A 54,566-nucleotide genomic window follows, 5' to 3' on the forward strand; every position below is an offset into this window, starting at 1 on the left:
GGTGCGGGGCGCGGCCTTCTGCGGGGCCCCGGGCAGTCCTTCAGGGGCACGCGGGGCGCGGGCCTTCGGGGGGGCGGGGTGCGGGCCTTCGGGGGGACGCGGGCTGCGGGCCTTCGAGGGTGGGGGGGTGCGGGCCTTCGAGGGGCGCGGAGTTCGAGCCTTCAGGAGCACGCGGAGCGCAGGCCTTCAAGGGGCGCGCCGCGTGCAGGCCTTCAAGGGCACGCGGGGCGCGGGCCTGAGGGGAAGGCTGCACGCAGTGCATGCCTTCAGGGGCGCGGGGAACTGCGCGCAGCAGGACCACCGCCCGCAAGCCCGCAACGAATCCCCACCCCGCAGACGCGCCCGGGGACGCAGAACGCGGGGCCGCAGGCCACCACGCCCTGGGCCACCCGCGCCCTGGGCCACCCGCGCCCTGGGCCGCCCGCGCCCTGGCCACCACACCCCGGGCCACCCACGCCCTGGCCACCACACCCCGGGCCACCCACGCCCTGGCCACCACACCCCGGGCCACCCGCGCCCTAAACCATCGACTCCCGAGCCAGCACAACCCCATCGGCCCGCTCATCCCGGTCCCGCGGAAACGCGTACGTCACCCCCACCGTCACCACCACGTTCACCGCCAACGCCACGATCCCCGCATTCATCCCGAACACCGGATCGTGCTCACTGAACACCAGCCCGCACACCACCCCCACCCCCACCACAAGCCCACTCACAGCCCCCACCAGACTCAACCGCCGCCACAAAAGCCCCACCAGCAGCATCGGCACCAACTGCGCCATCCCCTCGTACGAGATGAGAGACAGCCGCACCAGCGTGTTCGGCGCCGCATACGTCAGCACGAGCGCAATCGCCCCGGCGACGACCACGACGACCTGTGCCACGGCCTTGCCCGCCCGGTCCCCGGCCCGCCGCAGCCGCGGTACGACGGGCAGCACACTGCTTCCCCACATCGTCCCGATGACCAGCATGAACACCGCCATCGGCACGATCGACGACAGCGCGGCAGCCACCCCGACCACACCCACCACCCACGCCGGCAACGAGTCGACGACCAGCTTGAACAGCGCGAGGTTCGAGTCGGCCCCGGTCAGCCCCGGCACCACGAACAGCGCCGCCATCCCGAGGAACATCGGCACGAACAGCAGGACGTTGTACGCGGGCAGCCAGATGGCGTTGCGGCGCAGCCCGTCCGCACTGCGCGCCCCCAGATACCCGGCGACGGTGGTCGGGAAGATGACGACGGTCAGCGCGTTCAGGAACGTGGTCGTCGCGAACCACGCCTCCCCGTAAGGGCTTCCGCCGCTCCCCGGCAGCGTCAGCCACGCCCGCTTCTCCGCCACCAGCCGGTCGAGGAACGGCCCGTACCCGTCGAAGTAGTGCAGCGGAACGTAGAACGCGAGGAAGGCGAGCGTGACGATGACGAGCCCGTCCTTGAGGACCGACACCCAGGCGCTGCCGCGCAGCCCGCTCACCACCACGAACCCCGTGGTGACCGCGAACCCGATGAAATAGGCCCAGTTGAGGCTGATGGCCCCGTAGGAGATGGTCGACACGACCACGCCCATGCCGGTGATCTGCAACTGGATGTACGGCAGCAGGAACACGGTCACGAGGATCGCGACGGCGGCGCCCAGCCACGGCCGCCCGAACCGGTGGGCGACCATGTCGGTGATCGAGACCAGCCCGTGCCGCCGCGCGTACGCCCACAGCATGGGCCCGACGACGTACCCGACCGCGTACCCGCACGACATGTAGGCGACGACGTACAGGACGGGCGCCCCGAAGTTGTACCCCCAGCCCGCGGCCCCCAGATAGCTGAAACTGGTGTAGCCCTCGCCCGCCATCAGCACCCAGATGAACACGGCCCCGAGCGACCGCCCGCCCACCGACCACTCGGCGAGCCCTCCGCCCTTCCCCCGGCCGCGCACGGCGAGCAGTCCGAGCGCGACGGTGGCGACCATGAAGACGCCGAAGAGGGTGGTGGCCACGGCCCCGTCGCTCATGCGCCGCGCTCCTTCGTCTTCCGGTCGCCGCGCCACGTCAGCCACACGGCGACGGGCGTCAGAAGCGTCGCCGCCAGCAGCCATACGAAGAAGAAGGGCAGCCCGAGGACGACGGGCTCGACGCGGTTCACGAACGGGAGCGCGCCGATGTACAGCACGAAGGGCACGAGAAGCCAGAGCAGATGGCGTCTTTTGAGCACGCGGATCACGTTTGACACGGACAAGGAGCCTAACGGGGTGTCATCCTGCTGAGCTTCCCCCACACCACCAGCCGGTACCGCGACGTGAACTCGGGGGTGCAGGTGGTGAGGGTGATGTAGTACCCCGGCGCACCGTACCCGGCCGACGGCACGACCCGGCTGCGCGGCACCGGGCCGATGACCCCGCCGTCGCTCGCGGACGTCTGCCCGAGCGTCCTGTCGACGACGTACGTGTAGGTGGCGCTCTTCGTCTCGACGCTGACGGTGTCGCCGCGCCGCAGCCGGTTGATGTACCGGAACGGTTCGCCGTGCGTGTTGCGGTGCCCGGCGAGCGCGAAGTTCCCGGCGCGGCCCGGCTGGGCGGTGCCCGGGTAGTGCCCGACGTAGCCGTGGTTGAGCACGTTCGCCTTGCTGACGCCCTCGGCGACGGGTGCGCGCAGGCCGAGCCGGGGGATGGTGATGACGGCGTAGGCCTGGTCCCAGCGGGGCCGTGGCGCGGCGGCGGCCCGCGCCCCCGAGCCTGATCCCTGCCCGCCGCCGCTGCCGCTGCCGGTGCCGGTGCCGGTGCCGCTCCCGACGGTGGGGTCGTCGCCGGGAGTGTCCGTACCGTCGGCGCCCGCCGACCCGGAGGTGTCGCCCGGCGCCGGGCTCGGCGTCGCGTCCTGGGCCGCCCACTCCCGCTCCAGCGCCTGCACCTGCCGCTGGGCACCGGCGCGGGCCTGCCGGTTGGTCCACCACAACTGGTGCACGACGAGCAGGAGGAGTACGAGTCCGAGGGTGACGGCGACCTCGGCCCCGTTCCAGAGCAGCCGGCCGACGGGCGACCGCCGGGACCCGGGCCCGGCGCGTCCGCCCGCCTGCCGCACGACACGGGGCCGCCGCACACGTGGTTGCTGGAGCACGCGCGCAAGATAGATCGCGCGCCGTCAACTCACCAGACGCACGCCCGAATTGAACAACACGCCCCTAATCTTGACCGCCATGATTTCCTTGTGGCTGCTGGCCCTGATCCCGTTCCTGACCGGCCTCGCGCTCACGGCGTCGTACACGACGCAGTTGGTGACGGAGGTCCTGCGCCGCACGACCGGCACGGTCCTGGAGGCGACGGTCACCGGCCACACGGCGTCCCGCGAGGCGACGTACGCGATGCTGCACCCCGTGGTGGCCTGGACGGCCCCCGACGGCACCGCCCACGAGCGCGCCCTCCCCGACGACATCCCCGCCCGCGCCCTGCCGGAGGGCACGCGTGTCCGCATCCGTTTCGACCCGGCCCACCCGGAGCTGGCCGCCCTCGACACGGACGCGCGCCACCGCCAGTGCGTGACGGGCATGGCGCTGGGCACGGCGCTGTGGGCGGGCACGCTGATCGTGGTGGTCTGGCGCCTGGCGTACCTGATCACGCAGCTGACCGCGCTGAGGCGCTACTGAGGAGCCGGTGCGGGGCTGCCCGGGAGCTACGGGGGGCGGTCCGTACCCGGCCCTCCGGCAGTACCGTGTCTGCCATGCGCCCCGACACGCCTGCCACGCCCGCTGAGAACACCCCCGGCACCTCCCGTACGGACGTCGACGCCCACGTGGTGGAGGCCGAGCGCCTGGAACGCACGGCGGCCATGTACCCCGAGGACGCCGAGCAACTGCTCCTCCAGGCCGCGGCCCACTACGAACTGGCCGACGTCCGCGACCGCGCCACCGCGCACTACGACACCTTGCTGGCCTCCGACAGCGTCCACAACCCCGCCCTGATCCGTGCCCTGAAGGCCGCGAACCTGTGGGAGTACGGACACGAGGCGGAGGCCCGCGCCATCATCACCGGCATCCGCACGACGGCGCCGCGGGACCCGGCGCCCTGGACGATCGTCGCGGAGTCCCTCGAATCCCATGACGAGCTGGAACAGGCCCACGAGACGTTCACCGAGGCCCTGGACCTGCTGCTCCCGGAGGCGGAGCGGTCCGACCCTCCCTACGCCAAGCACGCCCTCCTCCTGGGCCGCCACCGCGTACGCCGCCTCCTCGGCGCCGACCACGACGCGTGGGACGCCCTGGCCGACCAGGTCAACCGCACCTCGGTCGCCCTCGACGAACTCCACGACCCGAAGCGCCTGTGGGCCCTCGGCTCGGAGAACCCGGCGGAACTGAAGGCCGAGATCGCCCGCCTGCGGGCCGAGCTGGGCACCTACCGCGAGGCACTCTCCCGCCCCTTCCCGGTGGCGGTCCTGCACTGGCCGTCGACGGAGTACGCCGAACTCATGGCGGCGTACCCCGCCCTCGACTCCGAATACCCCTCCTACGAGGCCCACTTGGCGTCGATAGAGGGTGCACTGCGGGAGCTCTCGGCCTCCGGCACCCAGAACCTCGGCATCGTCACCGGCACGGTCCCGTCCTACGAGGCGTTCGCGGCGTCGGAGGGCTCGTCACCGGAGGACGTCTCCCTGCTCCCCCAGTACGCGACGACGCTGGCGGCACGGGGCCGCGCGGTGGCGTGGCCGCCGGCGGGGGACGGGGTGTGCTGGTGCGGATCGGGGTCGACGTACTCGGGGTGCCACGGCAGTTCGGCCTGAGAGAGGCTTGCGGGGCGCTCGGGCCACTCGCCGTAGGCAACTCCCGGTCACCGGTGACTGGTTACTGGTGACTAGTTACTGGTGACTGGTGACCGCCGCCTGTCAGCCAGTGACTGCTGACCGGTGCCTGTCAGCCGGTGACTGGGGTGAACGGTGACCAGCGAACGGTGACCCCGGCCAGATCTCAGCCTCCGACATCCTCCCCCGCGACCGTCTGCTCGACCCGACCGATCTGAAGCCGCGCGAAGTCCTCGTACGGCTCATTCTCCGACAGGCCCTGGCTCGCCACGCGGACCAGGGTCCCGTCGAGGCGCATGAAGATCTCGGTGTTCGGCCCCGTGAACGCGTCGGTCTCGTCCGTGTTCAGCGAGACCTTCAGGGGCTTCGCCGCGGTCCCGGCGCTGCCGCGCTCCTTCGCCACCAGGCCCTTCATGGCCGCCTTGGCATCATCCGGGGACTTGAAGGCGTAGATGGTGAAGACGACCTGCTGCTCCTCACCACCCCGCTGGATGTGCGACGACCCCAGGGCCACGAAACCGCCGCACTGCGTCGCGGTGTCGGCCCTGCAGCTCTTGAGGGACTCGTCGGGCAGGTCCATGTCGACGCCGAACCCTTCCCAGCCCTGCGGCGCGCTCTCGGTGTCCACCAGGGCCCTGCGCACCTGGTCCGCGGTGAGCACGACGGGCACCGCCGCGTCCTCGCCCCCGGCCGCCGCACCGTCAGCGGTGCTGCTGGGGCTGCTGCTTGTGCCGCTCCCTGAGTCGCCACCGGCCGTACCGCCGGTGCTGCCCGTGTCCCCGCCCCCGGCGCCGCTGCCGCCTCCACACGCCGTGAGCACCGCCGCCACGGCCGCTCCCGCGACCAGCCCCCGTACCGCTCTGAACACCGTCAACTCCTCCGCCGATCCGGCCCTTTGGCACGACCCAATCGCATAAACGTGCACACGACCAAATCACCGGCGGACAGACGGGCGGCCGGATTTCGCCGCACCCGCCCATAGGGTCCGGGGCGGCGCACACGGGTGTCACGACACCTACGCACACGGGTGTCACGACACCTATGACGGGGGGGGGACGACTGTCAGCGCCCGGCCGACAGCCGCCTGGCGCAGGCCCGCACCACCTCGGCGAGAACCCCGGCGACGAGCACGAGCAGGGCGACCGGCAGCGCCCGCCCCGGCGCGTCCGTGGTCACCGTCTCCCGCAGACTCTGATCGGGCAGGAACACGAGCCCGGTGACGGTCACGGCGACGAAGCACATCCCGTACGACACCACGGCCGCGCCCACCGGCCGCACCACCCCGGCCACCGACCACGGCCGCCCGGCCAGCCGCCAGGCGAACACCACCCCACCGACGACCGTGAACGCCAGCCACCCGTAGTTCGTCGTGCTGAACCCGTTGATGCCGTGAAAGTCGAAACGCCGGGCGGCCCCGACCGTCAGATCGACGACCGCGGCAGCGATCGCGGCGCTGATCCAGGGCCAGGTCGCGAGGGTGCGTCCGACACCGAAGCCGCCGCGACCCTCAGTCCGTCCAGCCCCGACAACCCGCACCGCGTCGCCCTGCCCAAAGATCCGGGATCCCATCGTCCAACCCCCTTGTCGTCGCTCACCCATCACATCCACGGTGCTCCGGTGACGGCGGGGGAGGCATCGGGGACGCCCCCGATGCGGCCCTTAGAAGTGATCTCATTAGGTTGCCGCTGTGACTAGAGCGGTGGCCTCTCACATACCGCGGTCTGGGCCGTACCAAGGTTCGGGGCGTTCGTCAGCGGACATCGGAAGGCGCTGCAACTGCACAGGGCCGGGGTAGAAGGTTGCGCTGTTGGGCCCGCTCATGTCTTCGCCGATGAGGTAGCGGTAGAGCCATTCCGAGAAGCCCATGTGGTGCTCTGCCCAGGTTTCGTCATAGTTCACCAGGAGTCTCGGGGCATCAGGGGCAGCGATCAGGAAGATGGTCTCTCCTCGGTCGGTGCTCGCGATCGGCCACAGCCCGTTACGGGTGCCAAAGCTCAGCTCGTCGAGTCCGAAGAGCTGGCGGGGGTCTTCATCCGCGTCGAGATCGAGGTCGTCCCACGGCACCTCGGACCACGAGGCAATTTTGCTGCGGATGTCTTGGCTCAGGTTCCACCGCTCGGTCGCGGGGTGGGAGAGGTACAGATGCCCGTTGATCTGGATGGGGGCGAATGCGTCCACAAGGACCCTGTAATCGGGCGGAAGTTCTATGCCGAGCTCTGCGTGGAGACGGTCCCAGGCAGCCGGGTCCGCGTGGCGGTTCTGGGCCGGGCCGAGCATCTCCATCACGGCAGCCAGGTAGTCAGTCATGAGTTCCTCGACGGTGTGTGCGCGGCGCGGTCCATCGCGTTGGGCCGCGTCAGATAGAGCCGTACTTTACGGATCACGTCGAGTTGATGACCTTTGCAAGTCTGCGGTAGCAGATCAGAGCGGCGGCGATGCCGGCGAAGGCGAGGAAGTGTCCTGCCTTGCGTTCGTACCGACGGTGCAGGCGGCGGCATCCGACAAGCCAGGCGACCGTCCGCTCCACGGTCCAACGATGACGGCCCAGGCGCTGGGAGGACTCGACGCCCTTGCGCGCGACACGCGGGGTGATGTTCCGCGAGCGCAGCCACCGGCGCAGGTGGTCGTAGTCGTATCCCTTGTCGCCATGGAGCTTGGCGGGCTTTCGCCGCCGCGGTCCACGGTGTGAGCGGACGGGCGGGATGCCGCGTACGAGGGGTTCGAGGCCCTGACTGTCATGGGTGTTCGCGGCGGAGATCCCGATCGAGAGGGGCAGACCGGATCGCTCGGTGATCAAGTGGATCTTTGATCCCTTCTTGCCGCGATCTACGGGATTCGGACCCGTCAGATCCCCCCTTTGAGGGCTCGCATGTTCACCGAGTCGATCGCGCACCGGGACCAGTCCAATTCCCCGCGTGCGCCGAGTTCGTCCAGGACGAGGCGGTGGAGCTTGCCCCATACCCGGGCCCGGCTCCACTCGGTGAACCGCCGGTGTGCGGTTGGCCCGGATGGGCCGAAGGTAGGCGGCAGTTGCCGCCAGGTACACCCCGTTGTGGCCACGAACAGGATCGCCGCCAGCACCTCGCGATCACCGTAGCGCCGTCGGCCACCGCCCTGCGGACGCACCGGCGCAGCCGGGACCACTCGCTGGAACAACTCCCACAATCCGTCAGGCACCAGACGCCCCACCATCGCTATCACGACCGCCAGCTTAAAGATCAAGCCAGTTGAGACGATCTCTTAGGCGGCCCTTAGGTGGCGGAGGAGGAGGGACCGGGGGGCAGGGCACCCGCGCATGCCCAACTACGTGGACACACCGACACTTGTCGGTAGCCCCTGTTAGAACTGAGCCACATCGTCTCGAAGATCGAGGGGGACACCATGACGGACTCTCGCAGACCAAAGCGGCCCGAAGCTGGCGTGTACGAGAAGCTCATCACTCGCGGCCTGCGCAGCGACATGAGTCAGCTCGAATCGTCCGGTTGGAAGGCCATCGATGCCGAGGTCAGCGCCGAGTCCACGCCTCACGTCTTGGCTCGCCATCTCAGCGACGCAATCGATCGACGTCTGAGGCTGCTCCCGCAGGACAAGCAAGTCTCGGCAGCGAACCAGCTCATCGCAACGCTGGAGTCACTGGCGCCAGACAGCGACTCCTCCCCCGATGAAGACCAGATCCTCGACGGCCCCCGGCAACTCTTGGCCCTCGCTCAGCAAGAGGCACCGGGGGTCTACGGAATGCGCCCGCTCACTCCGCTCTCCGAGACTGCGCTCCTCACCAACGCGCACGACGACCTCAGTCTGGGCGCTGAGTTGCGCGCAGAGCTCGCCACAGCAGATCGGATCGACCTGCTCTGCGCCTTCGTGAAGTGGTACGGCATCCGCACCTTGGAAGCCCCTCTCCGCGAGGCCGCTGAGCGGGGCGTCCCCATCCGCGTGATCACCACTACGTACATCGGCGCCACGGATCGGCACGCCCTCGACCGGCTGGTGCGCGACTTCGGCGCTGAAGTGAAGGTCAACTACGAGACCCGGTCCACGCGCCTGCACGCCAAGGCATGGCTGTTCCGTCGTAACAGTGGCTACGACACCGCGTACGTCGGCAGCTCTAACCTTTCGAAGGCCGCTCTCCTCGATGGCCTGGAGTGGAACGTCCGGCTGTCCTCAGTCGCAACTCCCGCTGTCCTGGACAAATTTGAGGCAAGCTTCGACTCCTACTGGAACGACATCGCCTTCGAGACCTACGACCCAGATACCGATGCAGCCAAACTGGATGAGGCCTTGGGGGTGGCCAGTGGCGCCACCGACACGGCTGAGCTCAAGATCAACCTCTCGGGACTTGAGGTGCGACCCCATCCGCACCAATCGGACATGCTGGAGAGGCTCCGAGTCGAGCGCGAAGTCCGCGGTCACCAGGCGAACTTGCTCGTGGCTGCGACCGGCACCGGCAAGACGGTCATGGCAGCTCTCGACTACCGCAATCTGCACCAGCAATGGGGCGAGAGAGAGCACCCGCGCCTGCTCTTCGTGGCGCATCGCAAGGAGATCCTGAAGCAATCACTGCGGATGTATCGGGAGGTCCTTGACGACGCCTCCTTCGGCGAGTTGTTGTTCACTGGCGAGCTGCCGCGCGACTGGAAACACGTCTTCGCGAGCGTGCAGTCACTCACCGATCAGCGACTGGAACAGTTCGACCCTAAACACTTCGACATCATCGTCGTGGATGAGTTCCACCATGCCTCGGCAAACACCTATCGCCGCTTCCTCAACCACTTCAAGCCTCAGCAGCTGTTGGGCCTGACTGCCACTCCGGAGCGCGCAGACGGACTCAATGTGCAGGACGAGTTCTTCAATGGCCGTATCGCCGCCGAGATGCGGCTGTGGGAAGCGCTCGACAACGACCTGCTCTGCCCGTTCCACTACTTCGGCGTCCCCGACGGCACCGATATGACCCGCCTCAACTGGCGTTCTGGTGCGTACGATCAGAACGAGCTGGCCGACTTGTTCACCGCGGATGACGCGCGTGTACGCATCGTCATCAAGCAGCTCCGGGACAAGGTGTCGGACCCCGGACGCATGCGGGCACTCGGCTTCTGCGTGAACAGGAAGCACGCTCACTTCATGGCGGAGCGCTTCCGCAAGGCCGGCTTCAAAGCGGAGGCGCTGGACAGTCAGTCCAAGCCCGAGATCCGCGAAGCAGCCCTCGCCAAGCTCAAGGCCGGCGAGCTCCAAGTCATCTTCTCTGTCGACTTGTTCAATGAAGGTCTCGATATCCCCGACGTCGACACCTTGCTGCTCCTGCGGCCGACGGGCAGCGCAACGATCTTCCTTCAGCAGCTCGGCCGTGGTCTGCGTCGCACTCCGAACAAACCCGTGCTGACCGTGCTCGACTTCATCGGGCAGCACCGGGCGGAGTTCCGCTTTGAGGAGCAGTTCCGTGCGATGACGAACCTGTCGCGAAACCGGCTCCTTGAGCACGCCGAGCGTGACTTCCCACAGTTGCCGTCTGGCTGCCAGATCATCTTGGAGGGCAAATCCAAGGATCTAGTACTGGACAACATTCGCACCCAGATCAAGGCGACCGTCCAAACGCTCGCGAAGGAGGTCAAGGCGTACAACACCACGCAGCTTGCCTCCTATCTCAAGGAGAGCTGTCGCGAGATCAAGGAGTTGTACAAGTCGAGCAACTCCTGGACATCGGTGCTGCGGCGAGCCGGAATCCACGAGTTTCCGCAGCAGGCTGGCGAAGAGGACCTGCTGAAGCGGGTACACGCCTTCCTGCACGTGGACGATCCTGAGCGCGCGGCCGCGTATAAGCGCCTGCTGGCCGACGACGCTCCGCGCTACGAATCGCTGGATCCTCGCGATCAGGCATACGCCCGGATGCTGTTCTTCAACCTCTGGGACAAGGCGGGCGGGTTCTCCTCCTACGAGGAGGGCCTCAAGTCTCTCCGCACCCAGCAGGCACTCCGTAGTGAACTGGTACAGGTCCTCGACTACGTCATGGATCAGTCCGACCACTTCCCCATCCCGCTAGAGGGGGCGCACGCACACATCCCCCTGAAGATCCACAGCGCGTACAACCGCTCTGAGATCTTGGCCGCCTTCGGCGTGGCTCGTCTCGGCGGCCAGATGCCCGGCTCCTTTGCCCAAGGCGTCCTATGGGACGAGGCCCATCAGACCGACGCGCTCTTGATCACCTTGGAGAAGAACGAGAAGGACTTCTCCCCCACCATCCGTTACAAGGACTACGCGCTGAGCCCGACGCTGTTCCACTGGGAGTCACAGAACGCAACAGCCGACTCCTCGCCCACTGGTCTGCGCTACCAACAGCACGCCGAGCGCGGCAGCCATGTCCTTCTCTTCATGCGTCGCTACAAGGACACCGACATCGGCAAGGCCCAGCCGTGGATCCTGCTCGGCCCGGCCACGTACGAGACACACAAGGGGAGCAAGCCCATGGCGATCACCTGGCGCCTGCACCATGAACTCCCCGCCGACGTTTGGTCCTACTCGGCGGTTGCTGCGAGCTAGCGGAACGATTGTGGCCGGAGTGCGGAGCGTCCCTGACGCTCCGCAATCTCCGCCTCAAAATGGGCCTGCGCCCGATCCAACACCTCGTCGGGGTCGTACCCACGCTCGCGCAGCCAGTGCATCAAGTCGACCAGGACACCGACAGTCACCTCCTGCGACGCGGCCATCGCCAGAGGGGTTCGACTGCGGATCACGCTGCTGCCGTAGGACAACGGATCCACCGCGAGTTCGCACCAGACCACCTTGGCGCCAGCCCGCAGGATGACACCCCAGCGGTGGTTCGCCACGGTGTCCACGAGCGCCATCCCCCGGCCTGACTCCATGGCGTCGCCAACGGCAAGCAGCGTGGGGAGCGCTCGGGTATCTGGATCCTCGACTGCGCAGCGCAAGTACGGCCCGTTGAGTGTCACCCAGAGTGTCGCCGGAGTGCCTTCCCCTACGTGTTGGATCACGTTGGTTACGAGCTCGGAAACGCAGGTCTGCGCGGCCTCGACTTGCGGCCCCAGCCCCCATTGAGTGAGGCAGATTTTCAACTCCCTTCTCAACAGGGCCACTTCGCTCGGTAGGGCGGAGAAGCGGCGCACCCAAGGCTCTCGCCTGGCACAGTCGCCCGCATAGATCATCTTCGACCACCTTTCACGCGCCCCATTGCGCACAGTGCACGAGTCGATGACTCCGAGTGACAGAGTGCCTCCGGGTTTCCCGTCATGCAACGTGCACGGCGAGAATCCCTCTTTGGGGTGATTGGCCTTTCGCGCCCCTTCCGATGGGATGGAACATCCGCTAACCCACTGGGAGTTGACATGGCCGGATCCCCCACAGCGCGCCGTCGCCGACTTGCCATCGAGCTCAAGCGGCTGCGCGAAGAGAGCGGCCTGACCTGCGTCCAGGTAGGCAAAGAGCTCGACTGGAGCAGCTCGAAGGTGAACCGCATGGAGACCGGGCGGGGTCGTGTCCAACCTTCGGACGTTGAGGCCCTGTGCCGCTTCTACGAAACCGCCGAGGAACTGCGCGACCTCCTTAAGTCCCTCGCAAAGGAGTCCAAGACCAAGGGCTGGTGGCACGCACACGGCGATGCGATCCCTGCATGGTTCTCCGTGTACGTCGGTCTGGAGCAAGCTGCTTCCAACTTGCGTACGTACCAGGCAGAGTTCATCCCCGGCCTGCTTCAAACTGACGAGTACGCAGCTGAGCAGTGCCGCGCCTGGGCGGACCACACTGCCGAAGACATCCAGCGCATGGTCGCTGTGCGGATGCGACGCCAAGAGTTGCTACACGGCGAGCAGGCGCCTGACCTATGGGCCGTCGTGCACCAAAGCGCCCTCATGCACATTGTCGGCAGTCAGCAGGTTATGACCCAGCAGCTCGAACGTATGCTGGATATGGCGAAGTTGAGGAACGTGACCGTTCAGGTGCTCCCTTTCAACGGGGGTGCGTATCCGACCACCGGTTCGTTCACACTCCTTGGCTTCCCCGAGCAAGAGGACCCTGACGTCGTCTACAGGGAAGGCCTGACCGACTCGGTCTACCTTGAGCAGCCCGCCGACGTCGGCCTCTACACGAAGGCTTTTGACCACCTCAGGGCGTTGGCCCTGAGCCCGCAACGATCGGCCACGCTGATCAAGACAGTCCTGGAGGAGCACTCCTCATGACGCTGCCTATAGCAGCCCGGTGGCGCACAAGCAGTTACAGCAACGGCATGGGGGGCGAGTGTGTCGAGGTCGCCCTCACCTCGGACGGGGTCTCTGTCCGAGACTCCAAGGCTAGGCAGACGCCCCCGATCTCGGTGAGGCCCCACGCGTGGCAGGAATTCCTCCAAGTCGTACAAAGCCACGGGACCTCCTGAGCCGGCCTCGCAGGGAGGGAGTGTCAGGCGAAGCAGGTCGCTACGCCTGCCCAAGCCCTTGTTGGGGATCACGGAGTACACGCCCTGCGCTATCGAGGAACCGAGCGCGCAAGCCCGTCACGTCCCGATCGGCTTGAACCCAATCAGCCCATCTCGCCCGCCAAGCCGCCTCTTCTTCTTGAGGCGAATCCCTCTCAGCGTGTTTCAGTGCCGTACCGGCATCGGCCGTCCGGGTGCGCAACTGCTGCGCAAGCCAGACGAGCTCGCTCGGGCCCCACAACTCAAGTTCGCTCGTGAGCGACCGCATTGAGTGAATGCGGCGCATGAGCTCATCGCGCTCGGCTTCAGGGAACAGCTGACCATTCCTTATCGCTATGCCCGAGCGTTGCAATGCATCATCAGCGGCCGAGTGCGCCTCAAGCAGTCGGACACACACCTGCTGCCGCTGCTCCTTCACCCATCGAGCGTGCTCCACGCTGGCCTGTCGCTCCACCTGTGTGAGCGCCGCTTCGACGGCCTTCTCTCCTCCCACACGAGCCCCTCGAACGCCCCCATACACAGCCCCTGCGAGGGCGCCAACCGTACCGAGTACTCCTGCGACCGTCGCCGCCAGCCCTTGATCCATCCAGCCATCATGCTGGACACCCTTCCGGCGCGCCGGACATCTCAAAGTTCCTATGAATTGCGCCTGTTAGCGCGTGGCGACGAATTTCGCGGACTAGCCTGCGATCATGACGATCACGATGCCGACCTTCCCACCTGGCGCGATTCGCACCCGCGCCGAGATCTTCAAGGAGTTAGGCGGAGGCGGCCAGGGCGGCATCTGCCCATCCATTGAGATGAAGACCATCATTCTCTTCTCGGATCTCAAGTCCGGTGAGAAGTACGGGTATCGCGACGGCTGGCTCCGCGAAGAGGATCAACTCGGCCCCGTCTTCGAGTACACCGGCATGGGGGCTCAGGACGACCAGAAGTTCAAGGGAAACAACAAGTCCGTACTCCAGCATGCTGAAGACGGGCGCACCCTCCACTTGTTCATCGGGCATGGCAAGGTTCCGGGCACCCAGACTCGGACACATCGCTATATCGGCGCCTTCGAGGTGGCCCAGGACCCTCCGTATACGTGGCGCCGCGCCCGGGATGAGCGGGGGCACGACCGGTACGTCATCGTCTTCCGACTACGTCCCATCAGCCAGTTCCAGCGTTTGGAGGAGGACGCCTACCCTCTCCCAACGACCACAAGGGTCCGAAGGCTCTTCGGCAGAAGGAGGAGACCCGAGGGGCCTCAGCTCCCTCGGGAATCCCAGGATCGACTGTCTTCAGCAGCACGTGCGGCAGCGCGCATGAGCAACAGCCTGATCACTGACCTGGAACATGAACTCGCAGAGCAGCAGCATCAGTTCGGCACCCTGGAGATTGAGGCGCGAGGGCGAGAGGGACTACTCGAAGCTGCCCTGTACGACGACACGGCGCACACCGTCTTCGAACCGGCATCGCGTACGACGCACCGCGAGATCACGGATGCCCTCATGAAACTGGCCGACATCAGCCGCTACTTGAGCGCGGAGCACAATGGGATGCCCCTGCGATGCATGGTTCTCGCACCGGACGCACCCAGCGACGACATACGCGACCTGCTCGCACATCAAGGGGTTGGGCTCCTCTATCGCAATGAGAGCGGCGCCCTCACGGAGCTCCCTCTCGACGGTCACATATCTCCGCCTAGCCCAAGACCTACCGGCTTCCCGTGCGCCGACTGCCCGTCCCTGCGGAACTGACCTCCAGCCGGCATGCGGCCGTCACGGCATCGTGGGGCAATCTCGGTAACTCGGCGCTAACTACGTTGAGTTGCATCCACTGGCCACAGATTGCCCATTTCCATACCCCTGTGTCACGCTCCGTCCACCAAGCACAACAACCAGACATAGGTGACCCCCGCGAAGCGCCAACCTCCGGGGGTCCGGCATCAGGAGCAGCAACTCCCCATGCAAATTCATCGTATCCCCCGGCATGCCCGGAACTTCACCGTCATTGACAACGCCGCCCTGCGCGACAAGCGGCTCTCGCACACCGCGCGCGGCATTCTCGCCTATGTGCTGTCGCTGCCCAGCGGGGCCAAGGTCAACGTCCGGACCCTGAGCGACGAGTTTCCGCAGGGGCGGCGCGCCGTCTCCAACGCCCGCGCCGAGTTGCGGGAGTTGGGGTACTGGGTGACGCGGACGGAGCGTGATCCTCGTACCAAGCGGATCGTCTCCAGTGTTGATGTGCATGAGGCCCCCGGGCGCGGCAGCGACGCCGCGCCTGTGGTGGCCGCGGCGCCGGTTCCCACGCGGGTGGGAACCGGGGAATCGGGAGCGTCTTCCCCTGGCGGGGTCATGGACTATGAAAAGGACGGGATGGAAAACCCTCCCCTCCCTCCCGCGGCGGATCGCGGAGCGGACGCGGCCGGGCCGTACGACGACGAGGGCGCGCGGATCCTGCGTCGGCTCGGGGTGGTCGACGCGCGGCTGCGGTTGTCGGAGCGCAGTGTGCGGGAGCTCGTGCCCGAGGTGTCCCGCTGGCTCGACCGGGGGGCCTCCGCCGCCGAGATCGTCGAGGCCGTCACCGCCGGGCTGCCCGCCAAGGTGTACTCGGCCGCGCGGCTCGTCGCCGATCGGCTCGTACGGAAGCTGCCCGCTCGGAAACGGGCGTGGCGGGAGGTGTTCGAGTGCCCCGAGTGCCGGGATCCGTTGCCCTGGGGGCAGGAGAGCGGGGTGTGTCGGGGGTGCGCCGAGAGTCCTGGGTGGCTGGTCGGGACAGGTGGCAGCGGTCGTGGGGACGTTCGACGGACCCTGCGGGAGCGGGAGCGGGGGCCTCTCGGGGCCGCGGTCCGGCTTGCTTGATCGGGGCGCGGCGGAGGACCCCGTGACCACTGCCTCCACCGGCTCAGAGGCCGTACCGCCGATGCCGGACAGAACGCCGAAGGCGCTGCGCGCCGCCATCGCCCAGCACGCCCCGCAGCTCTTGGCCGACTTCGACCGTCATGGGCGCCGCGACCTCGCCGACGCTTACGACCTCGCGCCCGCACCCGCACCCGCACCCGCTTTCATGGCCCGCTGGTGGGCCGAGTACGCCCTCGCTCGCGACCCGAAGCTGGCCGCGGAAGTGCATCGTCTGGAGGACGCCGCGGACCGGGAATCCGACTACGTTCGCGCCAAGGCCTTCATCGAAGAGGCGGGACGGCTGCGCCGCGGGGCAGCGAAGGCCGAGCCCGGACGGTGATCGGGGTGCCCGGCGGATTCATGGGGCGCCCTGGCAAGCAGAACGCCCGCCCGTCCGAACCGCTTACCCGCCCGCCCCGAAAGCCGTACGTTCGTCATGGCCGGTGTCGCCACAATCGGGGTGCCGGTCGGTTCGGGGGAACGGGAGGAGGGCGCTGGTGTGGGGTGTTGATTACGTCGCCAGTTTCCGGCGGGACGTGACGGCCCTGGAAGAGTGCGTGCGGGCCGGTGCGGGGCGGGACGTTCCGCTGGTGCCCGCCTGCCCCGGGTGGTCCGTGGCGGACCTGGTGCTGCATCTCGGAACCACGCACCGGCAGGTGATCCACATCGCCGGGGCGGAGGGCGGGGAGCGGCCCGGGGCGCTCGGGGATCCGGCTCTGCTCAAGTTGCCCGGCGACCGGCGGGGGTGGCCCGAGCCGGGGCGGGGGCCTTCGCGCGGGGCGCTGCCGCGGGGGCTGCTCGACTGGTTCCGGGACGGGGCGGACCGGCTGGAGAAGATCTTCACCGCCCGGGATCCGGCCGAGCCCGTGTGGTCGTGGGCGGCCGAGCGGAGCGAACCGGTGGCGTTCGGTGGGCGGAGCGTCGGGTTCTGGCTGCGGTTGCAGGCCATCGAGGCCGCCGTGCACCGGTGGGACGCCGAGTCCGCGTTCGGCACCCCGGCGCCCGTGGACACCTGGCTCGCCGCCGACGCCGTCAGCCACGCAGTCGAGGTCATGGCTCCGGCGCGACGGGCCTGGGGGCAGGTGCCACAGGGGCGGGGCGAGCGGTTGCGGCTCAAGCAGACGGACGGCTTTCGCACCTGGATCGTCCAGGTCGGGCCCGGCGACGAGGTGCTGCTCAATCAGGGCTCCGGCTGCTGCGTCACCGAACTCGCAGGAACCGTCTCCGACTTGATGTTGCATCTGTGGCAGCGCGTTCCGCGCGAGCGGCTCGGTGTGCGCGGGGACGCGTCGGTCCTCGACCGGTACTTTCCCTTCCCCGCGCCTTGGGCGGCCGCCGAGGCCGCCGGAGCCGCCGGGGCCGCCGGGGCCGCCGGGGCCTGCCCGGCTCCGGGCGGCTAGGGCCGCGTTTCAGGGCCGGTGAGCTGCCGCGTACGCCCTCTCAAGTCGGTCGACCGCCATGTCCAGCGCGGCGGGCGACAGTGTGAACGGCAGGCGCAGGTAGCGGTCCAGGGCGCCGTCCGGGGAGAAGTGGAAGCCCGGGGTGAGCGTGAGGCCATGGGTCGCGGCCTGCGCGGTCAGGCGGCTGGAGTCGGTGTCGAGCAGTTCGAGCCACAGGGACAGGCCGCCCTGCGGGAGCCGGAAACGGCACCACGGGAGCGCCGCCAGGAGGGTGGCCAAGTGGTCGCACTGGAAGCGGAGTTGGGATCGGCGTCGAGCGAGGACCGCTTCCCGGTGCGGAAGCAGGCGGGCCGCGACGAGCTGGTCGAAGGGGGACGGGGCGAGGGCGGCGGTCGCGCCAGCCGCGCCTTCGTCGACAGCCGCGAACTCGCCTTGCGGTTCGGGGATGTTCAGGCCGCCGTCGCGGCCGGCGAGGTGACCGGCGAGCGGATCGACGGCGGGATCGGCGAGCGGATCGACGGCGAGATCGGCGAGGTCCTGGCCGGGCGCGTCTCCGGTCGCCGCACGCCGCAGGACATCACGGTCGCCAAGCTCATCGGGATCGGCCCGCAGGACCTCATGACGGCCGAGACGGCGCTCGCGCTGTGGGAGCGTACGAGCGGGTGACGCGACGACGGTCAGTCCCACTGCTCGTCCGCCAGCGACGACACCGGCTGCGGCTTGCCGATCACGGCCAGCGCGACGAAGAAGTTGATCTGGCCGATCGCGATGGTGAGCGTGGCCAGCGCCTTCTGGTCGTAGTGCTCGGCCACCTCGGCGTACAGCTCGTCGGAGACGCGCTCCTCGCCGTGCGGGGCCGGCTGGAGGGTGGCTTCGACCAGGGCGAGGGCGGCGCGTTCGGCAGGGGTGAAGTACGGGGCGTCCTGCCAGGAGGAGACGGCGGTGATGCGCTCCTCGGACTCGCCCGCCTTGCGCAGGAAACCGGTGTTCAGGACGGTCAGATAGGTGTTCCGCACGATCTGGCCCGCGCGCAGGTGGACCAGGTTCATGGTGGTGCGGGGCACGGAGTGGTTGCCCGTGGCGCGGAAGAGGGCGGCGCTGATGTCGTTCAACTCCGGTACGAACTCTGCCGGGTTGGGCATCCGGGAGATCGAGCCGATGGTGGTGTTCGGGGCGGTGGTGGCGGTCGCGTTCGTCATGATGGCTGTGCTCCTTCGTGTCGGCCCTCCGCGGGCCTCGTCGTCGGCTTCACCTCATTGACGTAGGCGCGTACGAGGATGTGACAGGACAGGGCTCAGGAAGTTCGGGGCGACCTACAGCCGGAAGGGTTCGGTGGGGAGAACAGTGGAGAAGCTGGTGCTGCGTGAGGTGAGGGACGGCGATCTGGCCGTCTTCTTCGACCAGATGAACGATCCCGAGGCGATCCGGATGGCGGCGTTCACGGCCAAGGATCCGTCGGACCGCGAGCACTTCGAGGCCCACTGGGCCCGGATCCGTCAGGACCCGGCGGTCGTCATGCGCACCGTCGTCGGTGGGGGCGGCGAGGACGGCGAGGACGGCGAGGACGGTGAAGTCATGGGGCACGTCGCCGTGTTCGGGCCGCCCGAGGAGCGCGAGGTCACGTACTGGATCGGGCGCGCGTACTGGGGCCGGGGAGTCGCCACCGCCGCGCTGCGGGAGCTGCTCGACATCGCGCCCGAGCGGCCGGTGCACGCCCGCGCGGTCGCGGACAACGTCGGCTCGGTCCGGGTTCTGGAGAAGTGCGGGTTCGTGGCCGCCGGACGGGACCGGGGCTTCGCGAACGGGCGGGGCGAGGAGGTCGACGAGGTGCTGCTCACGCTGCGCGCCTGAGGCCCACCGGTCCTACGGCGCAGGCGTCGCAGCCGACTTTTCGCCGTACTGATCGACACTCCACTCCCCCCGCAGGCGGGCGCCGCCGCCGCGCAGAGAGCGCGGTGGCTGGAGTGTCGGGTGCTGCGTGCGCCCGGCGGGCATCTGGTGGGCGTCGTGCCGGTGCACGGCGATCCGGAGGTGTGCGGCCGCGGGGCCCCGGGCCCGGGGGCGAGTGAGCCGGAGCACAGTCGCCGCCCCCTCGGCCGTGCCGCGGGGCCCGCGGCGTAACCTCGCAAACGGCGCCAAGCGGCGTCAGTCAGACACAAGTCAGACACAGGCTCTCAGCGCATTGCCGGGCATCCGGTCCGGCGATCCTTCCACCAGGAGGCCCCATGGCCCGCACGCTCCCCACCGCCCCGATCGCCGCCGCCGGGCTCGTCGGCGGTTACGCCACCGCCCGCTTCACCAAGAAGCGGCAGCTGGGCGGCGCCGTGCTCGCCGTCGCCGGGGCGGCCGCGGCCACGCAGTGGAAGCGGACCGCGGGCGGCAAGGTCGCGGGCGCGCTCACGGGGACGTACCTCGCCGCCTTCGCCGGGTCGCACCCGCTGGCCAAGAAGGTCGGCGCCTGGCCGGCCGTGTTCGGGGTGGCCGGGGCCGTGGCCGCCGCCTCGTACGTGCTCGTGGACCGGAAGGCCGGCTGAGCCCGACGAAGGGCCGGGGCTCGGCCCGGCTCGGCCCGGCCCGGCCCGGCCCGGCCCGGCCCGGCCAGTGCCGAGATCGGGGCCGGGGCAGGTGCCGGATGGGCGCTTGCCCCGCGCCGGGGTGCCGCCTTGCCCACCCTGCCGCCCATGGCGGCAGATTGCCCAAGGCTCCGGGGCACGCGGCAGATTGCCCAAGGCTCCGGGGCACGCGGCAGATTGCCCAAGGCTCCGGGGCACGCGGCAGATTGCCGAAGGCGCCCCGCGCCGGGGCCTCAGGCTCGGTGGGCCACGACGTTGACCACCCGGCCCTGCGGGTCCCTCACGAAGAAGCGGCGGACGCCCCAGTCCTCGTCCCGGATGTCGTGGACGATCTCGGCGCCCGCCGCTGTCATCGCCGCGTAGGCCGCGTCCACCTCGGCCGGGTCGCCGAGCTCCACGCTCAGGTCCGGGACCACGGGCGCGCTCGCGTCGTGGGTGAGGAAGGAGACCTGGGCCGTGGGGTGCGCGGGAGACGCCATCGTCATGATCCAGCCGAGGTCCATGACCTCCTCGAAGCCCAGCCGCCCGTAGAAGTCCCGGTTCGCGGCGAAGGACTTCTCGCCCTCCGCGACGTACGTGTTCGGCATCGCCCTGCGTGGTTGCGTCATGCCGTTCATCGTCCCCGGAACGTCGCCCGGTACGCGCCCGGCGACACCCCCACCACCCGCTGGAAGTGCTGCCGCAGCGAGACGGCCGTGCCGAAGCCGGTCTCCGCCGCGATCCGGTCCACCGTGTGATCCGTGCGCTCCAGCAACTCCCGTGCCCGGTCGACGCGTTGGCGGGCCAGCCAGGTCATGGGGGTGAGGCCCGTCTCGTCACGGAAGCGGCGGTTGTACGTACGGATGGACATCGCGTCCCGGGCCGCCAGCTCCGCCAGGGTCAGGGGCCGGTCCAGTCGGGTCAGGGCCCAGGCCCGGGAGGCTGCCGTCGACGCGCCGCCCCGCTCCTCCACCGGGCGGCGGATGTACTGCGCCTGCCCGCCCTCGCGGTGCGGTGGTACGACGGTGCGGCGCGCGACCTCCGCCGCGACCGCCGCGCCGTGGTCCGCGCGGATCATGTGCAGGCACAGGTCGATGCCCGCGGCCTCCCCCGCCGAGGTCAGCACCCGGCCCTCGTCGACGTACAGGACGTCCTCGTCGACCGTCACACTCGGGAACGTACGGGCGAACAGGGCGGACGACATCCAGTGCGTCGTCGCCCGGCGGCCGTCGAGGAGTCCGGCCGCCGCGAGCACGAACGAGCCCGTGCAGATGGAGGCGAGCCGGGCCCGTGTCGCGTGCAGGGCGTGCAGGGCGCGCTCCAACTCGCCGTCCAGAGCGCCCGGCCGGAGGTTCTCGTCGAGCTCGTGCGCGGCCGGGACGACGACCGTGTGCGCGTGCTCCAGCGCCTCCAGGCCGTGTTCCGCGTGGATCGGGAAGTCGGCGTCGGTGCGGACGCGGCCGGGGCGCGGGGCGCAGGTGCGGACCTCGTAGAGCGGGTCACCGGTCGCCAAGTCCCGTGCCGAGCCGAAGAGTTGATGAACGAGGCCGAGTTCCATGGGCAGGACGCCGTCCCTGACCAGGACGGCCACCGTGCTCCGTGCTGCCTCGACCTCGGCCCCCGCCCCCGTCCTCGCCGCCGACCGCATGGCCGGATTGTGTCACGCGGTGCTGACGTGGCCGGTGGGAGCGACCGCCGACAGCGGGCGTGCCACGTCCTCCAGGGACCTGCGTTCGGCCCGGACCGCGAACGCCGCCGCCACCAGACCGGCCGCGCACATCAGCCCCGCGCCGATCTGGAAGGCGAGCACCGTGTCGGCGACCTTGCCGCTCTTGGTGAGGTCGGCGAAGAGCAGCGGTCCGCTGATGCCGCCGGCCGCCGTGCCGACCGCGTAGAAGAAGGCGATCGCCATCGCCCGCGTCTCCATCGGGAAGATCTCCGACACCGTCAGGTACGCGCTCGACGCCCCCGCCGACGCGAAGAACAGGACCACCGACCAGCAGGCCGTCAGGGTCGTCGCGGTCAGGGAGCCACGGTCGAAGAGCCAGGCCGTCACGAAGAGCAGGATGCCCGGCAGGAGGTACGTCGACGAGATCATGACCCGGCGGCCGATCGTGTCGAAGAGCTTGCCGAGCAGCAGCGGGCCCATGAAGTTGCCGGCCGCGATCACCGCGAAGTAGTAGCCGGTGGAGCCGGTCGGCACGTCGAAGAAGGTGGTGAGGATGGCGCCGAAGCCGAAGGTGATGGCGTTGTAGAGGAACGCCTGCCCGATGAAGAGGGCCAGGCCGAGGGTGGTGCGGCGCGGGTACTTCGTGAACACCGTACGGGCGATCTCGCCGAAGCCGACGCTCTTGCGCTGGTGGATGGTGATCTCGCCGGCGGGGGGCGGGAGTTCACGGTCGCCCTGGTCGTGGTTGCGGCCTCGCTGTTCACGGACTTTGTCCTCGACCTCGTCGACCAGGCGTTCCGCCTCCTCTCCCCTGCCGTGGATGAAGAGCCAGCGGGGGCTCTCGGGGACGTTGCGGCGGACCAGGAGGATCACCAGGCCGAGGAGCACGCCCAGGGCGAAGGTGAGGCGCCAGCCCACGTTCTTCGCGAACAGGTCCGTGTCGAGCGCCGCGATCGACAGGAGCGAGCCGCCGATCGCGCCGAGCCAGAAGCTGCCGTTGATGATCAGGTCGACGCGGCCGCGGTAGTGGGACGGGATGAGTTCGTCGACGGCCGAGTTGATGGCCGCGTACTCGCCGCCGATGCCGAAGCCCGTGAAGAAGCGGAAGAGGAAGAACCACCAGGTGGAGAAGGAGAGGGCGGTGAGGGCGGTCGCCGCGAGGTAGACGGCGAGCGTCAGCAGGAAGAGCTTCTTGCGGCCGAAGCGGTCGGTGAGCCAGCCGAAGAAGAGCGCGCCGGAACAGGCGCCCGCCACGTACAGGGCCGCGGCGAGCCCGGTGACCTGGGCCGATGAGATGGGCAGGCCGCTGCCGGACTCCGAGAGGCGGCCCGCGATGTTTCCTACGACGGTGACTTCGAGGCCGTCGAGGATCCAGACGGTGCCGAGGCCGATGACTACGGTCCAGTGCCAGCGGGACCAGGGGAGGCGGTCCAGGCGGGCGGGGACGGAGGTGGTGATGGTGGTGCCGTTTTCTTGAGCGCCGAGGGACATGGCCCCCTCCTCGTCGAGGGAGTACGGACCGTGTCCGGGTGCCCCGAAAGGGGCGCGGGACTGCATCGATTTGCGACGGGCGGTGAGATGAGCCCCGTCAGGGGCGCGGGGCTGAGTCCATCAGCGGCTCCGCCGCGGGGCGCGACCGACGGCGAGGTCAGCCCCGACAGAGGCGCGGGACTGTGTCTACGTGCGGCTCCGCCGCGTGGGCGCGACCGGCGGTGGTCGTGCCCCGTCAGGGGCGCGGGGAACTGCGCGACCAGCCCCCACCGGAGCCGCGCCCGGCAACACCGCGACCGGGACCGAGCTGGACGCCGGTGGGAACGCTCACCCCGCGCCGGGGTGCCGCCTTGCCCACCCTGCCGCCCCAGGCGGCAGATTGCCCAAGGCGGGGACGACCGGCGGCAGATTGCCCGAGGCTCTGGGGGGGGGTGTTTTACGCTCCGAAAGCTCTCGACACCGTGTAGATCAAGAGTCCCGCCAGGGAACCGACCACCGTTCCGTTGATCCGGATGAACTGGAGGTCGCGGCCGATGTGGGCCTCGATCTTGCGGGAGGTGTGCTCGGCGTCCCAGCCGGCCACGGTGTCCGTGATGAGAGAGGTGATCTCGGCGCGGTACGTCGTCACGACGTAGACCGCCGCACCCTCCACCCACCCGTCGACCTTCGCCTGCACCTTCGCGTCGGACGCCATCCGCGCCCCCAGCGAGAGCAGCGAGGCCCGTACGCGCAGCCGCAGTTCGCTGCGCTCGTCCTCGGCCGCCGCCACGATCATCGAGCGGACCGCGGACCAGGTCGAGGCGATCAGGTCCTGCACCTCGGAGCGGCCGAGGACCTCGGACTTGAGGCGCTCCACGCGCGCGCGGGTGTCGGAGTCGGACTGCAGGTCGCCCGCGAAGTCGCGCAGGAAACGGTCGACGGCGCCGCGGGCCGGGTGCTCGGGCATGTCGCGCATCTCGGTGACGAAGCGGAGCAGCTCCTTGTAGACCCGCTCGCCGACGCGCTTGTCGACGAAGCGCGGGGTCCAGCCGGGGGCGCCGCCCTGCACCGCGTCCATGACGGAGTCGGAGTGCAGGACCAGCCAGTCGTGGGCGCGGGCGCAGACCAGGTCGACGACGCGCTTGTGGCCGCCGTCCGCGACGACCTTCTCCAGCATCTTGCCGATCCCCGGCGCGATCTCCGCGTTGTCGGCGCGGCGCGTGATGGCCTCGCCGACGACGGCCTGGACGTCGGAGTCGCGCAGCACGGTCAGGGCGCCGCGCAGCGCGGTGGCGAGCTCGGCGGTCACCCGGTCCGCGTTCTTGGGCTCGGCCAGCCAGGCGCCGAGGCGCGAGCCGATGCCGACCGAGCGCAGGCGGTCGCGGACCACGTCCCCCGAGAGGAAGTTCTCCCCGACGAACTCGCCCAGCGAGAGCCCCAGTTGGTCCTTCTTCTTCGGGATGATCGCGGTGTGCGGGATGGGGATGCCGAGGGGGTGCCGGAACAGGGCCGTGACCGCGAACCAGTCGGCGAGCGCGCCGACCATGCCCGCCTCGGCCGCCGCCGCGACATAACCGGCCCAGGCGCCCGCGCCGGAGTGCTCGGCCCAGGTGGTCAGTACGTAGACGACCGCGACCAGGACGAGCAGGCCGGTGGCCGTCGTCTTCATCCGGCGCACACCGCGGCGCTTCTCCTCGTCGGCCGCGGTGAACTCGGTGACGGAGCGGGGTTGACGGCTGGGCGCGGGGGAATGCTCCCCGGAGCCCACCGAACCCGATTCGCCCCTTTTGACCTTTTCGCTCATCGCCTGTCACCCATCAGGTCACCCGACACCTGCATCTGTCATTCCCCTCACATTGTCCCTTCTGTGACCTACTCCCGGAACGGAGCACAAGTTCCCGGCGTCTACGTGGTTGGAAACACGACACGGGAGGAGGGGGGCAGCGTCGGCCCCCTCGTTCACCTGTCCGAGCCATGACGCATCATGGACTCATCACACCGGAGCCTCGGGCTCCCCCTGCCCGAGGAGACGCACACCGCATGACCAAGCGTCACGGTTATGCCTTGTTGGCCGCGCTCGTCGCGGTCGCAGTGGTGATCTCTGCCGCCATATACGTCGGCTTCTCCGGCGTCCTGCGGGGCGGCGACAACACCGTGGAAGCGGGCGGCACCCACCAGCGCGGTTCGGCCGCGCCCGCGTCCACCGGCACCTGGGCCGGCAGTTGGTCGGCCTCCCCAGCGGGCGCCGAGCCCGGAACAGAGACGAATGGTTTCGCCGGACGCTCCGTGCGCAACGTGGTGCACACCAGCATCGGCGGCACCGGTGCCCGCATCACGCTCTCCAATCTCTACGGTCAGCAGCCGCTCAGCATCACGCACGCGTCGATCGCCGTGGCGTCGGCGCCCAACAGCCCGACGGCGCTGGCCGGCACGGTGCGGCGACTCACGTTCTCCGGGAACACCTCGGTGGTGATCCCGGCCGGTGAGCAGGTCATCAGCGACTCCGTGCGACTGCGGGTGCCGAGCGACTCGGACATGCTCGTCTCCACGTACTCGCCCACGGCGTCGGGCCCGGTCACGTACCACCCGCAGGCCCGGCAGATGTCGTACGTGGCGAGCGGCGACCTCGTCGAGGAGCCGACCGGCACGCGGTACACCGAGCAGAGCCCGTACTGGCGCTATCTGACCGCGCTCGACGTGCTCAGCAACGAGGCGGAGGGTTCCGTCGTCGTCATCGGTGACTCGCTCACCGACGGCATCACCTCCACCATGGGGGCCAACCACCGCTGGCCCGACTTCCTCGCCGAGCGGCTGCGCACCGAGTCGGGTGCCCCGCGCTACGGCGTCGTGAACCAGGGGATCAGCGGCAACCGCGTGCTGGCCGACGGGTTGGGGCGGCCGGCCAACAACCCGAGCGGGCTGGCACGTTTCGAGCGGGACGCGCTCGGCCGGTCCGGGGTGCGGGCCGTCGTCGTCGACCTCGGGATCAACGACATCCTGCGGCCGCCGCAGCAGACCGACCCCGACAAGATCGTGGCCGGTCTGCGGGAACTGGTCCGGCAGGCGCACGCGCGCGGGCTGCGGGTGGTCGGGGCCACGCTCATGCCGTTCCAGGGGCACCGGGGGTACACGCCCGCCCTCGAGACCGTCCGGCAGGCCGTGAACGCGCAGATCCGTGCCGGGAAGGTCTACGACAGCTACGTCGACTTCGACAAGGCGCTGCGGGATCCTTACAACCCGCGCAAGTTGCTGCCGCACTATGACTCGGGTGACCATCTGCACCCCAGTGACGCCGGTTACCGCAAGATGGCCGACTCCTTCGACCTCTCCACCCTCAAGTCCACAACCGGCGCCGAACTCTAGGCCCCGGCCGACGGCGCCCCCGCCGCCTTGGGCAATCTGCCGCCTTGGGCTTTCCCGCCCCGGCCGGCTGCCGCGCCGCCGCAGGTCATTTGCCGCCCGCCACGGCCGCCTTGGGCAATCTGCCGCCTTGGGCTTTCCCGCCCCGGCCGGCTGCCGCGCCGCCTTGGGCAATCTGCCGCCATGGGCGGCAGGGTGGGCAAGGCGGCACCCCGGCGCGGGGCGAGCGCTCCAACCGGCCTCCAGCTCGGTCCCGGGCGCACCACCGCCGGGTGCAGGCCCGGTGGGGGCTGGTCGCGCAGTTCCCCGCGCCCCTACGGGGCACGACCACCGCCGATCGCGCCCCCGCGGCGGAACCGCACATCGACACAGCCCCGCGCCCCCGACGGGGCACACCTCACCGCCGATCGCGCCCCCGCGGCGGAACCGCACATCGACACAGCCCCGCGCCCCTGACAGGGCACACCTCACCGCCGATCGCGCCCGCACGGCGGAACCGCACATCGACACAGCCCCGCGCCCCTCAAAGGGCCCCGCTCAATCCCAGTGCCGCCGCTGCCTGCGCTCCCGGCGCTCCTCCAGGCGGTCCAGGTGTTCCTCCATGCGCTCCCGGTGCCGGTCGAGCCGGTCCTCGTGGAGGCGGTGATGCCGGTCCCCGAGCAGCTCGCGCCGGTCCTCCCGGCGGTCCAGCTTCTCCCGGCGCCGCTCCTCCTTGAGCCGCTGCCGCTCGGCCTTGGGGAGCTTGCGCTCGACCCCGACCCCGCCCCAGAACGCGAACCCGGTGACGATCACGCGCGGCGCCCCGGGCTCCCCGGGCACCCCCGACTCCCGGTGGTCGAAGCCGCCCATGATCCCGATGCCGCGCACCACGACCTCGACGCCGGGCGGCACGATCACATTGACGCCGCCCATGATGGCGACGCAGTTGATGGTGACCTCGCGGTCCTCGAAGTTGGCCTCGCGCAGGTCGAGTTCACCGCCGCCCATGACCGCCACGCAGTCCATCCGGCGCGGCACCGTCCACCGCCCCCGACGCTCGAACCCGGACAGGACGCCGACGCCCCACGCGGTCCCGCCCGCCTGCCCGCCGATCCGGGACGCCCAGTCGACGGCGCCCTCGGGCAGCGGTCCCTTCACCAGGTTCACCGGAGTGGGGGCCACCGGAGCCGGGGCGGGAGCGCCCGCGCCGGGCAGATCACGGGTGAGGGGCGCCAGGTCCCGGTACGTACGTGCCTTGTACGTCTCCTCCAGGCGCTCGTTGAACTCGTCCATGTCGAGGCGCCCCTCGGCCATCGCGTCGCGCAGCCGCTCGGCGACCTGCTCGCGGTCGGCGTCGGAGGCCCGCAGATCCAGCGCGGCGTCGGCGGGATCGGTGTCGTCGGGGCGGTCCGGGAGCGATGCGTCCGTCATACGTCCCAGCGTACGGGCGTCAGGGCGCTACGGAAGCTCCCCCGGCATACATCCGCGCGATCACACTCTCGATGTCGGGTTCGCGCACCGAAAGATCGGCCAGCGGATACCGCCCGGCGATCGCGGCGACCAGCGGCGCCGCCGACCGCCCCGCGGGGAACGCCAGCCACTGCCGCGCCCCCGACACCTTCACCACCCGCGCGCACCCGGTGAACTCCACGTCCAGCGGCGGCAGTTCGTGCTCCAGGTCGACCACGAGGGTGCGCTCGCCGCCGCCCAGCTCGTGCAGCCCGTCGAGCGAACCGTCGTACACGAGCCGCCCGTGGTCGATGACCATCACCCGTCGGCACAGCTGCTCGATATCGGTGAGGTCGTGCGTGGTCAGCAGGACGGTCGTGCCCCGCTCGGTGTTCAACTCCCGCAGGAAATCCCGCACTTTGACCTTGGAGACGACGTCCAGGCCGATGGTCGGCTCGTCCAGGTACAGCACCTCGGGGTCGTGAAGCAGCGCCGCCGCGATGTCGCCGCGCATCCGCTGGCCGAGCGAGAGCTGACGGACGGGCACCTCCAACAGCTCGGCCAGTTCGAGGAGTTCGACGCAGCGCGCGAGGTTCTCCTCGTAGCGGGCGTCGGGGATCCGGTACATGCGGCGCATCAGCCGGTAGGAGTCGATCAGCGGCAGGTCCCACCACAGGGTCGTGCGCTGCCCGAAGACGACGCCGATGCGGTGCGCGAGCCGGGCCCGCTCGCGCGACGGGTCGATGCCCGCCACCCGCAGCCGGCCGGCGCTCGGGGTGAGGATGCCGGTGAGCATCTTGATGGTGGTCGACTTGCCCGCGCCGTTCGGCCCGATGTAGCCGACCATCTCGCCGCGCGGCACCGTGAAGCTCAGCGCGTCCACGGCCCGCACCTCGCGCCGCTCCCGGCGCAGGAAGCCCGCTCTGCGCCGTACGTCGAAGACCTTCTCGACGCCGTCCACCTCGATCAGGGCGTCACCGGCACCCGACGCGTCCCCGACTGCCCTGTCCGTGTCCGTCACCCGACGTCAACTCCCCGTACTGCGATATCCGCGCAGCGCGGCCCGCCACGCGACCCCCGCCGCGCCCAGGCACGCGGCGGCCACGAACGGCGGCGCGAACGCCACCCACTGCGGCAGCCCCAGCGGATAGGGGCGGCCGAGGATGTAGAGCGCCGGCACCCAGTTCACGAAGGCCAGCGGGAAGACGAAGGTCACGCCCCGCAGCAGACCCTCGCCGAAGACGGTGGGCGGGTACTGGAGCATGGCGGTGCCGCCGAACGTCGCGGCGTTCTGCACCTCGGCCGCGTCCTGCGCCACGACCTGGAAGGACGCGCCCGCGATGAACACCGCGACGAAGATCCCGGCGCCGCTGACCAGCAGCACGGGCACGAGCGCCGCCTTGGCCGGGGTCCAGTGGACGTGCAGCGCCGTCACCGACCAGGCGAGCACCAGCAGCCCCTGGGTGACCCGGCCGAGCCTGCGCAGCGTGAACCGGTCGGCGGCCATCTGCACGAGGACCGGCGCGGGCCGCACCAGGAACACGTCGAGCGTTCCGTCCCGCACCCGCTGCCCGAGCCGCCCCAGCGAGCCCGCGAACAGGTCGGCGAGGCCGAAGGCGGCGCCCGCGGTGCCGTAGAGGAAGGCGATCTCGGGCAGGCTGTAGCCGCCGAGCCGGTCGACCCGCGAGAACATCAGCAGGATCCCGACGAACTCCAGGCCCGACGCCGCGAAGTTGCCGAAGGTCGTCATCACGAAGGACGCCCGGTACGTCATCGTGGAGCGGATCCACATGCCGCTGATCATGCGGAACGTACGGGTGCCCGTCGCCACCGCGGCCGCGGCCCGGGAGCTAGCCACCCTGCACCACCACCCGTCGCACCGCCACCGTCTGCACCGCGCGCCCCACGGCGAGCAGCCCGGCGCCCCACGCGGCCTGGAAGAGGAAGCTGCCGAGGACGCCGCGCCGCGGATGCGTGCCCATCAGCACATCGGCGGGGATCTGGAGCAGCGACGACCAGGGCAGCGCGCGGGCGAGGTCGCCGATGGCGCCGGGGAAGACGTTCAGCGGCAGCAGGATCCCGGAGAAGAAGGTGCCGACGATTCCGTACATCTGCGCCGCCCCGTTCCCCTCCATCAGCCAGAACGCCGACATCGCCACGAGATGGCGCAGCGCGAAGCTGACGACGCAGCCGAGCAGCACCGAGACGAGGAAGGCCAGCCATCTCAGGACATCGTGCGGCAGGGCGAGTGGAAAGACGAGGGCGCCGACCGTGAGCGGCACGACGCCGCGGCCGATCAGCTGGTACAGGGCCCGGCCCAGGTCGAGGGAGAGCCACCAGCACTGCTGGTCGACGGGCCGGTACAGGTCGACGGCGATGTCCCCGCTGCGGATCCGCTCCATCAGCTCGACCTCGACCCCGTTCGGCATGCCGAGCATCATCACGGAGTAGAGCGCCTGTCCCACCCACACGTAGGTGAGCGCCTGCGCCTGGTCGTACCCGCCGAGGTGCGGGCGCTCGTCCCACAGCGCCAGATAGGCGCAGGCGATGATCATTCCGAAGACCGTGTTGGTGACGATGCCGGCGACGGTGGACGCGCGATAGGTGGCGTACCGCCGCAGTCCGCCCGCGGTGACGGTCGCGTACAGCCGGAGAGCTCCCACTGTCGGCAGCCTATGGGCGGCCTGGCCTCGCCTGCCATGCATTTTCCCGACGGTGTAGGAGGCTTGTGAGGCATACGAGACATATCCGTGGCGTACGTGACGTTCGACGCGAATCAGGAGTTCCACAGGACATGAGCAGCGACGAGCCGCCCCAGCAGGAACCGCTCCCGGCCGGGGAGCCCTCGGCAGCTGAGCCCGCCGCCGCGGAGGCGGGCCGGGGCAAGGGCGGCAAGAAGGCGAAGCGGCCCAAGCGCAAGGGCTGGCGCCGGCTGATCCCGACGTGGCGGATGGTGCTCGGCACGGTCATCGCCTTCGTCGCGCTGTGCTGCGGCCTGTTCGCGCTCGGGTACGCCCTGGTGGACATCCCGCCCGCCAACGCGACGGCGACCGCGCAGTCCAACGTGTACCTGTACGCGGACGGCACGCAGATCGCCCGGGACGGCGAGATCAACCGGGAGAACGTGCAGCTCTCCCAGATCCCCAAGACGGTGCAGCACGCGGTGCTCGCCGCCGAGGACCGGGACTTCTACTCCGAGTCGGCGGTCGACCCGAAGGCGATGATCCGGGCCGCGTGGAACACCGTCACCGGCAAGGGCAAGCAGTCGGGCTCGACGATCACGCAGCAGTACGTGAAGAACTACTACCTGGGCCAGGAGCAGACGATCTCCCGGAAGGTGAAGGAGTTCTTCATCTCCATCAAGCTGGACCGCGAGGCGTCCAAGGACGAGATCCTCACCGGCTACCTCAACACCAGCTACTTCGGGCGCAACGCGTACGGCATCCAGGCCGCCGCGCAGGCGTACTACGGCGTCGACGTCGAGGACCTGACGACCGCTCAGGGGGCGTACCTGGCGGCCCTGTTGAACGCGCCGAGCGCGTACGACGTGGTCGCGCACCCGGAGAACAAGGACGCGGCCGTGGCGCGCTGGAACTACGTGCTCGACGGCATGGTCAAGAAGAAGTGGCTGAGCGCCTCGGACCGTCAGAACATGAAGTTCCCGATGCCGGTGGAGGCGAAGGGGCCCGCCGGGATGTCGGGGCAGCGCGGGTACATCGTGCAGGCCGTGAAGGACTACATCACCAGCAACAAGATCCTCGACGAGGACACCCTCGCCACCGGCGGCTACCGCATCACGACCACGCTCCAGAAGAAGAAGCAGGACGCCTTCGTCGAGGCGGTGGACGACCAGCTGATGTCGCAGCTCGACACGTCCGCGCGCGACGTCGACAAGTACGTGCGCGCGGGCGGCGCCGCGATCGACCCGTCGACCGGCAAGGTGCTCGCGATGTACGGCGGCATCGACTACACGAAGCAGTTCGTCAACAACGCCACGCGCCGCGACTACCAGGTCGGCTCCACGTTCAAGCCGTTCGTGTTCACGTCCGCCGTGGAGAACGGTTCGACGACGCAGGACGGCCGCACCATCACGCCGAACACCATCTACGACGGCACGAACAAGCGCCCGGTGCAGGGCTGGGACGGCGGGTACTACGCCCCCGAGAACGAGGACGGGGTCTCCTACGGCAACATCACCGTGCGCACCGCCACCGACAAGTCGGTGAACTCCGTGTACGCGCAGATGGCCGTCGACGTCGGCTCCGACAAGGTGAAGCAGACCGCGATCGACCTGGGCATCCCGAAGAACACCCCGGACCTGACGGCGTCCCCCTCGATCGCGCTCGGCCCGTCGACCGCGAGCGTCCTCGACATGACGGAGGCGTACGCGACGCTCGCCAACCACGGCAAGCACGGTACGTACACGATGCTCGCCTCCCTCACCAAGGACGGCGAGCAGGTCGACCTGCCCGAGCAGGACTCCCGGCAGGCCGTGAGCCGCGAGTCCGCGGACACCACGACGTCGATCCTGCGCTCGGTCGTACAGACCGGCACCGGTACCGCGGCGCGCGCGGCGGGCCGGCCCGCCGCGGGCAAGACCGGCACCGCGGAGGAGGACACGGCGGCCTGGTTCGCGGGCTACACCCCCGACCTGGCCACCGTCGTCTCCGTGATGGGCCAGAACCCGGACGGCGCGCACAAGTCGCTGTACGGCGTCGCGGGCCTGTCCCGGGTCAACGGCGGCGGGTTCCCGGCGCAGATCTGGGCCCAGTTCACGAAGACGGCCCTGTCCGGCACCCCGGCCACTGCCTTCGACCTCGAACTGGAGCCGGGCTCGGAGGAGCTCCCGGTCCCGACGGCAACGGCGACGGCGACCGCGGACCCGTCCGCCTCGACACCGTCCTCGACCGGCCCCGCCACCTCGGAGGAACCCTCCACCGAGCCCACCGGTACCCAGTCCACGACGGCCCCCACGGACTCCCCGTTCGCCCCGCAGTCGGACACCCCGAACGAGCAGCAGCAGCAGAACGGCGACGACTTCCTCAATGGCCTGACGTCACCTTCAGCCCGACGATCGCCACAAGCAGCAGACCGATGAACAGGATCCGCGCGGCGCTGGCAGGCTCCCCCAGCGCCACCATGCCCACGACGGCCGCACCCGCCGCCCCGATCCCCACCCAGACGCCGTACGCCGTACCGATGGGCAGGGACTTCGCCGCGTAGGACAGGAGCATCATGCTGGCGACGATTCCGGCGCCGGTGAAGACGCTCGGCCACAGGCGGGTGAAGCCGTCCGTGTATTTCATGCCGATCGACCAGGCGACCTCGAGAAGTCCGGCGATCACGATCAGGATCCAGGCCATGACTGGCACCTCCGTCAGTGGTTCTCAACAGGGGTGCGTCGTCTTTGCAGGTCCCGGTACGGCGCGTCTCGTCGGGTCCTTGCAAAGGTAGCAAAGGGTACGCAAAAAGGGCTGGTGACGATGGTCACCAGCCCTTTCGTGCAGGGGCGCCGCGGACGCTACAGGTACAGGCCCGTCGAGTCCTCGGAGCCCTCGAAGCGGTCGGCGGCGACAGCGTGCAGGTCGCGCTCGCGCATCAGCACGTAGGCCACCCCGCGCACCTCGACCTCGGCCCGGTCCTCCGGGTCGAACAGGACCCGGTCTCCCGGCTCCACCGCCCGCACGTTCTGCCCGACCGCGACGACCTCGGCCCAGGCCAGGCGCTTGCCGACCGCCGCCGTCGCGGGGATCAGGATGCCGCCGCCACTGCGCCGCTCGCCCTCGGCGGTGTCCTGCCGTACGAGCACACGGTCGTGCAGCATCCGGATGGGCAGCTTGTCGTGCTGGGTGCTGTGCTTGTCATCTTTGGCGCTCACGCCGTCGAAAATACCTGCCCCGCGCGGCGAGGGGTGTGCTCGGGTCAGCTCTTGCGGCGCCGCGAGTTCAGCGCGAGCAGCCCGACCACGCCGACCACGACGAGCGCGACCGGCACGATCCGCTCCAGCCGCGGCGCACCCTCCTCCGAGACGAGCTGGCCCTTGACGTCCGAGACCAGCCGGTTGGCGCTGACGTAGGCGCGGCCGACGGTGTGATCCACCTGCGCGGCGAACTTCGCCTTCGCGTCGCCGACGATGGTCTTCGGGTGCACTCGCACCCCGAGCTCGTCGAGCGTCTCGGCCAGGGTCTCGCGGCGGCGCTTGATGTCCGCCTCGATCTGCGCCGGTGTACGCGTATCCGGCGTACTGGACGTGTCCGACACCGCGCTGCCTCCGTGGTCGCTGGGTCACTGCGTGCTGCGTGATGGACAGTCTGTCAGCTCGGCGCGTCCGCCACCGCCCGGCACCCCCTATTACCCTCGACCCGAGTTCCACACCCCGAAGCCAATGGAGTGCCCCATGAGCGAGCGACTGCAGCCCGGCGACACAGCTCCCGCCTTCTCCCTGCCCGACGCCGACGGCAACGAGGTCTCCCTCGCCGACCACAAGGGCCGCAAGACGATCGTCTACTTCTACCCGGCCGCGCTCACCCCGGGCTGCACCAAGCAGGCCTGCGACTTCACCGACAACCTGGACCTGCTCGCGGGCGCCGGCTACGACGTCATCGGCATCTCCCCCGACAAGCCGGAGAAGCTCGCCAAGTTCCGCGAGAAGGAGAACCTCAAGGTGACCCTCCTCGGCGACCCCGACAAGAAGGTCCTGGACGCGTACGGCGCGTTCGGCGAGAAGAAGAACTACGGCAAGACCTACATGGGTGTCATCCGCTCCACGATCGTCGTCGACGAGAACGGCAAGGTCGAGCGGGCCCTCTACAACGTCCGGGCGACCGGCCACGTGGCGAAGATCATCAAGGATCTCGGCATCTGACCGCATCCGGGCCGACCGACCCGGGTACCCGCGTTGTGACGAAAGTCCCCCTCGGTGGGGACTTTCGTTTGCAACCGCCACGATCGAGCAAGTGATCCCCTGGACAAGTTCCGCATCCAGCGTCCAGAGAAGGGATCCGCTCCATGACCACCGACACCGAGGAAGGGCAGGCGCCCGACCCGGAGGCGGTCAAGCGTCACCGGGCACTGTTCCGCGCCGTCAAACGGCGCAAGAACCCGCCGCTGCGCCGTACCGACATCACCGTCACCGACGAGGCGGCGGTCAAGCGGGCGGTCAAGGCGGCCTCGCTCGGCAACGCCATGGAGTGGTTCGACTTCGGCATCTACTCCTACCTGGCCGTGACCATCGGCCATGTCTTCTTCCCGTCCGGGAACGACACGGTCCAGCTGATCTCGTCGTTCGCGACCTTCGCCGTCTCCTTCCTCGTCCGGCCACTCGGCGGCATGGTCTTCGGCCCGATGGGTGACAAGATCGGCCGTAAGAAGGTCCTGGCGATGACCATGATCATGATGGCGATCGGCACCTTCGCCATCGGCCTGATCCCGTCGTACGCCACGATCGGCTTCTGGGCACCGGTCCTGCTGATCCTCTTCCGGCTGATCCAGGGCTTCTCCACGGGCGGCGAGTACGGCGGCGCCTCGACGTTCATCGCCGAGTACGCGCCCGACAAGCGCCGCGGCTACTTCGGCAGCTTCCTGGAGTTCGGCACGCTCGCCGGGTACGTCGGCGCGGCCGGTCTGGTCACGCTCCTGACCAGTTGGCTGGGCAGCGACGGCATGGAGTCGTGGGGCTGGCGCGTCCCGTTCCTGGTCGCGGGTCCCATCGGCCTCGTCGGCCTGTACCTGCGACTCAAGCTCGACGAGACCCCCGCCTTCCAGAAGCTGGAGGACGCGTCCTCCCACAAGGCGAGCGACGCGGCCTCCACCGTCGAGACCACGGCCAAGGGCGACCTGGCCAAGATCTTCCGGGACTACTGGCCGACGCTGGTGCTGTGCATCTGCCTGGTCGGCGCGTACAACATCACCGACTACATGCTGCTCTCGTACATGCCGACCTATCTGTCGGACGAGATGGGCTACTCGGAGACGCACGGCCTGCTCATCCTCATCGCGACGATGGTCGTGCTGATGTGCCTGATCAACCAGGTCGGCAAGCTCTCCGACCGGTTCGGCCGCAAGCCCCTCCTGATGAGCGGCATGCTCGGCTTCTTCGTCCTGTCGGTGCCCTCCTTCCTCCTGGTCAAGAACGGCGCCCTGTGGGCGGTCTCGCTCGGCATGCTGCTGCTCGGACTGTCCCTGGTCTGCCTGCTCGGCACCATGTCCGCGGCGCTGCCCGCGCTCTTCCCGACGCACGTGCGCTACGGCTCCCTGTCGGTCGGCTACAACCTCTCCGCGTCCCTGTTCGGCGGGACGACGCCGCTGGTCATCACGGCCCTGATCGGCCTGACCGGCTCCGACATGATGCCCGCGTACTACTCGATGGCCGCGGCGCTCGTCGGTGTGATCGCGGTGGCCTGCATGAAAGAAACGGCCCAGCAGCCACTCGCCGGTTCCCCGCCCTCGGTGGAGACCGAGGAGGAGGCCGTGGAGATGGTCGAGGCACAGACCCCGGACCCGAAGTTCTGACCGCCCCGTCCCGCCCTGTCGCCCTCTGTGGTTCGGCCACACAAATCGGACTGTCCCGCATTTCGTGCGTGACAGTCCGATGGTCAGATCGCTAGGGACGAGGTGGTTCGGAGATCGACCACGTCAAGGGTGACATGCTGGACGATCGCCAGGACAACCTGCTCTACCTGTGCCCCAACTGCCATGCACAGACTAGGACTTGGTGCCGCGGATAGAGGCACGCTCCCCCGCCGAGCAACATCGCCGTACACTGGCGGGGCGGAGCACGCCAGGTAGGCGAAATGTCCGCATTTTCGCGGTTGTGGCGGAATAGGCAGACGCCCGGGCCTTAGGAGCCCGTGGGAGAAATCCCGTGAGGGTTCGAATCCCTCCAACCGCACGCGAAAAGGGGCTGCCCATGCGGGCGGCCCCTTTTCGTACAACCTCAGCCCAACAACTCCCGAACCACCGGCACCAACGCCCGAAACGCCTCCCCCCGATGGGAGATCGCGTTCTTCTCGTCGGGGCTCAGCTCCGCCGCCGTTCGCGTGTCACCGTCGACCTGAAGGATCGGGTCGTAGCCGAAGCCGTTCGTGCCCGCGGGCGCGTGACGCAGGACGCCGCGCATCCGGCCCTCCACCACCCGCTCGGTGCCGTCCGGCAGCGCGAGCGCCGCCGCGCACGCGAAGTGGGCGGTGCGGTTGACGTCGTCGTCGATGTCGCCGAGCTGGGCCAGGAGCAGGTCCAGGTTCGCCTTGTCGTCGCCGTGCTTGCCGGCCCAGCGGGCGGAGAAGATGCCGGGGGCGCCGCCGAGGACGTCGACGCAGAGGCCGGAGTCGTCGGCGACGGCGGGCAGGCCGGTGGCCTTGGCGAGGGCATGGGCCTTGAGGAGGGCGTTCTCGGCGAAGGTCACTCCGGTCTCGCGGACGTCGGGCACCTCCGGGTACGCGTCGGCTCCGACGAGCTCGTGCGGGAGGCCGGCGTCCGCGAGGATGGCGCGGAGTTCGACGATCTTGCCCTTGTTGCGGGTGGCGAGGATGAGGCGGGTCATACCGCCCAGCCTACGAGCTCCGCTACGGCGTGCAGACCTTGGTCAGTTCGCCCGCCGCGTCCGTGACCGGGGTGACGTCGGGTGTCTCGTCGCCGTTCCTGATGGCCGTACGGACGTTGCCCACCGCCTTGTTGAGGTCGTCGACGGCCTTCGACACATCGGCGTTGTCGGTCCTGTCGCCGATCTTGTCGAGGTTCTTGTCGATCGAGTCGAGTGCCTCGTCGGCCTGCGTCGGGTCGTTCGCCGCGTTCTCCACCGCCGTCTGCAGATCGGTGACGCTGTCGGCGATGGAGTCGGCGGTCTGGACGCAGTCGAGCGCCTTGTCGACGGCCGAGCAGCCGACGGTGGCACCGGTGGCCACGATCAGTGCCGCCGATGCGGCGAACAGTGCGGTACGACGATGACGGCGCGTGGCCATGGACAGGTCCTCCCCTGAAGTGCGGACAGGGGGACGGCACGCGGCTCCGGCCGTCGTTCCCCCTGCCCGTAGTGACGCGGTCGGCGGCTGATCGGTTGCCACCCTACTTGGGGAGTTCTTTACCCGGGGAGGGAGTTATCCGAGGGCTTCCTCAAGGGCCTTGCGCTGGACGGCGGCGAGTTCGTCGCAGCCCGAAACGGCAAGGTCGAGGAGGGAGTTGAGCTCGTCGCGGGAGAACGGCTCGGCCTCGGCGGTGCCCTGGACCTCGACGAAGCGGCCGTCGCCGGTGCAGACGACGTTCATGTCGGTCTCGGCGCGGACGTCCTCCTCGTAGGGCAGGTCGAGCATCGGGACGCCGTCGATGATGCCGACGGAGACGGCGGCGACGGAGCCGGTGAGCGGCTGCCGGCCGGCCTTGATGATCTTCTTGGCGCGGGCCCAGGCGACGGCGTCGGCGAGGGCGACGTACGCGCCGGTGATGGCGGCGGTGCGGGTGCCGCCGTCGGCCTGGAGGACGTCGCAGTCGAGGACGATGGTGTTCTCGCCGAGTGCCTTGGTGTCGACGACGGCGCGCAGGGAGCGGCCGATGAGGCGGCTGATCTCGTGGGTGCGGCCGCCGATCTTGCCGCGGACGGACTCGCGGTCGCCGCGGGTGTTGGTGGAGCGCGGGAGCATCGAGTACTCGGCGGTGACCCAGCCCTCCCCGCTGCCCTTGCGCCAGCGCGGGACGCCTTCGGTGAAGGAGGCGGTGCAGAAGACCTTGGTGTCGCCGAACGAGACGAGGACGGAGCCTTCTGCGTGCTTGCTCCAGCCGCGTTCGATGGTGATCGGGCGGAGCTGGTCGGGGGTGCGGCCGTCGATGCGAGACATAGGAGTGAGCGTATCCGGTACGGCGAAGGCCCCACCCCCGTCAGGAGGGATGGGGCCTTCGCCGGGCTCGCGCCGGGTGACTCAGCGGGTCACATCATGTCTTCGATGTCGGCGGCGATCGGGTCCGCGTCGGTGCCGATGACGACCTGGATCGCGGTGCCCATCTTGACGACGCCGTGGGCGCCGGCGGCCTTCAGCGCGGCCTCGTCGACCTTGGAGGGGTCGATGACCTCGGTGCGCAGGCGGGTGATGCAGCCCTCGACCTCTTCGATGTTGTCGAGCCCGCCGAGCCCGGCGACGATCTTCTCAGCCTTGGTGGCCATTGGTTTCTCCCTGACTCTCTGGTCGACCCGCCATGGGGGCCGTTTTGTCACCGTAACCCACGGTTGGCCCAACTTCGCGCGCGGTAGTTCCCGGCATCCCGAAGGATGACGATCACGCGAGGACCGTTCCGCAACTGGTCTACACCAGTATGCAACGCCCTCGAAGATACCCGTGTTCCCGGAGGACGCCCATGAGCACGAACGCCGCCGCCGCACCCCGGCCGAGCCCCTGGAGCAACTTCTTCCAGGGGCTCCAGAAGATGGGACGCAGTCTTCAGCTGCCCATCGCCGTGCTCCCCGCGGCCGGCATCGTCAACCGCCTCGGCCAGCCGGACGTGTTCGGCGCCGACGGTCTCGGCTGGACCAACGTCGCCAAGGTCTTCGCGGGCGCCGGCGGCGCGCTGCTCGACTCGGACCTCGGTCTGCCGCTGCTGTTCTGCATCGGTGTCGCCATCGGCATGGCCAAGAAGGCGGACGGTTCGACGGCGCTCGCCGCGGTGGCCGGCTTCCTGGTCTACCGGGGCGTGCTGCACCAGTTCCCGATCGACTGCGCGTCCGGGGCGAAGGCGGTGGCGACCGGATGCCAGGCGGCGGACAACACCGTGGCCGCCTTCACGTACCAGAACCCCGGCGTGTTCGGCGGCATCATCATGGGCTTCCTGGCGTCGTTCTTCTGGGTCCGCTTCCACCGCACCAAGCTGGTGGCCTGGCTGGGCTTCTTCAACGGCCGCCGGCTCGTCCCGATCATCATGGCCTTCATCGGCATCTGCTTCGCGGTGATCTGCCTGTGGATCTGGCCGCCGATCGGCGACGGCCTGGAGAGCTTCTCCAACTGGCTCCAGGACCTGGGTGCCATCGGTTCCGGCATCTTCGGCGTCGCCAACCGCGCGCTGCTCGTCATCGGTCTGCACCAGTTCCTCAACGTCCCGCTGTGGTTCCAGTTCGGCTCGTACACCAAGCCGGACGGCACGGTGGTGCACGGTGACATCAACATGTTCCTGAGCGGCGACCCGAGCGCGGGCATCTACCAGACGGGCTTCTTCCCGATCATGATGTTCGCGCTGCCCGCGGCCTGCCTCGCGATGGTGCACTGTGCCCGGCCCGAGCGCCGCAAGGCCGTCGGCGGCATGATGCTCTCGCTGGCGCTGACCTCGTTCGTCACCGGTATCACCGAGCCGATCGAGTACTCCTTCGTCTTCATCGCGCCCGCCCTGTACGCGGTCCACGCGGTGCTGACCGGTGTCTCGATGGCCGTGACCTGGGGTCTCGGAGTGAAGGACGGCTTCAGTTTCTCCGCGGGTCTGATCGACTACCTGATCAACTGGAACCTGGCGACCAAGCCATGGATGATCATCCCGATCGGCCTGTGCTTCGCGGTCGTCTACTACGTGATCTTCCGGTTCGCGATCACGAAGTTCGACATCAAGACGCCGGGCCGCGAACCGGAGGAAGAGGTCGAGGACCTCACCAAGGCCTGAGCCTCACTTCCTGCCCGCGACAGGGCCCCCGGACCACCGGTCCGGGGGCCCTTCGTCATGTTCCGTCCGCCGAAAGTCAGCAGTTCCCGCTTTCAGGGCTTTTATGGCTTTCCTACTCCTCCGAGTGGTCTAAACCAGTAGATGGCGCCTGCCCGCCGCTCACCACACGGAGGAATTCCATGAGTACGGCCACGGCCATGGCCCCCGCGAAGAAGCGGGGTTCCGGACTGTTCCAGGGTCTGCAGAAGATCGGCCGCAGTCTGCAGCTACCCATCGCGGTGCTGCCCGCGGCGGGCATCATGGTCCGCCTGGGCCAGCCCGACATCTTCGGCGACGACGGCCTGGGCTGGCACCGGGTCGCCGAGGTCTTCAACCAGGCGGGCGGTGCCATCACCGGCAATCTGCCGATCCTGTTCTGCATAGGCGTGGCCATCGGCTTCGCCAAGAAGGCCGACGGCTCCACCGCACTGGCCGCCCTCGTCGGCTTCCTCGTCTACAGCAAGGTGCTGCAGGCCTTCCCCGTCCACGAGGCCGTCATCAACACCGGCGCGGACACCCCCGCGGTCTACAACGACCCGGGTGTCCTCGGCGGCATCGTCATGGGTCTGATCTCGGCGGTCGTCTGGCAGAAGTACCACCGCACCAAGCTGGTCGACTGGCTCGGCTTCTTCAACGGCCGCCGTCTCGTCCCGATCCTGATGGCCTTCGTCGGCATCGTCATCGGCGTCTTCTTCGGCCTCATCTGGGAGCCCATCGGCAACGGCATCACGAACTTCGCCGAGTGGATGACCGGTCTGGGCGCCGGCGGCTCCGCCCTGTTCGGCCTGATCAACCGCGCGCTGATCCCGATCGGCATGCACCAGTTCGTGAACGCCACCGCCTGGTTCCAGCTCGGCGACTTCACCAACGCGGCCGGCGAGGTCGTGCACGGCGACATCCCGCGCTTCCTCGCGGGCGACCCGACGGCCGGCATGTACCAGTCGGGCTTCTTCCCGATCATGATGTTCGGCCTCCCGGCCGCCGCCATCGCGATGGCGCACTGCGCCCGCCCCGAGCGCCGCAAGGCCGTACTCGGCATGATGATCTCGCTCGCCGCGACCTCGTTCGTGACCGGCGTGACCGAGCCGATCGAGTTCTCCTTCATGTTCATCGCGCCGCTGCTCTACGCGATCCACGCGGTCCTCACCGCCGCGTCGATGGCGATCACCTGGGGCCTGGGCGTGCACGACGGCTTCAACTTCTCGGCGGGCTTCATCGACTACGCCCTCAACTGGAATCTGGCGACGAAGCCATGGATGATCATTCCGATCGGCCTGGTCTTCGCGGTCATCTACTACGTGGTCTTCCGCTTCGTGATCATCAAGTTCGATCTCAAGACCCCGGGCCGTGAGCCCGAGGAGGAGATCGAGGACCTCACGAAGGCATAACGGGACATCCCAGAATCCGGGCAAATCGCCCTGAACCCCTCCGGGTTCGGGGCGATTTGCGTGCGCCCGAAAACACATGGGTTCCTTACGTCCCACTCACGTGCTACAACAGGTCTAAACCAGTGAGTGGTGTAGACCACGAGGGCCGCCCGACGGGCGGCCCTCTCCACTGCCGAGACGCCGCCGTCCCCCCTCAACTCTCTGTCCAGGGCGGCGCCTTGCCTTCTTGGAGGAAGCACATGAGTACGGACACCGCTACGGCGGCGCCCGCTAAGAAGCGGGGCTCCGGCCTGTTCCAGGGCCTGCAGAAGGTCGGCCGCAGCCTGCAGCTGCCGATCGCCGTGCTGCCCGCGGCCGGCCTGATGGTCCGCCTCGGTCAGCCCGACGTCTTCGGCGCGGACGGCCTGGGCTGGGACAAGGTGGCCTCGGTCTTCGCCAACGCCGGCGGTGCCATCACCGGCAACCTGCCGATCCTCTTCTGCATAGGCGTGGCCATCGGCTTCGCCAAGAAGGCCGACGGCTCCACCGCGCTGGCCGCCCTCGTCGGCTTCCTCGTCTACAGCAAGGTCCTGGAGTCCTTCCCCGTCACCGAGGCGAAGGTCCAGAAGGGCGCGGACATCGCCGCGACCTACAACAACCCCGGTGTCCTCGGCGGCATCATCATGGGTCTGCTGGCCGCGGTCTTCTGGCAGAAGTACCACCGCACCAAGCTGGTCGACTGGCTCGGCTTCTTCAACGGCCGCCGTCTCGTCCCGATCCTGATGGCCTTCGTCGGCACCATCGTCGGCGTCTTCTTCGGCCTGGTCTGGGAGCCCATCGGTGAGGGCATCGCCAACTTCGGCGAGTGGATGACGGGTCTGGGCGCCGGCGGTGCCGCCCTGTTCGGTCTGATCAACCGTGGTCTGATCCCGATCGGCATGCACCAGTTCGTCAACACGGTCGCCTGGTTCCAGCTCGGCGACTACAAGGACGCCGCCGGTCAGGTCGTCCACGGTGACTACGGCCGCTTCCTCGCGGGCGACCCGAGCGCCGGTATGTTCATGTCCGGCTTCTTCCCGATCATGATGTTCGGCCTCCCGGCCGCCGCGATCGCGATCGCCCACACCGCCCGCCCCGAGCGCCGCAAGGCCGTGATGGGCATGATGGTCTCCCTCGCGCTGACCTCGTTCGTCACCGGTGTGACCGAGCCGATCGAGTTCTCGTTCATGTTCATCGCACCGCTGCTGTACGTGCTGCACGCCGTGCTCACGGCCCTGTCGCTGGCGGTCACCTGGGCGCTCGGCGTCCACGCGGGCTTCAACTTCTCAGGCGGTCTGATCGACTACGCCCTCTACTGGAAGCTCGACACCAAGCCGTGGCTGATCATTCCGATCGGTCTCGTCTTCGCCGCCATCTACTACGTGGTCTTCCGCTTCGTCATCGTGAAGTTCAACCTCACCACCCCGGGCCGCGAGCCCGAGGAGGAGGTCGAGGACCTCACCAAGGCGTGAGCCCTCCCGCGCAGACAGGCGAAAGCCCCCGGAACCGCACTGGTTCCGGGGGCTTTCCCGTACGTTCTTCCGGGCCCTGCCGCGCCGGATCAGATCTCGTACGCCACACCGGGCCTGGCCAGCTCGACCGGGCCGTCGTAGACCCCGCGCGCGTCCGCCACGTTCACCTGCGGATCCGTCCACGGCGGGATGTGGGTGAGGACGAGCTTGCGGGCCCGGGCGCGCTGCGCGGCCTCGCCCGCCTCGACGCCGTTGAGATGCAGCGCCGGGATGTTCTCCTTGCCGTGCGTGAACGCGGCCTCGCACAGGAACAGGTCGGTGTCCGTGGCCAGTTCGTCCAGCGCCTCGCAGGGGCCGGTGTCCCCGGAGTAGGTGAGCGAACGGCCCTCGTGCTCGACCCGGATCGCGTACGACTCGACGGGATGGCAGACCTTCTCCATACGCACGGAGAAGGGCCCGATCTCGTACGAGCCCGGTTTCACGGTGTGGAAGTCGAAGACCTCGCTGAAGGCGGAGGCCGAGGGGGTGTCGGCGTGCGCGGTCGTCAGGCGCTGCTCGGTGCCCTCCGGTCCGAAGACCGGGATGGGGGCGCAGCGCCCGCCGTCGTGGCGGTAGTAGCGCACGACGAAGTACGCGCACATGTCGATGCAGTGGTCCGCGTGCAGATGACTGAGGAAGATCGCGTCGAGGTCGTACAGACCACAGTGGCGCTGCAGTTCGCCCAGGGCGCCATTGCCCATGTCGAGAAGCAGCCGGAAGCCGTCGGCCTCGACGAGGTAGCTCGAACAGGCCGATTCCGCGGACGGGAACGACCCCGAGCAGCCGACGACGGTGAGCTTCATGAAGCTGGAACCTCCGCGCTGGCGGTCGGAATGCGGGGTGGAGCCAAAAAATGGTGGAGCCGGTGGAGCCAGGGAATAGCTAGGGATTCTGTCGAGCGTAAGGCGCAAAAGCGCGGGTGGCTCCTCCGTCACCGGCTGTTGTGGGCGAACTCACCTGCGGTGTCACCGGTTCGGGGGGCACCGGACGAACACCGGTCCGGCAGCGCGCCCCGTACACCCCACCGGTACCGTCATGCGTATGGACACGTCATGGTGGCTGGCGCTCGCGGCCGTCGTGCTGCTCGCGCTCGTCGCGACGCTGGTGGACGGGTGGGGACGGGGGTCGGCGCGGCGCCGGCTGCGGCACGCGCCGCGCGCGGGGGTGGCCGGGGGGCCTCGGCCCGGGGAGATCTGGTGGGCGCTCGTGCCCTACGAGGACGGGCCCGGCGGGAAGGACCGGCCCTGTCTCGTCCTCGATCAGCGGGGCGGTGTCGTGCTCGTCGCGAAGATCACCAGCCGGTACCACGAGGAGCGGCCCGGGGTGATTCCGCTGCCGCCGGGCACGGTGAGTGACGCGCGGGGGCGGGCCAGCTATCTGGAGACGGACGAGCGCCGTGAGGTTCCGGTGCGCGATTTCCGGCGCCGGGCGGGGGTCGTCGACCCGGTGCTGTGGGACCAGGTCCGGCATCTGGGGTGGTGAGCGGTGCTCCCGTCACCGGGCGCGGCTCCGGTGGGGGCTCGTCGCGCAGTTCCCCGCGCCCCTGGCTCGTACTTCGTCCACGGCCCGGTGGCCGCTTCTCGCGCAGTTCCCCGCGCCCCTGAGGCAGGCGCTCTGCGCCGCCTCCCCTTGAGGCCGCGCTCCGCGCGCTCCTGATGAGGGGCAGGTGGCGCGCCTCTGACGAGATGGCGCACGTAGTGCGCATCTCAGGGGCGCGGGGAACTGCGCGAGAAGCCCCACCGGGCCGCACCCGACCGACAACCCAGGGGCGCGGGGAACTGCGCGAGAAGCCCCCACGCACCCGCCCCGTCGGCGAGACCTAGGCCCAGAGCTGGCCGTGGAGGACCTCGATGGCCTCCTCCGTCGTCGCGGCGGTGTAGACGCCCGTCGACAGGTACTTCCAGCCGCCGTCGGCGACGACGAAGACGATGTCCGCCGACTCCCCCGCCTTCAGGGCCTTCTTGCCGACGCCGATCGCGGCGTGCAGCGCCGCGCCGGTGGAGACACCCGCGAAGATGCCCTCCTGCTGCAGCAGCTCACGCGTACGCGTCACCGCGTCGGCGGACCCCACCGAGAAGCGCGTGGTCAGCACCGAGGCGTCGTACAGCTCGGGGACGAAGCCCTCGTCCAGGTTGCGCAGGCCGTAGACCAGGTCGTCGTAGCGCGGCTCGGCCGCGACGATCTTGATGTCCGGCTTGTGCTCGCGCAGATAGCGGCCCACGCCCATGAGCGTGCCGGTGGTGCCGAGGCCCGCCACGAAGTGGGTGACCGAGGGCAGGTCGGCGAGGATCTCCGGGCCGGTCGTCGCGTAGTGCGCGCCCGCGTTGTCCGGGTTGCCGTACTGGTAGAGCATCACCCAGTCCGGGTGCTGCTCGGCCAGCTCCTTGGCGATCCGGACGGCGGTGTTGGAGCCGCCCGCGGCCGGGGAGGGGATGATCTCGGCGCCCCACATGGCGAGCAGGTCGCGCCGCTCCTGCGAGGTGTTCTCCGGCATGACGCAGACGATGCGGTAGCCCTTGAGGCGGGCCGCCATCGCCAGCGAGATGCCGGTGTTGCCGGAGGTGGGCTCCAGGATGGTGTCCCCGGGCTTGATCCGGCCTTCCTTCTCGGCCTGCTCGATCATGTGGAGCGCGGGGCGGTCCTTGACCGAACCGGTCGGGTTGCGGTCTTCCAGCTTCGCCCAGATCCGTACGTCGTCGGAGGGGCTGAGCCGCGGCAGGCGCACCAGAGGGGTGTTGCCGACCGCGGCCAACGGGCTGTCGTAGCGCATGAGTTGCCGGTTCCCGCGGCTCAGCGCATGCCGCCGGCCACAGCCGGCAGGATCGTGACGTTGTCGCCGTCGGCGAGCTTGGTCTCGATGCCGTCCAGGAAGCGGACGTCCTCGTCGTTCAGGTAGACGTTCACGAAGCGGCGCAGCTGGCCGTTGTCCACGATGCGAGCGGCGATGCCCGCATGCCGGGTGTCCAGGTCGGCGAAGAGCTGGGCGAGCGTGTCCCCGCTGCCCTCGACGGCCTTGGCGCCGTCGGTGTAGGTGCGGAGGATGGTCGGGATGCGGACCTCGATGGCCATGCTGGGCTCCTGTCAGGAGTCGGAAGTCGAGTGGGTGGGCGCGCGGCGGCGCTTCCGTACGGACCGGTTCGGCGGAGGTACGGCGGTGCGGCTCAGCGCGAACAGATGGCGCTGGCGAGGCGGCACAGGTCGACGTGCAGCCGCGCCACGAGCAGCGTGCCCGGCGTCTTTTCGCTCACGTCGTGGAGAACCATGCGCTCATCGTATCGATTCCCGGCCGGGATCCCGGAGTGTGATCTCACCATGCGATCGAAAATCGTCCGCGGGCTGAGATCTAGGCGGTGACCTCGACCTCTTCCTCGGTCACTTCGCCGTCGACGATACGGAAGGAGCGGAACTGGAAGGGGCCCGCGTCGTCGGTGTCGGCGGTGGAGACCAGGACATAGTGGGCGCCCGGCTCGTTCGCGTAGGTGATGTCGGTGCGGGACGGGTACGCCTCGGTCGCCGTGTGCGAGTGGTAGACGATCACCGGCTCCTCGTCGCGGTCGTCCATCTCCCGGTAGAGCTTCAGCAGATCCGTGGAGTCGAACTCGTAGAACGTGGGCGAGCGCGCCGCGTTGAGCATCGGGATGAAGCGCTCGGGCCGGCCCTCGCCGACGGGGCCCGCGACGACGCCGCACGCCTCGTCGGGGTGGTCCTTGCGGGCGTGGTCCACGATCTGGTCATAGAGAGCCTGGGAGATTTTCAGCATGGCGTCAGCATAAGCAGGCGGGCTGCCGCGTACCGGATGTCGGTACGCGGCAGCCCGCCTGCTGAGACGCGGTGGATCAGTTGCGCTTCGCGAACGCGGCGCCTTCCGGGTTGCGGGACTTGAGCACCAGGTAGGCGACCGCCAGGATCGCGCCCCACACCGGGGCCGCGTACAGCGAGACCCGGGCGTCCTTGTCGATGCCCATCATCACGATGACCATCGCGATGAACGCCAGCGAGAGGATGCTCGCCCAGACGCCGCCCGGGGAGCGGAACTCCGACTTGGGGAGCTCGCCGCGGTCGGACTTGAGGCGGTAGCGGATCTGGCAGATCAGGATGACGATCCAGGCCCACATGCCGGAGATGGTGGCGAAGGAGACGACGTAGTTGAACGCCTCGCCGGGCCACTGGTAGTTGATCCAGACGCCGATCAGCATCATCGCGGCGGAGAACGTGGTGCCGATCAGCGGCAGGCCGTTCCTGTTGAGCTTGGTGAAGAACTGCGGGCCCTGGCCGTTGAGCGCGAGGTCGCGCAGCATGCGGCCCGTCGAGTACATGCCCGAGTTGCAGGACGACAGGGCGGCGGTGAGGACCACGAAGTTCACGATGCCCGCGCCCGCGGACATGCCCATCCGGGAGAAGGCCTCGACGAAGGGGCTCTTGCCCGCCTCGAAGCTCGTCCACGGCACGACCGAGAGGATCATGATCAGGGCGCCGACGTAGAAGACGGCGATGCGCCACGGCACGGTGTTGATGGCCTTCGGCAGGACGGTCTTGGCGTCCTTGGCCTCGCCCGCGGTGACGCCGACCAGCTCGACGGCGAGGAAGGCGAACATGACCATCTGGAGGGTCATCAGGGTGTTGCCGATGCCGTGCGGGAAGAAGCCGCCGTCGCTCCACAGGTGGGTCACGGAGGCGGTGTCGCCGGCGTCGGAGAAGCCGAGGGTGAGGATGCCGGCGCAGATCAGGATCATGCCGACGATGGCGGTGACCTTGACCATGGAGAACCAGAACTCCAGCTCACCGAAGAGCTTCACCGAGATCAGGTTCACGCCGTACAGGATGATCGTGAAGACGAGCGCGGAGATCCATTGCGGGATGTTCCACCAGTACGTCATATAGGTGGCCGCCGCCGTCACCTCGGTCATGCCGGTGATGACCCAGAAGAGCCAGTACGTCCAGCCGGTGACGAAGCCCGCGAAGGGGCCGATGAACTCGCGCGCGTACTCCGAGAACGAGCCGGAGACCGGGCGGTACATGAGGAGCTCGCCGAGCGCCCGCATGATGAAGAAGATGACGACGCCCGCGATGGCGTACGCGAGGATCAGGCTGGGGCCGGCCTTGGAGATGCCCTTGCCCGCGCCCAGGAAGAGGCCGGTGCCGATGGCGCCGCCGATGGCGATCATCTGGATCTGCCGGGACCCCAGGCCCCGCTGGTAGCCCTCCTCACCGGGGGCTTCTCCGCTCACGGCCTCATTGCCGGCGTTGTGCTTGTCGACCTGCACCGAGGTCATGATGTGCGCCTTTCTCCATGCCGATCCGTGCCGTGCGCGGCTCGGATCGACTGTGACGATCCTTCGGGCTCTGCGGCCCTGGATGGATGGAGCTTTCTGCCTACCGGCGGTCGGCCGGTGGAGGCGCACCTGACGGGACGGGGGTGGTGTCCGTCAGGCGGTCGTGAAGATCTATCACGCTGTTCATATTGATCGACAAGGGCGTTTGTGGCGCGCACCACAGGAAAAACGGGACAAAAGCGCCCCGCTTCCCCATAGGGGAACGGGGCGGTGACACGATCGTTATCCGGATTTGAGCGTCCGCTGAGCGAACGTTTTCCGGTTACGGCATCAGGGTCTCGACGAGGGTCTCCTGCAGGCCCCCCAGCCACAGATACGCCATCACCATCGGTTTGCGCGGGTCCTCGTCGGGGAGGCGGTAGAGGAGATCGGTGTCCTCCTCGTCGGTGATGTCGAGCCGGGTGCCGATCGCGAGCCGCAGGTCGTTGAGGGCACGCATCCACTGAACGGACTCGGGCGGCGTCAGCTTGAGGACCGCGCCGCCGCTGTCGGCGGAGGTCAGCGCGTCGAGCGAGCGGACCACGGCGAGGGCGTCCTCGCGCTTGCCGGCCCGCAGATCGTTCTCGGTGAAGCGCCTGAACTCCGAGGAGTGCGCGTCCAGCTCGGCCTGCGACGCCTCGTCGTCGGGCGCGCCGGGACCGCCGTACGCGTCCGGGAACAGCCGGCGCAGCACCGGGTCGGCGGGCGGCTCGCTGGGCCCCTCGGCGAAGAGCTCGGCGAGCGGGTCGTCGAAGGCCTCACCGCCGGGGCCGGGGCCGATCAGCTCCAGGAGCTGCACGGCCAGCGAGCGGATGATGGAGATCTCGACGTCGTCGAGGGCGACGGCGGCCCCGCCGCCGGGGATCGGTTCGAAGTGTCCGGGCATGAGTACGGCGCTGCTTCCCCTGTTACTTGCGGTCCTGTTGCAGCGTGGCCCACAGGCCGTAGCCGTGCATCGCCTGCACGTCCCGCTCCATCTCCTCGCGGGTGCCGCTGGAGACGACCGCCCGCCCCTTGTGGTGGACGTCCAGCATGAGCTTGGTGGCCTTCTGCTTCGAGTACCCGAAGTACGTCTGGAACACGTAGGTCACGTAACTCATCAGATTGACCGGATCGTTGTGGACGAGCGTGATCCAGGGGACGTCCGGCTCGGGGACGACGAACGCTTCCTCCGTCGTCTCGGGGCTTTCGATCTCAAGGGGTGCTGGGGCCGTCACACGGCCCATGCTGCCACTCGCAGGGGGTGTCCGCACAAATGGACCCCAGAAATCGTCACCTTGACGCTAATCCGGGGTAGCATCCAGCGTATGAACACAGCGGACCTTGGCCTGCCGGTGGATGTTCCGTCGACAGCGCTCTTCACCGATCACTACGAGCTGACGATGCTGCAGGCCGCCCTCCGTGCGGGCACGGCCGACCGGCGCTCGGTCTTCGAGGTCTTCACCCGCAGGCTGCCCGAGGGCCGCCGCTACGGTGTCGTCGCGGGCACCGGGCGGGTCCTGGACGCCGTCGAGAACTTCCGCTTCGACCCGGCCGTGCTCGGCTTCCTGCGCGAGCGCTCGGTGGTGGACGAGGCGACACTGGAGTGGCTGGCGCAGTATCGGTTCTCCGGAGACGTCTGGGGCTACCCGGAGGGCGAGGTCTACTTCCCGGGCTCGCCGATCCTGCGCGTCGAGGGCTCCTTCGCCGAGTGCGTGCTCCTGGAGACGGTGATCCTCTCGATCCTCAACCACGACTCGGCGATCGCCGCCGCGGCCTCCCGGATGTCCTCGGCCGCCGGGGACCGGCCGCTGATCGAGATGGGCGCCCGGCGCACCCACGAGCTGGCCGCCGTGGCCGCCTCGCGCGCCGCCTACGTGGGCGGCTTCGCGACCACCTCCGACCTGGCGGCCGGGTTCCGGTACGGGATCCCGACGGTCGGCACGAGCGCGCACGCGTTCACCCTGCTGCACGACTCCGAGCGGGACGCCTTCCGGGCCCAGGTCGACTCCCTCGGCGAGGGCACGACCCTGCTCGTGGACACGTACGACGTGACCGAGGCGGTCCGTACCGCGGTGGAGATCGCGGGCCCGAAGCTCGGCGCCGTCCGGATCGACTCCGGCGACCTGCTGCTCGTCGCGCACCGGGTGCGCCAGCAGCTCGACGACCTGGGCGCGAAGGACACCAAGATCGTGGTCACCTCGGACCTCGACGAGTACGCCATCGCCTCGCTCGCGGCGGCGCCCGTGGACGCGTACGGCGTCGGTACGCAGCTGGTGACCGGCTCGGGACACCCGACCTGCTCCATGGTCTACAAGCTGGTCGCGCGCGCCGAGAGCGCCGATCCGAAGGCGCCGCTGACGGCGGTCGCCAAGAAGTCGGCGGGCGGCAAGACGTCCATCGGCGGGCGCAAGTGGGCCGCGCGCCGGCTCGACGCGGGCGGGGTCGCCGAGGCCGAGGTCGTCGGCACCGGGGCCGTCCCGGCCGAGCTCGCCGACCGGCAGCTCCTCGTCGAGCTGATCAAGGGCGGCGAGGTGGTGGCCCGCGAGCCGCTCGACACCGTGCGGGAGCGGCACATCGCCGCGCGCGACGGGCTGCCGCTGTCGGCGACGCAGCTGTCGCGGGGCGAGGCCGTCATCCCGACGGAATATCTCTGAGGGACATGCGGCCCCTGCGGGCCGCTCCGCGCCCCAATTGCCCTCTCCCGCAACGCACTTGAAGCTTCTACGCTCGTAGTCTCCGAACCGAAGGACGTCCACCATGCGCCGCGCCTTGATCGTCGTAGACGTGCAGAACGACTTCTGCGAGGGCGGCAGCCTCGCGGTGGCCGGGGGTGCCGATGTGGCTGCCGCGATCACCGATCTGATCGGGCAGGCCGGGGGCGGCGGCTACCAGCACGTCGTCGCCACCCGCGACCACCACATCGCGCCCGGCGACCACTTCGCCGACCACCCCGACTACACGCACTCGTGGCCGGCGCACTGCGTCGCCGGGACCGAGGGTGTCGGGTTCCACCCGAACTTCGCGCCCGCCGTCGCCTCCGGCGCCATCGACGCCGTCTTCGACAAGGGGGCGTACGCGGCCGCGTACAGCGGGTTCGAAGGGGCCGACGAGAACGGGCTGTCCCTGGCGGACTGGCTGCGGGAGCGGGAGATCGACGAGGTGGACGTCGTCGGCATCGCCACGGACCACTGTGTGCGGGCCACGGCGCTCGACGCCGCGCGCGAGGGGTTCCGCACGCAGGTGCTGCTGGACCTCACCGCGGGGGTCGCCGCCGCCACGACCGAGGCCGCCCTCTCCGAGCTGAAGGACGCCGGGGTCGAACTGACCGGGAAGCCCGTCGTGGCCTAGGGACCAGGGCGCTACACGCCCTGGACCGGGCTGGACCGCGCGGGCCTGAGCAGGGCCCGTATCGGGTGCCAGTAGCCCGCCGCCGTCACGTCCTGCACCTCGCGCCACACCAGCCCGTCCGGGTGGTGCAGCACCGCCGTGACCTCGTCCGGGCTCGGCGGGTGCGAGTTGCCGCGCAGGTAGACCGCGCGCAGGCCCAGGTTGCGCAGCCGGGTCAGGGCCCTGGCTCGGTTCACGGCGTGCACCAGGACCCGTACCGCGCCCTCTCCCGGACCCGGTGCGGGCAGCGTCAGCGCCACCACCACACTGCCTCCCGGCAGCTTGCAGAACCCTCCTGCGGACATACCTGTCACACCCCCGTGAGACGTCGTGTCGAACCGTGCGTCGGCCCGTGCGCCGGACCGCGTGTCAGACCGTGTGTCAATAAGAAAGCCACAGGACGCACCTAAACACGATCGGCCGCGACCCGCTAGCCCCAGCTAGCAAAGTCGCGGCCGATACGTCTCTGACCAGGCGTTTTACAAGATCAACGCTTCGACGGGCCCACCTTGACGGTGATCGAGGAGCCGTCGAGGGGCTGGTTCAGGATCGAGATCCGGGTGTTGGTGTCAGTTGTCTTGACACTCCCGGTCGCGTTCTCCTCGTACCAGTACGTGCCCTTGTGATCGTCGAAGACCGGGTTGCCGAGCTGCGCCGGGATCTTCTTCTCGACACCCAGGCGGTGCAGCGTCATGCCGGGCACCGGGTACCAGCCGAAGGCGGCGTCGTACGGCGTGATCTTGTTGGAGATCTTGGTCTTGCCGTCCGCCCAGTACAGCGGCTTCGCGTGCGCGTCGATCGGCAGGATCAGACCCTGGCCGGGGTGCTGGCCGACGTTGTTGTTGCGCTGCGAGGTGTCCCACTGCCAGATGACCAGACCGGGACGGTACTGGTAGTGCTCCACCCAGTTCTGCTTGGCCCCGCCGTCGCGCCAGCCGAAGTTGTACGGGCCGACCTTGAGGGTCTTGTCGTACGAGACGTACTGGCGGTTCTCGGCGATGTAGAACTGCGGGAAGTCACCGCTGACCGAGGCGCCGACGCGGGAGAAGCCGTGGCTGGTCCAGCCCGCCTGCTCGGACTCGGCGTCGTCGGAGAAGACCGTCGAACCGTCGGCCTTGACCGCGAAGTTGTCGAAGGCGAAGCCCATCTGGGCCACACCGCCGTCGGTCTTGTAGCGGAAGCGGACCTCGACCTTCTGGCCCGCGTAGGCGTCCAGCGGGAAGACCAGGTGCTGGTACTTGCCGTTGGTGCCGGTCAGCGCCGGCTTGTCGCCGCCGTCGCGCGGGATGGGCTGGCCGTCGGCGGTGCCGTCGATGGTCTTCCAGCTCGCGCCGCCGTCGGTGGACACCTGCGTGTACAGGTAGTCGTAGTCCTTCTCGATGTCGTACCAGCCGTCGAGTTCGAGCGAGCCGGACGTCTTGCCGGTCAGGTCGACCGTGCGCGAGAGGGTGTTGTCGAGGTCGTCACCGTAGTCCGACCACCACTGCGTCGCGCCCTGCGCGGGCTGCACGATGTCGGTGGTGACGTGCTTCTTCGGCAGTTCGACGACGAGGGCCTGCTTCAGCTTGGTGTTGTACTCCGAAACACCCAGCTTGTGCACCGAGTTGGTGGCGGCCTTCGCCTTGTCGTAGTTGAGCCAGCCCAGCTGGAGCTTGTCCCAGGCCGTCATGTCGCCCGGCATGTCGCCGATGGCTTCCTTGCCGGTGCCGAGCCAGGAGCCCGCCGACATCAGCGACCAGAAGCCGACCGAGTTCTCCCCGATGTACGTCGTGTCGTACAGGTCGGGCAGGCCCAGGTCGTGGCCGTACTCGTGGGCGAAGACGCCGAGGCCGCCGTTCTCCGGCTGCATCGTGTAGTCGCCGACCCAGATGCCGGTGTCGCCGACCGGGGTGCCGCCCGCCTTGAAGCCGGCCGGGCCCGTGTCGCCGTCGTCGCGGCTGTAGGCGTAACCGCGGTGCGCCCACAGGGCGTCCTCGCCCTGCGCGCCGCCGCCGGCCGACTCGTCCTCGCCCGCGTGGACGATCTGGAAGTGGTCGATGTAGCCGTCGGGCTCGTTGAAGTTGCCGTCGCCGTCGTGGTCCGTGCGGTCCCACTGGTCGTACTTGGCGAGGTCGGCCTTGATGTCGGCGTCCGACTTGCCGGCCGCCTTCTGGTCGGCGACCCAGGCGTTCACGCCGTCGCGGACCAGGTCCTCGACGATCGGGCAGTTGGAGGCGCCGCAGTAGTCGGAGCCGTAACGGGCCTCGTTGTAGTCGACCTTGACCCAGTCGGAGACCTCGCCGTCGACCGAGTAACGGCCCGAGGAGGTCTTCTCGTAGTAGGTCTTCAGGGAGTCGACGC

57 protein-coding genes, 1 tRNA gene and 1 riboswitch (1 of these 59 running past the window's edge) are annotated in these 54,566 nt (G+C 69.1%); of the genes, 23 read left to right on the forward strand and 35 right to left on the reverse strand.

The window, feature by feature from the left end:
- Nucleotides 1-518: 518 nt before the first annotated feature.
- The 3 genes from J3486_RS41500 to J3486_RS41510 are packed head-to-tail and all read right to left on the reverse strand — an operon-like array spanning nt 519 to nt 3,072.
- Nucleotides 519-2,006 (reverse strand): sodium:solute symporter, encoded by a 1,488-nt coding sequence (locus J3486_RS41500; protein ID WP_207829324.1) that lies wholly within the window; start codon nt 2,004-2,006, stop codon nt 519-521.
- Entirely contained in the window at nt 2,003-2,224 is a 222-nt protein-coding gene (locus tag J3486_RS41505) for a DUF3311 domain-containing protein (RefSeq protein WP_374194832.1), read from the reverse strand. The genes J3486_RS41500 and J3486_RS41505 overlap by 4 nt, the downstream gene beginning before the upstream one ends.
- Nucleotides 2,225-2,235: 11 nt before the next feature.
- The gene (locus tag J3486_RS41510) at nt 2,236-3,072 is read right to left on the reverse strand and encodes a class E sortase (RefSeq protein ID WP_307805173.1); all 837 of its coding nucleotides are present in this window, start codon (nt 3,070-3,072) and stop codon (nt 2,236-2,238) included.
- Nucleotides 3,073-3,187: 115 nt separating this feature from the next.
- On the opposite strand from J3486_RS41510, the gene J3486_RS41515 reads away from it, so the two are divergent.
- Both J3486_RS41515 and J3486_RS41520 read left to right on the forward strand, forming a co-directional pair.
- On the forward strand, nt 3,188-3,634 hold the full coding sequence (locus J3486_RS41515) for a DUF3592 domain-containing protein (protein ID WP_207829326.1): 447 nt from the start codon (nt 3,188-3,190) through the stop codon (nt 3,632-3,634).
- 74 nt (nt 3,635-3,708) lie between these two features.
- On the forward strand, nt 3,709-4,764 hold the full coding sequence (locus J3486_RS41520; RefSeq protein ID WP_207829328.1) for an SEC-C domain-containing protein: 1,056 nt from the start codon (nt 3,709-3,711) through the stop codon (nt 4,762-4,764).
- 184 nt (nt 4,765-4,948) lie between these two features.
- Here J3486_RS41520 and J3486_RS41525 read toward each other — a convergent pair whose 3' ends face one another.
- The 4 genes from J3486_RS41525 to J3486_RS41540 form a co-directional block, all read right to left on the reverse strand.
- Nucleotides 4,949-5,650, reverse strand: a complete 702-nt coding sequence (locus J3486_RS41525; protein ID WP_207829330.1) for a hypothetical protein — start codon at nt 5,648-5,650, stop codon at nt 4,949-4,951.
- A gap of 194 nt (nt 5,651-5,844) precedes the next feature.
- Nucleotides 5,845-6,351, reverse strand: coding sequence for a hypothetical protein (locus J3486_RS41530; RefSeq protein ID WP_207829331.1), 507 nt, complete (start codon nt 6,349-6,351; stop codon nt 5,845-5,847).
- A gap of 138 nt (nt 6,352-6,489) precedes the next feature.
- Nucleotides 6,490-7,089, reverse strand: coding sequence for an SMI1/KNR4 family protein (locus tag J3486_RS41535; RefSeq protein ID WP_207829332.1), 600 nt, complete (start codon nt 7,087-7,089; stop codon nt 6,490-6,492).
- A 73-nt stretch (nt 7,090-7,162) separates the two neighbouring features.
- Nucleotides 7,163-7,974, reverse strand: a protein-coding gene (locus tag J3486_RS41540) for an IS5 family transposase (protein WP_207829445.1) whose coding sequence is annotated in 2 segments (ribosomal slippage) — nt 7,163-7,641 and nt 7,641-7,974 — 813 coding nt in all. Because the reading frame shifts where the segments join, the coding sequence is not laid out codon by codon here.
- Between the two features lie 189 nt (nt 7,975-8,163).
- Here J3486_RS41540 and J3486_RS41545 point away from each other — a divergent pair.
- A complete protein-coding gene (locus tag J3486_RS41545) occupies nt 8,164-11,313 on the forward strand; it encodes a DUF3427 domain-containing protein (protein ID WP_207829333.1) in 3,150 nt (1,049 codons plus the stop codon).
- Here J3486_RS41545 and J3486_RS41550 read toward each other — a convergent pair.
- Nucleotides 11,310-11,936: an ATP-binding protein gene (locus J3486_RS41550; RefSeq protein WP_207829334.1), complete on the reverse strand. Its 627-nt coding sequence runs from the start codon at nt 11,934-11,936 to the stop codon at nt 11,310-11,312. The two genes, J3486_RS41545 and J3486_RS41550, sit on opposite strands and share 4 nt — an antisense overlap.
- Nucleotides 11,937-12,116: 180 nt before the next feature.
- Between J3486_RS41550 and J3486_RS41555 the strand changes: the two genes are divergently transcribed.
- The 6 genes from J3486_RS41555 (at nt 12,117) to J3486_RS41580 (ending at nt 17,480) form a co-directional block, all read left to right on the forward strand.
- Nucleotides 12,117-12,965: a helix-turn-helix transcriptional regulator gene (locus J3486_RS41555; RefSeq protein ID WP_207829335.1), complete on the forward strand. Its 849-nt coding sequence runs from the start codon at nt 12,117-12,119 to the stop codon at nt 12,963-12,965.
- Nucleotides 12,962-13,159: a DUF397 domain-containing protein gene (locus J3486_RS41560; RefSeq protein ID WP_207829336.1), complete on the forward strand. Its 198-nt coding sequence runs from the start codon at nt 12,962-12,964 to the stop codon at nt 13,157-13,159. The genes J3486_RS41555 and J3486_RS41560 overlap by 4 nt, the downstream gene beginning before the upstream one ends.
- Nucleotides 13,160-13,890: 731 nt before the next feature.
- On the forward strand, nt 13,891-14,937 hold the full coding sequence (locus tag J3486_RS41565) for a hypothetical protein (RefSeq protein WP_207829337.1): 1,047 nt from the start codon (nt 13,891-13,893) through the stop codon (nt 14,935-14,937).
- A gap of 150 nt (nt 14,938-15,087) precedes the next feature.
- Nucleotides 15,088-16,041 carry a hypothetical protein gene (locus J3486_RS41570; RefSeq protein WP_207829338.1) on the forward strand — a complete coding sequence of 318 codons (954 nt, stop codon included), beginning with the start codon at nt 15,088-15,090 and terminating at the stop codon, nt 16,039-16,041.
- A gap of 22 nt (nt 16,042-16,063) precedes the next feature.
- Nucleotides 16,064-16,420, forward strand: a complete 357-nt coding sequence (locus J3486_RS41575; protein WP_307805166.1) for a hypothetical protein — start codon at nt 16,064-16,066, stop codon at nt 16,418-16,420.
- 157 nt (nt 16,421-16,577) lie between these two features.
- Nucleotides 16,578-17,480: a maleylpyruvate isomerase family mycothiol-dependent enzyme gene (locus J3486_RS41580; RefSeq protein WP_207829340.1), complete on the forward strand. Its 903-nt coding sequence runs from the start codon at nt 16,578-16,580 to the stop codon at nt 17,478-17,480.
- A 9-nt stretch (nt 17,481-17,489) separates the two neighbouring features.
- On the opposite strand, the gene J3486_RS41585 is transcribed toward J3486_RS41580, so the two are convergent.
- Complete coding sequence (locus J3486_RS41585; protein WP_207829341.1) at nt 17,490-17,759, reverse strand: hypothetical protein; 270 nt, start codon at nt 17,757-17,759, stop codon at nt 17,490-17,492.
- Here J3486_RS41585 and J3486_RS41590 point away from each other — a divergent pair, their 5' ends adjacent.
- Nucleotides 17,760-18,146 (forward strand): hypothetical protein, encoded by a 387-nt coding sequence (locus J3486_RS41590; protein WP_207829342.1) that lies wholly within the window; start codon nt 17,760-17,762, stop codon nt 18,144-18,146. It abuts the gene before it with no gap.
- Nucleotides 18,147-18,157: 11 nt separating this feature from the next.
- Here J3486_RS41590 and J3486_RS41595 read toward each other — a convergent pair whose 3' ends face one another.
- The gene (locus J3486_RS41595; RefSeq protein ID WP_207829343.1) at nt 18,158-18,679 is read right to left on the reverse strand and encodes a carboxymuconolactone decarboxylase family protein; all 522 of its coding nucleotides are present in this window, start codon (nt 18,677-18,679) and stop codon (nt 18,158-18,160) included.
- Between the two features lie 133 nt (nt 18,680-18,812).
- Here J3486_RS41595 and J3486_RS41600 point away from each other — a divergent pair, with 133 nt between their 5' ends.
- Entirely contained in the window at nt 18,813-19,331 is a 519-nt protein-coding gene (locus J3486_RS41600; protein WP_307805167.1) for a GNAT family N-acetyltransferase, read from the forward strand.
- A 374-nt stretch (nt 19,332-19,705) separates the two neighbouring features.
- The gene (locus J3486_RS41605) at nt 19,706-20,014 is read left to right on the forward strand and encodes a hypothetical protein (protein ID WP_207829344.1); all 309 of its coding nucleotides are present in this window, start codon (nt 19,706-19,708) and stop codon (nt 20,012-20,014) included.
- 272 nt (nt 20,015-20,286) lie between these two features.
- Here J3486_RS41605 and J3486_RS41610 read toward each other — a convergent pair whose 3' ends face one another.
- The 4 genes from J3486_RS41610 to J3486_RS41625 form a co-directional block, all read right to left on the reverse strand.
- Nucleotides 20,287-20,661 carry a VOC family protein gene (locus J3486_RS41610; protein WP_207829345.1) on the reverse strand — a complete coding sequence of 125 codons (375 nt, stop codon included), beginning with the start codon at nt 20,659-20,661 and terminating at the stop codon, nt 20,287-20,289.
- A 5-nt stretch (nt 20,662-20,666) separates the two neighbouring features.
- Nucleotides 20,667-21,680, reverse strand: a complete 1,014-nt coding sequence (locus tag J3486_RS41615; RefSeq protein ID WP_207829346.1) for a GlxA family transcriptional regulator — start codon at nt 21,678-21,680, stop codon at nt 20,667-20,669.
- Between the two features lie 12 nt (nt 21,681-21,692).
- A complete protein-coding gene (locus tag J3486_RS41620) occupies nt 21,693-23,192 on the reverse strand; it encodes an MFS transporter (RefSeq protein WP_207829347.1) in 1,500 nt (499 codons plus the stop codon).
- 436 nt (nt 23,193-23,628) lie between these two features.
- Nucleotides 23,629-24,975 carry a DUF445 domain-containing protein gene (locus tag J3486_RS41625; protein WP_207829348.1) on the reverse strand — a complete coding sequence of 449 codons (1,347 nt, stop codon included), beginning with the start codon at nt 24,973-24,975 and terminating at the stop codon, nt 23,629-23,631.
- A 236-nt stretch (nt 24,976-25,211) separates the two neighbouring features.
- Here J3486_RS41625 and J3486_RS41630 point away from each other — a divergent pair, with 236 nt between their 5' ends.
- A complete protein-coding gene (locus J3486_RS41630; RefSeq protein ID WP_207829350.1) occupies nt 25,212-26,534 on the forward strand; it encodes an SGNH/GDSL hydrolase family protein in 1,323 nt (440 codons plus the stop codon).
- Between the two features lie 534 nt (nt 26,535-27,068).
- On the opposite strand, the gene J3486_RS41635 is transcribed toward J3486_RS41630, so the two are convergent.
- From J3486_RS41635 to J3486_RS41650, 4 genes are read right to left on the reverse strand one after another with little or no spacing between them, the layout of a single operon-like run.
- The gene (locus tag J3486_RS41635; protein ID WP_207829351.1) at nt 27,069-27,941 is read right to left on the reverse strand and encodes a DUF1707 domain-containing protein; all 873 of its coding nucleotides are present in this window, start codon (nt 27,939-27,941) and stop codon (nt 27,069-27,071) included.
- A gap of 19 nt (nt 27,942-27,960) precedes the next feature.
- Entirely contained in the window at nt 27,961-28,980 is a 1,020-nt protein-coding gene (locus tag J3486_RS41640; protein WP_207829352.1) for an ATP-binding cassette domain-containing protein, read from the reverse strand.
- A gap of 6 nt (nt 28,981-28,986) precedes the next feature.
- Complete coding sequence (locus J3486_RS41645) at nt 28,987-29,763, reverse strand: ABC transporter permease (RefSeq protein WP_207829448.1); 777 nt, start codon at nt 29,761-29,763, stop codon at nt 28,987-28,989.
- Between the two features lie 46 nt (nt 29,764-29,809).
- The gene (locus tag J3486_RS41650; protein WP_207829353.1) at nt 29,810-30,664 is read right to left on the reverse strand and encodes an ABC-2 family transporter protein; all 855 of its coding nucleotides are present in this window, start codon (nt 30,662-30,664) and stop codon (nt 29,810-29,812) included.
- An 89-nt stretch (nt 30,665-30,753) separates the two neighbouring features.
- On the opposite strand from J3486_RS41650, the gene J3486_RS41655 reads away from it, so the two are divergent.
- On the forward strand, nt 30,754-33,057 hold the full coding sequence (locus tag J3486_RS41655; protein ID WP_207829354.1) for a transglycosylase domain-containing protein: 2,304 nt from the start codon (nt 30,754-30,756) through the stop codon (nt 33,055-33,057).
- Here the strand turns inward: J3486_RS41655 and sugE are convergent.
- The 3 genes from sugE to J3486_RS41670 all read right to left on the reverse strand — a co-directional run bounded on the left by sugE (nt 33,002) and on the right by J3486_RS41670 (nt 34,220).
- On the reverse strand, nt 33,002-33,322 hold the full coding sequence (sugE, locus tag J3486_RS41660) for a quaternary ammonium compound efflux SMR transporter SugE (protein WP_207829355.1): 321 nt from the start codon (nt 33,320-33,322) through the stop codon (nt 33,002-33,004). The two genes, J3486_RS41655 and sugE, sit on opposite strands and share 56 nt — an antisense overlap.
- A gap of 32 nt (nt 33,323-33,354) precedes the next feature.
- A riboswitch (guanidine-III (ykkC-III) riboswitch) is annotated at nt 33,355-33,415 on the reverse strand.
- Nucleotides 33,416-33,480: 65 nt separating this feature from the next.
- Nucleotides 33,481-33,837 (reverse strand): co-chaperone GroES, encoded by a 357-nt coding sequence (locus J3486_RS41665; RefSeq protein ID WP_207829356.1) that lies wholly within the window; start codon nt 33,835-33,837, stop codon nt 33,481-33,483.
- A 44-nt stretch (nt 33,838-33,881) separates the two neighbouring features.
- Nucleotides 33,882-34,220 carry a DUF3618 domain-containing protein gene (locus J3486_RS41670; RefSeq protein ID WP_207829357.1) on the reverse strand — a complete coding sequence of 113 codons (339 nt, stop codon included), beginning with the start codon at nt 34,218-34,220 and terminating at the stop codon, nt 33,882-33,884.
- 136 nt (nt 34,221-34,356) lie between these two features.
- Here J3486_RS41670 and bcp point away from each other — a divergent pair, with 136 nt between their 5' ends.
- The 3 genes from bcp (at nt 34,357) to J3486_RS41685 (ending at nt 36,849) form a co-directional block, all read left to right on the forward strand.
- Entirely contained in the window at nt 34,357-34,824 is a 468-nt protein-coding gene (bcp, locus tag J3486_RS41675; protein WP_207829359.1) for a thioredoxin-dependent thiol peroxidase, read from the forward strand.
- 143 nt (nt 34,825-34,967) lie between these two features.
- Nucleotides 34,968-36,470 (forward strand): glycine betaine/L-proline transporter ProP, encoded by a 1,503-nt coding sequence (gene proP / locus J3486_RS41680; protein ID WP_207829361.1) that lies wholly within the window; start codon nt 34,968-34,970, stop codon nt 36,468-36,470.
- Nucleotides 36,471-36,765: 295 nt separating this feature from the next.
- Nucleotides 36,766-36,849, forward strand: a tRNA-Leu gene (locus tag J3486_RS41685).
- Nucleotides 36,850-36,894: 45 nt separating this feature from the next.
- Here the strand turns inward: J3486_RS41685 and rdgB are convergent.
- The 4 genes from rdgB to J3486_RS41705 all read right to left on the reverse strand — a co-directional run bounded on the left by rdgB (nt 36,895) and on the right by J3486_RS41705 (nt 39,111).
- Entirely contained in the window at nt 36,895-37,500 is a 606-nt protein-coding gene (gene rdgB / locus J3486_RS41690; protein WP_207829363.1) for an RdgB/HAM1 family non-canonical purine NTP pyrophosphatase, read from the reverse strand.
- A 22-nt stretch (nt 37,501-37,522) separates the two neighbouring features.
- Nucleotides 37,523-37,918 carry a hypothetical protein gene (locus tag J3486_RS41695; protein WP_207829365.1) on the reverse strand — a complete coding sequence of 132 codons (396 nt, stop codon included), beginning with the start codon at nt 37,916-37,918 and terminating at the stop codon, nt 37,523-37,525.
- A gap of 135 nt (nt 37,919-38,053) precedes the next feature.
- Complete coding sequence (gene rph, locus J3486_RS41700) at nt 38,054-38,788, reverse strand: ribonuclease PH (RefSeq protein WP_207829366.1); 735 nt, start codon at nt 38,786-38,788, stop codon at nt 38,054-38,056.
- Between the two features lie 89 nt (nt 38,789-38,877).
- Nucleotides 38,878-39,111 (reverse strand): glucose PTS transporter subunit EIIB, encoded by a 234-nt coding sequence (locus J3486_RS41705; protein WP_100593980.1) that lies wholly within the window; start codon nt 39,109-39,111, stop codon nt 38,878-38,880.
- A gap of 191 nt (nt 39,112-39,302) precedes the next feature.
- Between J3486_RS41705 and J3486_RS41710 the strand changes: the two genes are divergently transcribed.
- The 3 genes from J3486_RS41710 (at nt 39,303) to J3486_RS41720 (ending at nt 43,506) form a co-directional block, all read left to right on the forward strand.
- Entirely contained in the window at nt 39,303-40,589 is a 1,287-nt protein-coding gene (locus J3486_RS41710) for a PTS transporter subunit EIIC (protein ID WP_207829368.1), read from the forward strand.
- 179 nt (nt 40,590-40,768) lie between these two features.
- Nucleotides 40,769-42,016, forward strand: coding sequence for a PTS transporter subunit EIIC (locus tag J3486_RS41715; protein WP_207829370.1), 1,248 nt, complete (start codon nt 40,769-40,771; stop codon nt 42,014-42,016).
- A gap of 239 nt (nt 42,017-42,255) precedes the next feature.
- Nucleotides 42,256-43,506 (forward strand): PTS transporter subunit EIIC, encoded by a 1,251-nt coding sequence (locus tag J3486_RS41720; RefSeq protein WP_207829371.1) that lies wholly within the window; start codon nt 42,256-42,258, stop codon nt 43,504-43,506.
- 89 nt (nt 43,507-43,595) lie between these two features.
- Here the strand turns inward: J3486_RS41720 and J3486_RS41725 are convergent, their stop codons facing one another.
- The gene (locus tag J3486_RS41725) at nt 43,596-44,348 is read right to left on the reverse strand and encodes an MBL fold metallo-hydrolase (protein ID WP_207829373.1); all 753 of its coding nucleotides are present in this window, start codon (nt 44,346-44,348) and stop codon (nt 43,596-43,598) included.
- Nucleotides 44,349-44,586: 238 nt separating this feature from the next.
- Here J3486_RS41725 and J3486_RS41730 point away from each other — a divergent pair, with 238 nt between their 5' ends.
- Nucleotides 44,587-45,027, forward strand: coding sequence for a type II toxin-antitoxin system PemK/MazF family toxin (locus J3486_RS41730; RefSeq protein WP_207829375.1), 441 nt, complete (start codon nt 44,587-44,589; stop codon nt 45,025-45,027).
- A gap of 337 nt (nt 45,028-45,364) precedes the next feature.
- Here J3486_RS41730 and J3486_RS41735 read toward each other — a convergent pair whose 3' ends face one another.
- The 7 genes from J3486_RS41735 to clpS all read right to left on the reverse strand — a co-directional run bounded on the left by J3486_RS41735 (nt 45,365) and on the right by clpS (nt 50,083).
- On the reverse strand, nt 45,365-46,315 hold the full coding sequence (locus tag J3486_RS41735; protein ID WP_207829377.1) for a PLP-dependent cysteine synthase family protein: 951 nt from the start codon (nt 46,313-46,315) through the stop codon (nt 45,365-45,367).
- A gap of 20 nt (nt 46,316-46,335) precedes the next feature.
- A complete protein-coding gene (locus tag J3486_RS41740) occupies nt 46,336-46,614 on the reverse strand; it encodes a MoaD/ThiS family protein (RefSeq protein ID WP_207829379.1) in 279 nt (92 codons plus the stop codon).
- Between the two features lie 92 nt (nt 46,615-46,706).
- Nucleotides 46,707-46,808, reverse strand: coding sequence for a putative leader peptide (locus J3486_RS45300; protein WP_374194833.1), 102 nt, complete (start codon nt 46,806-46,808; stop codon nt 46,707-46,709).
- Nucleotides 46,809-46,888: 80 nt separating this feature from the next.
- Nucleotides 46,889-47,305: a Mov34/MPN/PAD-1 family protein gene (locus tag J3486_RS41745; RefSeq protein ID WP_207829380.1), complete on the reverse strand. Its 417-nt coding sequence runs from the start codon at nt 47,303-47,305 to the stop codon at nt 46,889-46,891.
- 76 nt (nt 47,306-47,381) lie between these two features.
- Entirely contained in the window at nt 47,382-48,818 is a 1,437-nt protein-coding gene (locus J3486_RS41750; protein ID WP_207829381.1) for an amino acid permease, read from the reverse strand.
- Nucleotides 48,819-49,140: 322 nt separating this feature from the next.
- The gene (locus tag J3486_RS41755) at nt 49,141-49,743 is read right to left on the reverse strand and encodes a DUF2017 domain-containing protein (RefSeq protein WP_207829382.1); all 603 of its coding nucleotides are present in this window, start codon (nt 49,741-49,743) and stop codon (nt 49,141-49,143) included.
- Nucleotides 49,744-49,765: 22 nt separating this feature from the next.
- On the reverse strand, nt 49,766-50,083 hold the full coding sequence (gene clpS, locus J3486_RS41760) for an ATP-dependent Clp protease adapter ClpS (RefSeq protein ID WP_207829383.1): 318 nt from the start codon (nt 50,081-50,083) through the stop codon (nt 49,766-49,768).
- Nucleotides 50,084-50,164: 81 nt separating this feature from the next.
- Between clpS and J3486_RS41765 the strand changes: the two genes are divergently transcribed.
- Both J3486_RS41765 and J3486_RS41770 read left to right on the forward strand, forming a co-directional pair.
- A complete protein-coding gene (locus tag J3486_RS41765; protein ID WP_207829384.1) occupies nt 50,165-51,493 on the forward strand; it encodes a nicotinate phosphoribosyltransferase in 1,329 nt (442 codons plus the stop codon).
- A 103-nt stretch (nt 51,494-51,596) separates the two neighbouring features.
- Nucleotides 51,597-52,187 carry an isochorismatase family protein gene (locus J3486_RS41770; RefSeq protein ID WP_207829385.1) on the forward strand — a complete coding sequence of 197 codons (591 nt, stop codon included), beginning with the start codon at nt 51,597-51,599 and terminating at the stop codon, nt 52,185-52,187.
- Nucleotides 52,188-52,198: 11 nt separating this feature from the next.
- Here the strand turns inward: J3486_RS41770 and J3486_RS41775 are convergent, their stop codons facing one another.
- Both J3486_RS41775 and J3486_RS41780 read right to left on the reverse strand, forming a co-directional pair.
- Nucleotides 52,199-52,531, reverse strand: coding sequence for a hypothetical protein (locus J3486_RS41775; protein ID WP_207829386.1), 333 nt, complete (start codon nt 52,529-52,531; stop codon nt 52,199-52,201).
- A gap of 182 nt (nt 52,532-52,713) precedes the next feature.
- A protein-coding gene (locus J3486_RS41780; RefSeq protein WP_207829452.1) for an immune inhibitor A domain-containing protein crosses the window boundary here: on the reverse strand, nt 52,714-54,566 show its 3' portion. 454 nt of this gene lie beyond the right edge of the window; the window shows 1,853 of its 2,307 coding nt (coding positions 455-2,307); the start codon falls outside the window, past its right edge; its stop codon occupies nt 52,714-52,716.

It is taken from the genome of Streptomyces sp. VRA16 Mangrove soil (genome assembly GCF_017377775.1).
Taxonomy (GTDB): Bacteria; Actinomycetota; Actinomycetes; order Streptomycetales; family Streptomycetaceae; genus Streptomyces.

What these genes read in the sequence shown, in the direction of transcription:
- J3486_RS41500 (WP_207829324.1), bottom strand. Translation starts at nt 2,006, where the DNA reads ATGAGCGACGGGGCCGTGGCCACCACCCTCTTCGGCGTCTTCATGGTC.
- J3486_RS41515 (WP_207829326.1), top strand. Translation starts at nt 3,188, where the DNA reads ATGATTTCCTTGTGGCTGCTGGCCCTGATCCCGTTCCTGACCGGCCTC.
- J3486_RS41520 (WP_207829328.1), top strand. Translation starts at nt 3,709, where the DNA reads ATGCGCCCCGACACGCCTGCCACGCCCGCTGAGAACACCCCCGGCACC.
- J3486_RS41530 (WP_207829331.1), bottom strand. Translation starts at nt 6,351, where the DNA reads ATGGGATCCCGGATCTTTGGGCAGGGCGACGCGGTGCGGGTTGTCGGG.
- J3486_RS41535 (WP_207829332.1), bottom strand. Translation starts at nt 7,089, where the DNA reads ATGACTGACTACCTGGCTGCCGTGATGGAGATGCTCGGCCCGGCCCAG.
- J3486_RS41545 (WP_207829333.1), top strand. Translation starts at nt 8,164, where the DNA reads ATGACGGACTCTCGCAGACCAAAGCGGCCCGAAGCTGGCGTGTACGAG.
- J3486_RS41550 (WP_207829334.1), bottom strand. Translation starts at nt 11,936, where the DNA reads ATGATCTATGCGGGCGACTGTGCCAGGCGAGAGCCTTGGGTGCGCCGC.
- J3486_RS41555 (WP_207829335.1), top strand. Translation starts at nt 12,117, where the DNA reads ATGGCCGGATCCCCCACAGCGCGCCGTCGCCGACTTGCCATCGAGCTC.
- J3486_RS41560 (WP_207829336.1), top strand. Translation starts at nt 12,962, where the DNA reads ATGACGCTGCCTATAGCAGCCCGGTGGCGCACAAGCAGTTACAGCAAC.
- J3486_RS41565 (WP_207829337.1), top strand. Translation starts at nt 13,891, where the DNA reads ATGACGATCACGATGCCGACCTTCCCACCTGGCGCGATTCGCACCCGC.
- J3486_RS41595 (WP_207829343.1), bottom strand. Translation starts at nt 18,679, where the DNA reads ATGACGAACGCGACCGCCACCACCGCCCCGAACACCACCATCGGCTCG.
- J3486_RS41605 (WP_207829344.1), top strand. Translation starts at nt 19,706, where the DNA reads ATGGCCCGCACGCTCCCCACCGCCCCGATCGCCGCCGCCGGGCTCGTC.
- J3486_RS41610 (WP_207829345.1), bottom strand. Translation starts at nt 20,661, where the DNA reads ATGACGCAACCACGCAGGGCGATGCCGAACACGTACGTCGCGGAGGGC.
- J3486_RS41615 (WP_207829346.1), bottom strand. Translation starts at nt 21,680, where the DNA reads ATGCGGTCGGCGGCGAGGACGGGGGCGGGGGCCGAGGTCGAGGCAGCA.
- J3486_RS41620 (WP_207829347.1), bottom strand. Translation starts at nt 23,192, where the DNA reads ATGTCCCTCGGCGCTCAAGAAAACGGCACCACCATCACCACCTCCGTC.
- J3486_RS41625 (WP_207829348.1), bottom strand. Translation starts at nt 24,975, where the DNA reads ATGAGCGAAAAGGTCAAAAGGGGCGAATCGGGTTCGGTGGGCTCCGGG.
- J3486_RS41630 (WP_207829350.1), top strand. Translation starts at nt 25,212, where the DNA reads ATGACCAAGCGTCACGGTTATGCCTTGTTGGCCGCGCTCGTCGCGGTC.
- J3486_RS41635 (WP_207829351.1), bottom strand. Translation starts at nt 27,941, where the DNA reads ATGACGGACGCATCGCTCCCGGACCGCCCCGACGACACCGATCCCGCC.
- J3486_RS41645 (WP_207829448.1), bottom strand. Translation starts at nt 29,763, where the DNA reads ATGATCAGCGGCATGTGGATCCGCTCCACGATGACGTACCGGGCGTCC.
- J3486_RS41650 (WP_207829353.1), bottom strand. Translation starts at nt 30,664, where the DNA reads ATGCATGGCAGGCGAGGCCAGGCCGCCCATAGGCTGCCGACAGTGGGA.
- J3486_RS41655 (WP_207829354.1), top strand. Translation starts at nt 30,754, where the DNA reads ATGAGCAGCGACGAGCCGCCCCAGCAGGAACCGCTCCCGGCCGGGGAG.
- sugE (WP_207829355.1), bottom strand. Translation starts at nt 33,322, where the DNA reads ATGGCCTGGATCCTGATCGTGATCGCCGGACTTCTCGAGGTCGCCTGG.
- bcp (WP_207829359.1), top strand. Translation starts at nt 34,357, where the DNA reads ATGAGCGAGCGACTGCAGCCCGGCGACACAGCTCCCGCCTTCTCCCTG.
- proP (WP_207829361.1), top strand. Translation starts at nt 34,968, where the DNA reads ATGACCACCGACACCGAGGAAGGGCAGGCGCCCGACCCGGAGGCGGTC.
- rdgB (WP_207829363.1), bottom strand. Translation starts at nt 37,500, where the DNA reads ATGACCCGCCTCATCCTCGCCACCCGCAACAAGGGCAAGATCGTCGAA.
- J3486_RS41695 (WP_207829365.1), bottom strand. Translation starts at nt 37,918, where the DNA reads ATGGCCACGCGCCGTCATCGTCGTACCGCACTGTTCGCCGCATCGGCG.
- rph (WP_207829366.1), bottom strand. Translation starts at nt 38,788, where the DNA reads ATGTCTCGCATCGACGGCCGCACCCCCGACCAGCTCCGCCCGATCACC.
- J3486_RS41705 (WP_100593980.1), bottom strand. Translation starts at nt 39,111, where the DNA reads ATGGCCACCAAGGCTGAGAAGATCGTCGCCGGGCTCGGCGGGCTCGAC.
- J3486_RS41710 (WP_207829368.1), top strand. Translation starts at nt 39,303, where the DNA reads ATGAGCACGAACGCCGCCGCCGCACCCCGGCCGAGCCCCTGGAGCAAC.
- J3486_RS41715 (WP_207829370.1), top strand. Translation starts at nt 40,769, where the DNA reads ATGAGTACGGCCACGGCCATGGCCCCCGCGAAGAAGCGGGGTTCCGGA.
- J3486_RS41720 (WP_207829371.1), top strand. Translation starts at nt 42,256, where the DNA reads ATGAGTACGGACACCGCTACGGCGGCGCCCGCTAAGAAGCGGGGCTCC.
- J3486_RS41725 (WP_207829373.1), bottom strand. Translation starts at nt 44,348, where the DNA reads ATGAAGCTCACCGTCGTCGGCTGCTCGGGGTCGTTCCCGTCCGCGGAA.
- J3486_RS41730 (WP_207829375.1), top strand. Translation starts at nt 44,587, where the DNA reads ATGGACACGTCATGGTGGCTGGCGCTCGCGGCCGTCGTGCTGCTCGCG.
- J3486_RS41735 (WP_207829377.1), bottom strand. Translation starts at nt 46,315, where the DNA reads ATGCGCTACGACAGCCCGTTGGCCGCGGTCGGCAACACCCCTCTGGTG.
- J3486_RS41740 (WP_207829379.1), bottom strand. Translation starts at nt 46,614, where the DNA reads ATGGCCATCGAGGTCCGCATCCCGACCATCCTCCGCACCTACACCGAC.
- J3486_RS45300 (WP_374194833.1), bottom strand. Translation starts at nt 46,808, where the DNA reads ATGGTTCTCCACGACGTGAGCGAAAAGACGCCGGGCACGCTGCTCGTG.
- J3486_RS41745 (WP_207829380.1), bottom strand. Translation starts at nt 47,305, where the DNA reads ATGCTGAAAATCTCCCAGGCTCTCTATGACCAGATCGTGGACCACGCC.
- J3486_RS41750 (WP_207829381.1), bottom strand. Translation starts at nt 48,818, where the DNA reads ATGACCTCGGTGCAGGTCGACAAGCACAACGCCGGCAATGAGGCCGTG.
- J3486_RS41755 (WP_207829382.1), bottom strand. Translation starts at nt 49,743, where the DNA reads ATGCCCGGACACTTCGAACCGATCCCCGGCGGCGGGGCCGCCGTCGCC.
- clpS (WP_207829383.1), bottom strand. Translation starts at nt 50,083, where the DNA reads ATGGGCCGTGTGACGGCCCCAGCACCCCTTGAGATCGAAAGCCCCGAG.
- J3486_RS41765 (WP_207829384.1), top strand. Translation starts at nt 50,165, where the DNA reads ATGAACACAGCGGACCTTGGCCTGCCGGTGGATGTTCCGTCGACAGCG.
- J3486_RS41770 (WP_207829385.1), top strand. Translation starts at nt 51,597, where the DNA reads ATGCGCCGCGCCTTGATCGTCGTAGACGTGCAGAACGACTTCTGCGAG.
- J3486_RS41775 (WP_207829386.1), bottom strand. Translation starts at nt 52,531, where the DNA reads ATGTCCGCAGGAGGGTTCTGCAAGCTGCCGGGAGGCAGTGTGGTGGTG.